Annotated in this window: 49 protein-coding genes and 1 pseudogene (2 of these 50 cut by a window edge); 24 read left to right on the forward strand and 26 right to left on the reverse strand. The window is 72.2% G+C overall.

What is annotated here, in order from left to right; translation table 11 throughout:
* From ACFYY7_RS28695 to ACFYY7_RS28735, 9 genes are all read right to left on the reverse strand, one after another.
* Positions 1-745 carry the start of a protein kinase gene (locus tag ACFYY7_RS28695; RefSeq protein ID WP_388665801.1) on the reverse strand. Its footprint begins 971 nt before the window's first position, so the window shows 745 of its 1,716 coding nt (coding positions 1-745); its start codon is at positions 743-745; its stop codon lies beyond the left edge, outside the window.
* A 55-nt stretch (positions 746-800) separates the two neighbouring features.
* Positions 801-3,815 carry an alpha-mannosidase gene (locus tag ACFYY7_RS28700; RefSeq protein ID WP_388665803.1) on the reverse strand — a complete coding sequence of 1,005 codons (3,015 nt, stop codon included), beginning with the start codon at positions 3,813-3,815 and terminating at the stop codon, positions 801-803.
* A gap of 46 nt (positions 3,816-3,861) precedes the next feature.
* Positions 3,862-4,587 (reverse strand): polysaccharide deacetylase family protein, encoded by a 726-nt coding sequence (locus ACFYY7_RS28705; protein WP_388665805.1) that lies wholly within the window; start codon positions 4,585-4,587, stop codon positions 3,862-3,864.
* On the reverse strand, positions 4,584-5,693 hold the full coding sequence (locus ACFYY7_RS28710) for a Gfo/Idh/MocA family protein (protein ID WP_388665807.1): 1,110 nt from the start codon (positions 5,691-5,693) through the stop codon (positions 4,584-4,586). The genes ACFYY7_RS28705 and ACFYY7_RS28710 overlap by 4 nt, the downstream gene beginning before the upstream one ends.
* A 100-nt stretch (positions 5,694-5,793) precedes the next feature.
* The gene (locus tag ACFYY7_RS28715; RefSeq protein WP_388665809.1) at positions 5,794-7,428 is read right to left on the reverse strand and encodes an FAD-dependent oxidoreductase; all 1,635 of its coding nucleotides are present in this window, start codon (positions 7,426-7,428) and stop codon (positions 5,794-5,796) included.
* A gap of 14 nt (positions 7,429-7,442) precedes the next feature.
* Positions 7,443-8,615, reverse strand: a complete 1,173-nt coding sequence (locus ACFYY7_RS28720; RefSeq protein WP_388665811.1) for a GntR family transcriptional regulator — start codon at positions 8,613-8,615, stop codon at positions 7,443-7,445.
* A 179-nt stretch (positions 8,616-8,794) separates the two neighbouring features.
* The gene (locus ACFYY7_RS28725; RefSeq protein WP_388665813.1) at positions 8,795-9,865 is read right to left on the reverse strand and encodes a LacI family DNA-binding transcriptional regulator; all 1,071 of its coding nucleotides are present in this window, start codon (positions 9,863-9,865) and stop codon (positions 8,795-8,797) included.
* A 214-nt stretch (positions 9,866-10,079) separates the two neighbouring features.
* Positions 10,080-11,054 carry a PmoA family protein gene (locus tag ACFYY7_RS28730; protein WP_388665815.1) on the reverse strand — a complete coding sequence of 325 codons (975 nt, stop codon included), beginning with the start codon at positions 11,052-11,054 and terminating at the stop codon, positions 10,080-10,082.
* 128 nt (positions 11,055-11,182) lie between these two features.
* Positions 11,183-12,148 carry an antibiotic biosynthesis monooxygenase gene (locus ACFYY7_RS28735; RefSeq protein ID WP_388665817.1) on the reverse strand — a complete coding sequence of 322 codons (966 nt, stop codon included), beginning with the start codon at positions 12,146-12,148 and terminating at the stop codon, positions 11,183-11,185.
* A 107-nt stretch (positions 12,149-12,255) separates the two neighbouring features.
* Between ACFYY7_RS28735 and ACFYY7_RS28740 the strand changes: the two genes are divergently transcribed.
* Complete coding sequence (locus ACFYY7_RS28740) at positions 12,256-12,822, forward strand: nucleoside deaminase (RefSeq protein WP_356085329.1); 567 nt, start codon at positions 12,256-12,258, stop codon at positions 12,820-12,822.
* 141 nt (positions 12,823-12,963) lie between these two features.
* On the opposite strand, the gene ACFYY7_RS28745 is transcribed toward ACFYY7_RS28740, so the two are convergent.
* Positions 12,964-13,155: a DUF6381 family protein gene (locus ACFYY7_RS28745; RefSeq protein WP_388665819.1), complete on the reverse strand. Its 192-nt coding sequence runs from the start codon at positions 13,153-13,155 to the stop codon at positions 12,964-12,966.
* Between the two features lie 130 nt (positions 13,156-13,285).
* Here ACFYY7_RS28745 and ACFYY7_RS28750 point away from each other — a divergent pair, with 130 nt between their 5' ends.
* Positions 13,286-13,981 carry a ribonuclease H gene (locus tag ACFYY7_RS28750; protein ID WP_388665821.1) on the forward strand — a complete coding sequence of 232 codons (696 nt, stop codon included), beginning with the start codon at positions 13,286-13,288 and terminating at the stop codon, positions 13,979-13,981.
* Between the two features lie 186 nt (positions 13,982-14,167).
* Positions 14,168-14,899 carry a CDP-alcohol phosphatidyltransferase family protein gene (locus ACFYY7_RS28755; protein ID WP_388665823.1) on the forward strand — a complete coding sequence of 244 codons (732 nt, stop codon included), beginning with the start codon at positions 14,168-14,170 and terminating at the stop codon, positions 14,897-14,899.
* Here ACFYY7_RS28755 and ACFYY7_RS28760 read toward each other — a convergent pair.
* A complete protein-coding gene (locus ACFYY7_RS28760) occupies positions 14,874-15,314 on the reverse strand; it encodes an adenylyltransferase/cytidyltransferase family protein (protein WP_388665824.1) in 441 nt (146 codons plus the stop codon). The genes ACFYY7_RS28755 and ACFYY7_RS28760 overlap by 26 nt on opposite strands.
* Positions 15,315-15,549: 235 nt before the next feature.
* Between ACFYY7_RS28760 and ACFYY7_RS28765 the strand changes: the two genes are divergently transcribed.
* From ACFYY7_RS28765 to ACFYY7_RS28775, 3 genes are read left to right on the forward strand one after another with little or no spacing between them, the layout of a single operon-like run.
* On the forward strand, positions 15,550-16,815 hold the full coding sequence (locus tag ACFYY7_RS28765) for a glycosyltransferase (protein ID WP_388665826.1): 1,266 nt from the start codon (positions 15,550-15,552) through the stop codon (positions 16,813-16,815).
* A complete protein-coding gene (locus ACFYY7_RS28770; RefSeq protein ID WP_388665828.1) occupies positions 16,812-18,482 on the forward strand; it encodes a lipopolysaccharide biosynthesis protein in 1,671 nt (556 codons plus the stop codon). Before ACFYY7_RS28765 ends, ACFYY7_RS28770 begins: the two co-directional genes overlap by 4 nt.
* Positions 18,479-19,729 (forward strand): hypothetical protein, encoded by a 1,251-nt coding sequence (locus ACFYY7_RS28775; RefSeq protein WP_388665830.1) that lies wholly within the window; start codon positions 18,479-18,481, stop codon positions 19,727-19,729. The genes ACFYY7_RS28770 and ACFYY7_RS28775 overlap by 4 nt, the downstream gene beginning before the upstream one ends.
* On the opposite strand, the gene ACFYY7_RS28780 is transcribed toward ACFYY7_RS28775, so the two are convergent.
* Positions 19,692-21,203, reverse strand: coding sequence for a hypothetical protein (locus tag ACFYY7_RS28780; RefSeq protein ID WP_388665832.1), 1,512 nt, complete (start codon positions 21,201-21,203; stop codon positions 19,692-19,694). The genes ACFYY7_RS28775 and ACFYY7_RS28780 overlap by 38 nt on opposite strands.
* Before the next feature lie 106 nt (positions 21,204-21,309).
* Between ACFYY7_RS28780 and ACFYY7_RS28785 the strand changes: the two genes are divergently transcribed.
* Positions 21,310-22,500: a glycosyltransferase gene (locus tag ACFYY7_RS28785; RefSeq protein ID WP_388665833.1), complete on the forward strand. Its 1,191-nt coding sequence runs from the start codon at positions 21,310-21,312 to the stop codon at positions 22,498-22,500.
* Here the strand turns inward: ACFYY7_RS28785 and ACFYY7_RS28790 are convergent.
* The 4 genes from ACFYY7_RS28790 to gmd all read right to left on the reverse strand — a co-directional run bounded on the left by ACFYY7_RS28790 (position 22,472) and on the right by gmd (position 27,363).
* Positions 22,472-23,299 (reverse strand): glycosyltransferase family 2 protein, encoded by an 828-nt coding sequence (locus ACFYY7_RS28790; protein ID WP_351256164.1) that lies wholly within the window; start codon positions 23,297-23,299, stop codon positions 22,472-22,474. The genes ACFYY7_RS28785 and ACFYY7_RS28790 overlap by 29 nt on opposite strands.
* A complete protein-coding gene (locus ACFYY7_RS28795) occupies positions 23,296-23,991 on the reverse strand; it encodes a hypothetical protein (protein ID WP_388665835.1) in 696 nt (231 codons plus the stop codon). Before ACFYY7_RS28795 ends, ACFYY7_RS28790 begins: the two co-directional genes overlap by 4 nt.
* Positions 23,988-26,249 (reverse strand): LamG-like jellyroll fold domain-containing protein, encoded by a 2,262-nt coding sequence (locus ACFYY7_RS28800; RefSeq protein WP_388665837.1) that lies wholly within the window; start codon positions 26,247-26,249, stop codon positions 23,988-23,990. The genes ACFYY7_RS28795 and ACFYY7_RS28800 overlap by 4 nt, the downstream gene beginning before the upstream one ends.
* Before the next feature lie 100 nt (positions 26,250-26,349).
* The gene (gene gmd / locus ACFYY7_RS28805; protein ID WP_351256172.1) at positions 26,350-27,363 is read right to left on the reverse strand and encodes a GDP-mannose 4,6-dehydratase; all 1,014 of its coding nucleotides are present in this window, start codon (positions 27,361-27,363) and stop codon (positions 26,350-26,352) included.
* A gap of 128 nt (positions 27,364-27,491) precedes the next feature.
* On the opposite strand from gmd, the gene ACFYY7_RS28810 reads away from it, so the two are divergent.
* Complete coding sequence (locus tag ACFYY7_RS28810) at positions 27,492-28,475, forward strand: GDP-L-fucose synthase family protein (protein WP_388665839.1); 984 nt, start codon at positions 27,492-27,494, stop codon at positions 28,473-28,475.
* Between the two features lie 75 nt (positions 28,476-28,550).
* On the opposite strand, the gene ACFYY7_RS28815 is transcribed toward ACFYY7_RS28810, so the two are convergent.
* The 3 genes from ACFYY7_RS28815 to ACFYY7_RS28825 all read right to left on the reverse strand — a co-directional run bounded on the left by ACFYY7_RS28815 (position 28,551) and on the right by ACFYY7_RS28825 (position 32,384).
* Positions 28,551-30,098, reverse strand: a complete 1,548-nt coding sequence (locus ACFYY7_RS28815) for an exopolysaccharide biosynthesis polyprenyl glycosylphosphotransferase (RefSeq protein ID WP_388666115.1) — start codon at positions 30,096-30,098, stop codon at positions 28,551-28,553.
* Between the two features lie 390 nt (positions 30,099-30,488).
* Positions 30,489-31,484, reverse strand: coding sequence for an MASE1 domain-containing protein (locus ACFYY7_RS28820; RefSeq protein ID WP_388665841.1), 996 nt, complete (start codon positions 31,482-31,484; stop codon positions 30,489-30,491).
* Positions 31,485-31,553: 69 nt separating this feature from the next.
* Positions 31,554-32,384: a PP2C family protein-serine/threonine phosphatase gene (locus ACFYY7_RS28825; protein ID WP_388665843.1), complete on the reverse strand. Its 831-nt coding sequence runs from the start codon at positions 32,382-32,384 to the stop codon at positions 31,554-31,556.
* 289 nt (positions 32,385-32,673) lie between these two features.
* Between ACFYY7_RS28825 and ACFYY7_RS28830 the strand changes: the two genes are divergently transcribed.
* Genes ACFYY7_RS28830 through ACFYY7_RS28840 form a run of 3 tightly spaced genes read left to right on the forward strand, consistent with a single transcriptional unit; the run spans position 32,674 to position 34,783 of the window.
* Complete coding sequence (locus ACFYY7_RS28830; RefSeq protein ID WP_266734871.1) at positions 32,674-32,973, forward strand: DUF1876 domain-containing protein; 300 nt, start codon at positions 32,674-32,676, stop codon at positions 32,971-32,973.
* Between the two features lie 25 nt (positions 32,974-32,998).
* Positions 32,999-34,108 (forward strand): XdhC family protein, encoded by a 1,110-nt coding sequence (locus ACFYY7_RS28835; RefSeq protein WP_388665845.1) that lies wholly within the window; start codon positions 32,999-33,001, stop codon positions 34,106-34,108.
* Positions 34,109-34,159: 51 nt separating this feature from the next.
* The gene (locus tag ACFYY7_RS28840) at positions 34,160-34,783 is read left to right on the forward strand and encodes a DUF6629 family protein (RefSeq protein WP_388665847.1); all 624 of its coding nucleotides are present in this window, start codon (positions 34,160-34,162) and stop codon (positions 34,781-34,783) included.
* A gap of 39 nt (positions 34,784-34,822) precedes the next feature.
* Here the strand turns inward: ACFYY7_RS28840 and ACFYY7_RS28845 are convergent, their stop codons facing one another.
* The 4 genes from ACFYY7_RS28845 to ACFYY7_RS28860 form a co-directional block, all read right to left on the reverse strand.
* Positions 34,823-35,674, reverse strand: a complete 852-nt coding sequence (locus ACFYY7_RS28845) for a hypothetical protein (protein WP_388665849.1) — start codon at positions 35,672-35,674, stop codon at positions 34,823-34,825.
* Positions 35,675-35,772: 98 nt separating this feature from the next.
* Entirely contained in the window at positions 35,773-37,476 is a 1,704-nt protein-coding gene (locus ACFYY7_RS28850) for an acyl-CoA dehydrogenase family protein (RefSeq protein WP_388665851.1), read from the reverse strand.
* Positions 37,477-37,564: 88 nt separating this feature from the next.
* Positions 37,565-38,176: a TetR/AcrR family transcriptional regulator gene (locus ACFYY7_RS28855; protein WP_388665853.1), complete on the reverse strand. Its 612-nt coding sequence runs from the start codon at positions 38,174-38,176 to the stop codon at positions 37,565-37,567.
* 125 nt (positions 38,177-38,301) lie between these two features.
* Entirely contained in the window at positions 38,302-40,389 is a 2,088-nt protein-coding gene (locus ACFYY7_RS28860; protein ID WP_388665855.1) for a SpoIIE family protein phosphatase, read from the reverse strand.
* 155 nt (positions 40,390-40,544) lie between these two features.
* On the opposite strand from ACFYY7_RS28860, the gene ACFYY7_RS28865 reads away from it, so the two are divergent.
* Together ACFYY7_RS28865 and ACFYY7_RS28870 are read left to right on the forward strand one after the other, a co-directional pair.
* Positions 40,545-41,162 carry an ArsR/SmtB family transcription factor gene (locus ACFYY7_RS28865; RefSeq protein ID WP_388665857.1) on the forward strand — a complete coding sequence of 206 codons (618 nt, stop codon included), beginning with the start codon at positions 40,545-40,547 and terminating at the stop codon, positions 41,160-41,162.
* Positions 41,159-42,451: an MFS transporter gene (locus ACFYY7_RS28870; protein ID WP_388665859.1), complete on the forward strand. Its 1,293-nt coding sequence runs from the start codon at positions 41,159-41,161 to the stop codon at positions 42,449-42,451. Before ACFYY7_RS28865 ends, ACFYY7_RS28870 begins: the two co-directional genes overlap by 4 nt.
* Before the next feature lie 36 nt (positions 42,452-42,487).
* On the opposite strand, the gene ACFYY7_RS28875 is transcribed toward ACFYY7_RS28870, so the two are convergent.
* Complete coding sequence (locus ACFYY7_RS28875) at positions 42,488-43,804, reverse strand: DUF2254 family protein (RefSeq protein WP_388665861.1); 1,317 nt, start codon at positions 43,802-43,804, stop codon at positions 42,488-42,490.
* Positions 43,805-44,112: 308 nt separating this feature from the next.
* Between ACFYY7_RS28875 and ACFYY7_RS28880 the strand changes: the two genes are divergently transcribed.
* Together ACFYY7_RS28880 and ACFYY7_RS28885 are read left to right on the forward strand one after the other, a co-directional pair.
* Positions 44,113-46,014: an alkyl/aryl-sulfatase gene (locus ACFYY7_RS28880; protein WP_388665863.1), complete on the forward strand. Its 1,902-nt coding sequence runs from the start codon at positions 44,113-44,115 to the stop codon at positions 46,012-46,014.
* A gap of 38 nt (positions 46,015-46,052) precedes the next feature.
* Positions 46,053-46,398 (forward strand): annotated as a pseudogene (locus ACFYY7_RS28885) (hypothetical protein); the annotation flags it as partial.
* 46 nt (positions 46,399-46,444) lie between these two features.
* On the opposite strand, the gene pgm reads toward ACFYY7_RS28885, so the two are convergent.
* Positions 46,445-48,085 (reverse strand): phosphoglucomutase (alpha-D-glucose-1,6-bisphosphate-dependent), encoded by a 1,641-nt coding sequence (gene pgm / locus ACFYY7_RS28890; RefSeq protein ID WP_388665865.1) that lies wholly within the window; start codon positions 48,083-48,085, stop codon positions 46,445-46,447.
* 213 nt (positions 48,086-48,298) lie between these two features.
* Between pgm and ACFYY7_RS28895 the strand changes: the two genes are divergently transcribed.
* Together ACFYY7_RS28895 and ACFYY7_RS28900 are read left to right on the forward strand one after the other, a co-directional pair.
* A complete protein-coding gene (locus ACFYY7_RS28895) occupies positions 48,299-48,781 on the forward strand; it encodes a GNAT family N-acetyltransferase (protein WP_388665868.1) in 483 nt (160 codons plus the stop codon).
* 73 nt (positions 48,782-48,854) lie between these two features.
* Complete coding sequence (locus tag ACFYY7_RS28900; protein ID WP_351256211.1) at positions 48,855-49,172, forward strand: cupin; 318 nt, start codon at positions 48,855-48,857, stop codon at positions 49,170-49,172.
* Here the strand turns inward: ACFYY7_RS28900 and ACFYY7_RS28905 are convergent.
* Positions 49,162-50,445 (reverse strand): MFS transporter, encoded by a 1,284-nt coding sequence (locus ACFYY7_RS28905; protein WP_388665870.1) that lies wholly within the window; start codon positions 50,443-50,445, stop codon positions 49,162-49,164. The genes ACFYY7_RS28900 and ACFYY7_RS28905 overlap by 11 nt on opposite strands.
* A 79-nt stretch (positions 50,446-50,524) precedes the next feature.
* Here ACFYY7_RS28905 and ACFYY7_RS28910 point away from each other — a divergent pair, with 79 nt between their 5' ends.
* The 7 genes from ACFYY7_RS28910 to ACFYY7_RS28940 all read left to right on the forward strand — a co-directional run.
* Entirely contained in the window at positions 50,525-51,412 is an 888-nt protein-coding gene (locus tag ACFYY7_RS28910) for a LysR family transcriptional regulator (RefSeq protein ID WP_388665872.1), read from the forward strand.
* 162 nt (positions 51,413-51,574) lie between these two features.
* Complete coding sequence (locus ACFYY7_RS28915) at positions 51,575-52,351, forward strand: hypothetical protein (RefSeq protein WP_388665875.1); 777 nt, start codon at positions 51,575-51,577, stop codon at positions 52,349-52,351.
* A gap of 146 nt (positions 52,352-52,497) precedes the next feature.
* Positions 52,498-53,532, forward strand: a complete 1,035-nt coding sequence (locus ACFYY7_RS28920; RefSeq protein WP_388665878.1) for an alpha/beta hydrolase — start codon at positions 52,498-52,500, stop codon at positions 53,530-53,532.
* A gap of 164 nt (positions 53,533-53,696) precedes the next feature.
* The gene (locus tag ACFYY7_RS28925; RefSeq protein ID WP_388665881.1) at positions 53,697-54,578 is read left to right on the forward strand and encodes an ABC transporter substrate-binding protein; all 882 of its coding nucleotides are present in this window, start codon (positions 53,697-53,699) and stop codon (positions 54,576-54,578) included.
* 148 nt (positions 54,579-54,726) lie between these two features.
* Positions 54,727-54,981, forward strand: coding sequence for a type B 50S ribosomal protein L31 (locus tag ACFYY7_RS28930; RefSeq protein WP_093540855.1), 255 nt, complete (start codon positions 54,727-54,729; stop codon positions 54,979-54,981).
* 66 nt (positions 54,982-55,047) lie between these two features.
* Complete coding sequence (locus ACFYY7_RS28935; RefSeq protein WP_388665884.1) at positions 55,048-55,596, forward strand: hypothetical protein; 549 nt, start codon at positions 55,048-55,050, stop codon at positions 55,594-55,596.
* Between the two features lie 666 nt (positions 55,597-56,262).
* A protein-coding gene (locus tag ACFYY7_RS28940) for a carbohydrate kinase (protein ID WP_388665887.1) crosses the window boundary here: on the forward strand, positions 56,263-56,586 show its start. The gene runs 609 nt beyond the window's last position; 324 of the gene's 933 nt are visible here — the first part of the coding sequence; it begins with the start codon at positions 56,263-56,265; its stop codon lies beyond the right edge, outside the window.

Consider the following 56,586-nt stretch of genomic DNA (forward strand, 5'->3'; position numbering starts at 1 on the left):
GCGGACCGGCCTGCGCGGGCGGCGGGATCTCCTCGTCCAGCACGGCCGCCAGCGTCGCCAGGGTCGTGGCCTTGCGCAGCGGGTGCCGGCCCTCCACGGCGACGTACAGCATCATGCCGAGCGACCACAGGTCCGACGAGGGATCGCCCTCCTCGCCGCGAATGCGCTCGGGCGCCATGTAGTCGGGGGAGCCGATGATGGAACCGGTCGCCGTCAGACTCGTGGACTCACGGATCGCCGCGATGCCGAAGTCGGTGAGCACCGGGCTCCCGTCGGCCCGCAGCAGTACGTTGGCGGGCTTGACGTCACGGTGCAGGATCCCGGCGGCATGGGCGGCCCGCAGCGCGGACAGCACGCCGCGGCCCAGCTCGGCGGCCTCGACCGGGGAGAGCGTCCCCTCCGCCAGCCGCTCCGCCAGCGAGGCGCCTGGCACCAGCTCCATCACGATCCACGGATACGTCCCCACGCCGCCGTCCACGATGTGGTGGACCGTGACGACGCCCGGGTGGTCGAGCCGGGCCAGCGCACGGGCCTCGCGCAGCACCCGCTCACGCAGCAGCCGGGCCGACTCCGGGTCGTTCTCGGCGAGCGCCGGGTCCGGGGGCCGGACCTCCTTGAGCGCCACATCGCGGTGCAGGGCCAGGTCATGGGCTCGCCACACCATGCCCATACCGCCACTGCCGAGCCGGCTCACCAGCTCGAAACGGTCGTCGATCACACGGCGCACAGGCCCCCCAGCGGTCATGGAAAAAAGAGTACGGGGCAGGTCCGACACGGTACGCACCCACCCCGTACGCCTCTCACGCCTCGTCGTCGGGTGTGAGCCTGAGCGTCACGATCTGGAAGGGCCGCAGCCCCAGCAGGACCGCATCGCCGTCCACCTCGGCCCGCTCACCCGCGAGCGGACGCTCCAGCAGATCCGTGACAGTCACCCCGGCCAGCGCGAAGCCCGCCGTGAGACGGGCCGAGACCCGCCCGCCGTGCGCCTCGTGCAGCCGGACCACCACGTCCCCACTGCCGTCGTCGGCGAGCTTCACCGCCGTCACGACCACCGCGTCGTCGTCGACCGAGACCAGCGGGGCCACCTCGGCGCTCCCCGGCACCCGGCGCTCGGGCAGACCGAACGACCAGCCCTCACGGACCGCGTCACCGATCGTCGCCCCCGGCAGCAGCGCGTACCGCAGCCGGTGCACCCCCTGGTCGGTCGCGGGGTCGGGATAGCGGGGCGCCCGCAGCAGCGAGAGCCGCACCGTCGTAGTGGTCGAACCGTCCTCGCGGACCGTACGGGTCACATCGTGCCCGTACGTCGAGTCGTTGATCAGCGCCGCACCCCAGCCCGGCTCGCCGACATGCAGGAAACGGTGGGCGCAGATCTCGAACTTGGCCGCCTCCCAGCTGGTGTTGGTGTGCGTCGGCCGCTGCACGTGCCCGAACTGGGTCTCCGCAGTGGAGTGATCGGCGCGCACATCGATCGGGAACGCCGCCTTGAGGAACTTCTCCTGCTCGTGCCAGTCGACCTCGGTGTCGATGTCGAGGCGCCGGGCACCGGGCCGCAGCGTCAGCAGCTGGGTGACCCGGGACGAGCCGAAGCTGCGCACCACCTCGACGCCCTCACCGCTGCGCCGCACCACGTCCGCCTCGGTCAGATCGGTCACCGTGTTGCGGTAGAAGGCATCGACGTCCCACGCGTCCCACCGGTTGGGCAGATCCGGATGGACCTGGAGCAGATTCGCCGCGCAGCCCGGCGCGACCGTCTCGCGCCCGGTCACCAGGTCGACGACGGAGACCACGAGCCCCCGCCCGTCCACGGTCACCCGGAGCACCCCGTTGTCCAGCCGGAAGCCGGAGCCGTGCTCCGTGGCCTCCACGGCAGGCCGCTCGTGGTCCTGCCCGGCGGGCGCCGCACCCCCCGCCGCGATGCCGGCCCTGCCGTGCGGCGCGGAGTTGAACACCACCGTGCCACCGCCCTCCGGGGTACCGGCCAGTGCCCGCTGCGCCGCCCCGATCACCGCCTCCAGCTCATCGGCGATCCGGGCGTACGTCGCCTCGGCCTCACGGTGCACCCAGGCGATCGACGAACCCGGCAGGATGTCGTGGAACTGGTGCAGCAGCACGCTCTTCCAGATCCGGTCCAACTCCTCGTGCGGATAAGGGAATCCGGCCCGCACCGCGGCGGTCGCCGCCCACAGCTCCGCCTCCCGCAGCAGATGCTCGCTGCGCCGGTTGCCCTGCTTGGTCCGCGCCTGCGAGGTGTACGTACCGCGGTGCAGCTCCAGATACAGCTCGCCCAGCCACACCGGCGGCCGGTCGTACTCCGCCTCGGCGGCCGCGAAGAAGTCCGAAGGCGTCTCGATCGTCACCCGGGGGGAGCCCTCCAGGTCCGCGAGCCGCTCGGCACGCGCCAGCATCTCGCGGGTGGGGCCGCCACCGCCGTCGCCCCAGCCGAACGGCACCAGCGAGCGGGTGGCGTGGCCCTTGTCCCGGAAGTTCTCCTCGGCGTGCGCGAGCTCCTCGCCGGACAGCTCGGCCACATAGGTGTCCACCGGCGGGAAGTGCGTGAACACCCGGGTGCCGTCGAGCCCCTCCCACAGGAAGGAGTGGTGCGGGAACGGGTTCGTCGTGTTCCACGAGATCTTCTGGGTGAGGAACCAGCGCGAACCGGAGAGCTTCACCAGCTGCGGCAGCGCCGCCGAGTAGCCGAACGAGTCCGGCAGCCACACCTCCTCGGTCTCGACCCCGAACTCCTCCAGGAAGAACCGCTTGCCGAACACGAACTGCCGGGCCAGCGCCTCCGACCCGGGCATGTTGGTGTCCGACTCGACCCACATCCCGCCCACCGGCACGAACTGACCGGCGGCCACCTTCTCCTTCACCCGGGCGTACAGCGCCGGCTGGTGCTCCCGCAGCCAGTCCAGCTGCTGCGCCTGCGACATCGCGAAGACGAACTCCGGGCGGTCGTCCATCAGAGCCACCACGTTGGAGGTGGTGCGGGCGACCTTGCGCACCGTCTCCCGCAGCGGCCACAGCCACGCCGAGTCGATGTGCGCGTGCCCCACCGCCGACAGCCGGTGTGCCGAGGCGTGCGCGGGGGAGGAGAGCACCGCCCGCAGCCGCTCCCGGGCGGCGGGCGCGCTCGCCCCCACGGCTTCCAGGTCCAGGGCGTCCAGGCAGCGTTCCACCGCGCGCAGGATCTCCCAGCGGCGCGCCGACCCGAGCGGCAGCCGCCGCATCAGCTGGTCGAGCACCTCCAGGTCCTGGACCAGCTCCCACACCTGCTGGTCGAAGATCGCGAGGTCCATCCGCTCGACGCGGTACAGCGGCTCGCTGCCCGCCGTCTCCCGGTCGCCCAGCGGACTGACCCCGTCCAGGATCTCCGGATTGGCGGCGGCTTCCAGGAAGTACGTGAACTCCTCGCCGCCCTCGACCGGTTCGCCGATCCGCAGCCAGGTGTTGCGCGGATTGAGCGCCTTGACCACGCTGCCGTCCGGCCGGTGGGCCAGCGCCTCCGCGGAGAACCCGGGCCGGTCCTTGGCGAAACCGAGGTCGATCACCGCCTCGACGGTCTCACCGGCCCAGTCCCGCGGGACCCGGCCGGTCACCCGGAACCAGCTGGTGCCCCAGGCCGGCCCCCAGTCGTCGCCGATGGCGCCCGGCTCGTACGGGGCGGCCACCGCCTCGGTGAAGGGCACCGGTTCGCCGGGGGCGTGCCAGACCTCGAACTCCAGCTCCGCGGTACGGGGGTGGACGGCGGGGCGGATGCGCTCGCGCAGGGCGCGGCCGAGCCGTTCCTCGGTCAGTGTGCGGTCGTCATGCATGGGTGAAGGGCCCCTCTGGAGGAAATGTGTGCAACGCGTCGGTGGTTCACGGGAGCTCGTCGAAGCCCACGCAGGGCAGTGACATCCCGTCGGCCGTGGCCAGGAGCTTCTCCAGCCGGGCCGGGGTCACATGGTTGGCCTGATGGGCGTCGGCGACGCAGTGGGCGTAGAGCGTGGTCACACCGCCGTGCTCGGCGCTCCGGCGCAGCGCCGCCTCGACGCCGCTCAGATCGTCCCCGTACGCGAGACTCCCGCGCCCGGAGTCCACCGAGCAGCCCGGCAGGATCCGCCGGGTGGCGACGTCACCGGCCGGGACGTGGAGTTCGGCCGCGAGGGACGGGTCGGCGCGACGGGCGACCGGCACCCCGCCGCGCAGCCGCCCGAAGAGCGTGAGGAGCAGCCGGTCGGTGTCCTCGTCGCGGGCGCTGCACGGGTAGGCGAAGCTGCGGGCCGGGAAGCCGAGGCGGCGCAGCGCGTCGAGGGCGGGCACCACCTCGCGGTCGAGGTAGGCGCCGGCGCCGTGCGCGGCGACGAACTCCGGTGCGCGCTCGTGCCGCAGGCCGTGGCAGCCGACGGTGTGGCCGTCGTCCGCGAGCCGGCGCAGCAGCCGCACCTCGTCCCGGTCCAGCCGGTCGGGCTCGCAGACGAAGAAGGTGACCCGCGCTCCGTACGAGGTGAACAGCGGCGCGACCGCGGCCCACTCGCGCACGTGCCGGTCGTCGAAGGTGAGCAGCAGCGCACGGTCGAAGTTGCCGTCCGGACGGGCGGTCATCGCCCCGGCTCCTGCGGCGCCCAGCCGGGAACGGAGCCGTGCAGCGCCGTGTAGAAGGGGTCGCCCGGGACGATCTCGCCGGCCCGGACCGGGAGACCGGTGAGCGCCGCCTTGTACATCGCGGTGATCAGCTCCAGGGAGCGGCGGCCGTCCCCGGCGCTCGCCCTGGGGCGGCGCCCCGCCCGCATGTCGGCCAGGAGGGAACGGAGCTGGGCGGAGTGCGAGCTCGGGACGGACTCGGCCGGGGAGTTCCAGCGGCCCGCCCGGCCGGGGTCGACGCCGGGCGCCGGGGTGTAGGTCCAGTTCCCGTTCCCGTACCCGTAGAGATGGTTCAGCTCGATCGTGGCGTCCCGCAGATCGATCCGCAGATGGCTCGACTGGCGTGGCGAGAGTGCGCTGTTGACCACGGTGGCCAGCGCGCCCGAGGCGAAGCGCACGGTGGCGGTGGTGACGTCGTCGGTCTCCACGTCACGGGCCAGCCGGCCCGCCATGGCCCGGATCTCCGCCCAGTCGCCGAGCAGTTCGAGCAGCAGGTCGATCTGGTGGATGCCGAGCCCCATGGCGGGGCCCGCGCCCTCGGTCGCCCACTTCCCGCGCCACGGGACCGCGTAGTAGGCGTCGTCGCGGTACCAGGCGGTCTGGCAGTGGGCGACCAGTGGCGCCCCCAGCTCCCCGGAGGCGATGAGCGCCTTGGCGTGTTCGGCTCCCGAGCCGAACCGGTGCTGGAAGACGATCGGGGCGTACGGGCCCTGCTCGCCCTCGGCGGCGGTCATGGAGTCGTACTCCGCCAGGCTCAGCGCCGGCGGCTTCTCGCACCACACCCAGGCCCCGGCGGTCAGCGCGGCGACAACCTGCTCCCGGTGGGCGACAGGAGGCGAGGCGACGACGACGAGATCGGGGCGGAGCTCGCCCAGCGAAGCGGCGAGATCGGTGGAGTGGTGGGAGAGCGCGAAGTCGGCGGCGAAGGAGCGGGCGGCCGCGGGATCGGCGTCCACGGCCCCCACCACCGTGAAGTCCGAGGGAAGTCCGAGGAACGCCGGCATATGGACGGCGCGGGCGATGCTGCCCGCGCCGACGAGCAGTACACGATAAGGAGTCGCAGTCACAGAGGGCCGTCCAGGCTGAGGGCGTGAGCCGCCGGGATTGGTAAGCGTTTTCCAGCAGCTGGGGAAAGTGCCCTCCCCGAAGGAAGGGCAGTGGGTCGGGTCAGCGGGTGGCGTAGAGCGCCCCGGCACTGGTCACGGGTCCGGTGCGGAGCCGGTCCGGCCAGTCGAGGGCGAGACCGAGCGAAGAGCTCAGCCGGTCCTGGAAGGAGGCGAGCCGGTGCTCGCTCGCGCGGACCGCACGCGGCGGCAGCCGGTGCTCCAGGCAGTAGGAGACCAGTGCGCCGACCGCCTCACCGATGCTCCACTGGCCCGCGTGCCCGCCGAGCGCGGGCGCGCTGAGATGGGTGGCGCCGAGGTTCCGTCCGGCGGGGAGCAGATTCTCCACCCGTACCGGCAGCAGCGACCCCAGCGGCAGCTGGAACGGCAGGCACTCCAGGTCCAGCCCCGCGCCGCCCCCCGTCCCGGGGTGCAGGGTGATCCGGGAACGCAGGGTGCCCACGCTGTCCGTGAACGTCTCGGCGCCCGGTGCCCCGGCCCGTGCCTCGGCGGTCAGCTGGTGTTCGAGGAGGGTGAACTCGGCCCGGATGCGCCGGGATTCGCGTACGTGGGCGGCCTTGGCGAACCCGTCGCCGGTGCCCGTGACATCGGGCCGCAGCCGCAGCTCGGGGTAGCCGTGACCGCCGTCGTGCCTGGGCGCGCGGGTCTGCATCCAGTACAGGAACGACATGGCCTGCTCGCGTGCCTCCTGCTCGGCCCGCGCCCGTACCTCGTCCGCACAACCGGCGAGCGGGAGCCCGCTGTAGGCGGTCTGCTCCCAGTCGACCAGGGTGATGTCGCTGTCGAACGCACCGGGCAGATACCGGCTCCGGGCGAGCGCCCGCAGCTGGTGCCAGCGGTCGTTGGGCGGTGCCGCCCAGGGCGGGACGTCGTCCGGCTCGTGCAGGAACAGCGGCACGGAGCGGGCCGGTCCGCCGCCCGGCTCCGCGGTGTCCCAGGAGAAGGCGTCGGACCACCGGTCGTAGCCGGCCGGCCGGTCCACCGTGTGGTCCTCGCCGGGGCGGTGGTCCAGGGCGAAGACCCAGGAGACCGGCTGCTGGTCCAGCGGATCGGCGACGGCGGGCGCGTGCGGCTCGCCGGTCTCCTCACGGGACTCGGCGCCGGTGACGTGCTCGACGCCCGCGAGGGCGAGCAGCTCGCCCAGGTCCGTCGCGTCGACGACGTAGCGGGCGCCGACCGTCAGCGGCCGGCCGTCCGCCCGCGCCAGGGTCACCGCGGTCACCCGGTCGCCGTCCGCCTGGGCCGCGACCGGACGGTGGCCGAGCAGCAGGGTGAGCCTGCCGGCGGCGAGGTGCGGGGCCAGGAGCTCCTGGACGACCGCGAGTGCGGCACGCGGCTCGTGGCTGAGATGGCCGGTGGTACTGAGGCCGGGGTCGAGCAGGGGATCGGCGAACGGCTCGGGGCACAGCGGGTAGTTGCGGCGGTAGAAGTCGCGTATCCGCTCGCGCAGATCGCGGTAGCCGGGGGAGACGGGGTCCAGTTCGATGCGGTGTCCGTCGGCGAGCGGCACGGCCTGCGCGGTGAACAGACCGCCGGGCCAGTCGGTCGCCTCGGTGAGCACGACGCGGTGTCCGAACCGGGCGGCGGTCAGCGCGGCGGCGAGACCGCCGAGACCGGCACCGACCACCAGGATATCGGTCCCGAGTTCGAGGGTACGGGGGGTGGGGACGGCGAACACAGGAGTCTCCTCCCTCAGGGCCGGCGGGCGGCGACGGTACGGAGCCGGACCGGCACGGAATCGCGCGTCCTGATCCGGACGGGAAGCACGATCTGCTCGGCGCTCCGGTACGGGTCCTCGCCCGCCGCGCGCTCCGCGATCCGGGTGGCCAGCTGTTCGACCGCCCGCAGGCCGATCTCCCTGGCGGGGAGCCGGGCGGCGAAGCTGGTGAGCGGCAGCAGGTCGTAGGGGCCGGCGTCGTCCATACCGGCCAGCACGATCTCGTCGGGCACGGCGACGCCGAGCGCGGCCAGGTCGGCGGCCGCGGTGGCGACGGCGAAACCGTGGGCGCACAGCAGCGCGGTCGGCGGCTCGGGCGAGCCGAGCAGCTCGGTCAGCAGCTCCTTGCGGTCGTCCTCGGACAGTGCCGTGTACGAACGCAGCGCGGTCAACTGGGGGAGCAGGGGCTGGTCATGGGCGCGCAGCGCCTGCTTGTGCCCGGTCATCCGGTCGTGGACGCTGGTGCACTGCGTCTCGCCCCAGAGCGTCGCTATCCGCTCGTGGCCGTCGGCCAGCAGGTGTTCGGTGAGCCGGTAGCCGACGTCGTAGTTGTCGGCGGTGACCGCGTCGATGGCGAGGCCCGGGAAATACCGGTCGACCAGGACCATGGGGATGCGCAGGCGCCTGATCCCGGCGAGCACGCCGGGATCGGGCACGCCCTGGACGGGGTAGAGGATGATGCCCTCGACCCGGTCCTCGACGGCCTGGCGCAGCACCTGGTCCTGGCGGGCCAGCGAGGCTTCGTGCGAGGCATGCCCCGTCTCGGTCATATGGACGGCGGAGTCGGAGAAGAACAGCCGCATCCCGCGCTTCGAACAACCGGACTCGATCCCGCGCAGCACCTCCGACTGGTACGGACCCTGGCCGCTGATGATGCAGGCGATCACCCCGGTCCGGTGCGCCGCGGTGGGCTCCGCGGCCCGGTCCTCTGGGTCGGCGACAAAGGTCCCCTGGCCGCGCCGGCGCACCAGCAGCCCTTCCGCGACGAGGTCGTTGAGCGCCCGGACGGCGGTGGTGGAGCTGACCTGGAAGCGCTCGCGCAGCTGGTTCTGAGTGATGAACGGAGCACCGGCCTCGTACTCGTCGCGTGCCACCTCTGCCCGCAACTCGTCCTTGATGCGCTGGTACTTGGGCCCGGACGTACCCATCCGGCCACCACCCTTTCGGATTTGACGCGTCAATCGGCGTTGACCTCAGTGTGGTGGGGGTTAATGCATTATTTCAAGGGAGTTGCAGGGAAAGGATCGGCAACTTGGTGCGTAAAGCAGGGTGTTTGGAACTTTGACGCGTCAACTGGCCGTTCCGAACGGAGCCTTGATCTGCGGGATCAGCCGATCGCGCGGGGCGGCGGTGCCGTGCTGGCCCTTACCACCAGGCGCGAAGGAACGGCGAGCGTGCGCGGCGAAGCCGTCGCGTCACCAAGGGCCAGCAGCAGCGCCCGGCGGCCGATCTCCTCCAGCGGCAGCCGTACGGTGGTCAGCGCGGGCGTGACGTCGCAGGCCACGGGCAGGTCGTCGAAGCCGACGACGGAGACGTCGGAGGGAACGCTCCGGCCGAGGTCGTCACGGAGCGCGGCGAGCGCACCCAGCGCCATGGCGTCGTTGAGCGCGAACAGCGCGGTGATCCCCGGCGACCTGCGGAACAGCCGCACCGCCGCGGTCCGCCCGCCCTCCCGGGTGAAGTCGGCCTCCACGCGGTGGTGCTCCTGCACGACGACGCCCAGCTCGGCGGCCCGCTCCAGGAAGCCGAGCAGCCGTTCCTGCACGGAGACCAGGGCCAGTGGCCCGCAGATGACGCCGATCTCGGTGTGCCCCAGCCCGGCGAGGTGCTCGGCGACCGCCCGGCCGCCCTCGCGGTTGCCCGGCACGATGGTGTCCACCGGAAGGTCCTGGTGCGCGACGGCGGTCACCCGGCCGCCCTGTGCCGCGAAGGCCTCCAGCTCCTGGGTGAGCGCGGGGCTCCCGCCGGTGAAGCCGGATCCGGCGAGGACCACGGCGCGGGCCCGCTGCGCCCGCAGCCGGGCCACGTACTCCGCCTGGAGTCCGGGCTCGTGGAAGGTGCCCGCCAGCATCACCAGGAGCTTGTGGTCGCGGGCGACCTCCATGACACCGGCCGCGATGGCGGAGTAGTACGCGTCGTTCACGTCGTGCACGACCAGACCGACGATGGACGTCGTGGACTGCACGAGCGCGCGGGCCGGTGCGTTGGACACGTAGCGGAGCCGGGCGGCCGCCTCCAGGACACGCTCCTGGAGCTCCTGGGTGACGTTGCGGTCGCTGTCGCTGAGGACGCGTGAAGCCGTGGCGAGAGAGACCCCGGCGTCCTGCGCGACCTGCTGGAGCGTCACGGCGGACGACGGGCGGGGACGGGCTGAACGTCGATTGACCTGGCTCTGCATGGGGCTACGATAGCCGCACTGAAAGCGTTTTCCCATTGCGCACGCCATAGGAAACCGGCCACAGGCACCCTCCCGCCCGTGAGGTCGGTCCGCGCGCCACCGGCCCGGGACGGCACCCGGGCCCCGGTCGGCGGACGCAGCCGGGGCCGCACGCTGCGCTCGGCACCGGTGAGCGACAGCTCCACGTACAGGCCGCCACGGCCCTGGTCCGGGTTCACCACGGGTGCTCCGCGAGATACTCGGTGATCCGTTCCCGGTCCCACCGCCCGTCCGCGACGGTGACCCGGTAGCGGCGGGCCAGGGTGTCGCCCGGGGCGAGCTCCAGCTCCTCGTGGAACGCGAAGGAGGGGGCGACCGCGGCGAAGGGCTCGTCGCGGACGAACCAGTGCGCCGGGTGGGTGCCGCCCGCTCCCGTGTGATCGTTCTCCGGGGCGTGCCGGAAGATCAGTGTGGCGTGCCCGTCGGCGCCGTCGTGTTCGCCGCTGTAGGCCAGCCAGGGTGCCTGCGTTCCCATCAGCGCCGGGCCCTCCCCGTCCGGGCCGAGGATCCGGCCGCCGCGGAAGGCGCGCGGCCCGCGCCAGAAGAGGCCGGTGTAGCCGGCCGCCTCCCGGCCGTGGGTCGTCGGGCTGCCGAAGAGCAGCGGTTCGGTACGCCGGTTGGTGATCGCGCTGGACCAGGTCAGCGTCCAGCTGCCGCCGGTGCCCTTCCCCGTGGTGCCGGTGCGGGATCCGGCACCGGCACCGGCGTGCTCGACGTCGTGCAGTTCGATCCGGCGCAGCTCGTCCGCCCAGTGCGTGCCGTCGTTGTGGCGCCAGCTCAGCCGCTCCGCGACGACCGCGTGTCCGGCGTCCGCCGTGATCTCGTCGAATCCGATGTGCGCCATCGACCCCACCCGCTCGGGAAGCGGCAGGTAGTCCTGGCCGTGCACATAGGTGTTGCCTCCCCACAGGTTCTGCCCGGAGAGGTGGGAGGCCGTCATCTGGAGGCCCTTGTGCCAGCGGTGATCGTTGGGCCGATAGTCGGTGACAACGTTATCGGTCAGTGTGCGCATGGGGTGGATGTACGGCTTGGGGGCCTCCCAGGCCGCTTCCGGGCGGTAGACGTAACTGATCAGATCGATGCCGCCGCGCTCCTCCGTGACCGTGATCCGGTCGCCGTGGGCGTGCGTGATGCGCAGTGGGCTGTTCATGTCCCGAGTCTCCTGGATGCGACTGGAAAGCGCTTACCGAAACTTAGGGCCTGCGCCGGAGGGGCGTCAACAAGAACGCGGGCCGAGAGCGGCTGCGATGCGGAAGGGGCGGTGCGCGTGTGCCGCGGTCAGCCGGTGGTCAGGCCGAAGACGGTGATGATCACCAGGTAGCACACTGTCACGACGGCGGCCCCGGCCACATGGACCCGGACCGACCGCGCGCGGCCGGGCAGCAGCCAGAACGCGAGTGCCCGGTTGACCAGTGGCATGAGCAGCCAGGTCAGGATGCTCACGCTCAGTACATTGCTGAGGAACAGTGCGACGTACCCCGGCACCCCCAGGTGCTTGAACCAGTCACCTGCCGTCAGCTCCAGAATCATCACCGTCGGATACAGCGCCAGCACCACGGACATGGCCTGCTTCCAGTTGGGCGGCACGCCCTCCTGCGGGCCCGACCCGAAGCGGAACCAGCCGCCGAACGCCGAGCCGATCTTGCGTACGTCGTAGGAGTCGAAATGGCCGTGACCTTCCTCGACGAGCCGCCGGCGGGCATCGGATGCGAGCCATGCCTCCAAGTGTTCCCGGGTGTCGAACCGGAAGGCCACCACCCAGCGGTCCTGGATGCCCTTCACCGGTCTGAACAACTCGGACCCCATGAAACCCGGTTGCTTCTCCTGCTCCTTGAGGATCTTGGACTGCCAGTGCAGGAAGTCCTGCTCGTGACCCGGTCGCACATCGTGCGAGATCACGGCCGTGACGACGTCGTCGGTCGGCGTCCCGCCGGAGAGCACCTCCTGCGTGGCCGGTCCGTCGAACAACGGAAGGCCCTCGTCGAGGAGTTGCTGACGCGCTGCCGACTCCAGCCAGCGCGTGAGCTGTTCGAGGCGGGAGAAACGGAATACGACGACCCACTCGTTCTCGTCACCGGAAGCCGGTGGGTACATCTCCGTCCCCTGGAACCCGTCGAAACCCCGCACGACTTCGTTGGCCCTCTCCTGCCAGCGTCTGTAGTCGTCGTTCCGGCCGGCCCGGACCCTCTGGGAAATGACGACCGTGGCACTGCCGCCGGGGTCGGGGCTTGCACGGGTACTCATGCGGAGTAGTCTAGTTCTAAAGGGAGTTATCGGACAAATAGGGCATTTTTGGCCCCGAAAGGTGGTCGTGCCAGGAGGGCGGGCGCCGGATGAAGAGGGGTTCCGTGATGGGGCACAAGGAATTCATGGCCGAAGCCGTGCGGCTGGCCACCGAGTCTGTCGAGGAGGGCTGGGGCGGGCCGTTCGGCGCGGTGATCACCAAGGACGGCGAGATCATCGCGCGTGGGCAGAACCGGGTACTGCTCACCGCCGATCCGACCGCTCACGGCGAGGTGGAAGCCATCCGCAAGGCTATTCAGGTCTTCAATCCCGAGGCCCCCAGCATCTCCGAGGCGTACCTGGACCGGTACACGCTCAAACTGGTGCCGCGCCCCGAGGGCTCGCCCGATGTCGTGCCGGAGCGTGCCCGGATGCTGCAGGGGTGCACGATCTACACGAGCGGGGCCCCGTGCCCGATGTGTATGAGCGCCATCTACTGGGCCCGTATCGGTGCCGTCTACTACAGCTGTGACTGGAAGGCGACCCAGGAGATCGGTTTCGACGACGCTTTCCAGTACGAGGACTTCGCCAAGCCGCCGGACCGGCGCAGTATCACGCTCGAACAGATCCATCCCGAACTGGGGACCACGTCCTACCGGGCCTGGGCGGACAGGGCGAACAAGCACCCCTACTGAAGAAGCAGCGACCGAAGACCAGGGGACCGGGGAACCGGGGATGCCGGCCGGCCTGCGGAGCCGGCACGGCACGGCGGCCGACGTCTTGCCGCACACTCATGGAAGAGCGGCAGGACGTCGGCCGCTGGTGCGGGGCGGGTCCTACTTGGGCGGACGGATGCTTCCGCCGCCCATGTTGCCCTGCTGGTCGCACTGCTCCTGCAGCTTCCGGGCCTTCTCCTGGAGCCGCTGGCGCTGCTCAGGGTCGGTGGTGCGCTCGGCAGCCTCGGTCATGTGCCGGGCCTTGTCACGCAGCTGCTGCGCACGGTCACCGGATTCACGTGCAACGCTCATCATCGCTCCTTGTGCGGTTGGGAAGAGCGGGCTCCATCAGAGAACCAGCGCCGCCGGGTCGCCGCACCTTGAATCGTCACTCGGAGTGACAGGCTCCGGGGGGTGTCGCGACGCTGGCATGATCAAAGGCATGAACGAGAGCATCATCGCCGCGTGTGACGGGGCGTCCAAGGGCAATCCGGGACCCGCGGCCTGGGCATGGGTCGTGGCCGACACGCAGGGCCGGCCCGAGCGCTGGGAAGCGGGACCGCTGGGCACCGCGACCAACAACGTCGCCGAACTCACCGCGCTGCGGCAGCTGTTGGAGTCGACGGACCCCGCCGTGGCGATCGAGGTACGGATGGACTCGCAGTACGCGATGAACGCGGTGACCAAGTGGCTGCCGGGGTGGAAGCGCAACGGCTGGAAGACCTCGGCCGGCAAGCCGGTGGCCAACCGTGACCTGGTGGTCGCCATCGACGCCCGGCTGACCGGACGGACCGTGCGCTTCACCTACGTCCCGGCCCACCAGGTGGACGGCGACCCGCTCAACGCAATCGCCGACCAGGCGGCCAGCGAGGCCGCGGTGGCCCAGCGGCCGGCCGGAACCGCGCACGGCTCCACGCAGCTGCCCACACCGGCCCCGGCTCGGGCGACCGAGGGCCGACGTGCCGGCGCGGCGACGAAGAAGGCGGCGGGCGCGGCACGTCCCGCCCGTTCCGGCGGCACCATCAAGGCCAGGTTCGCGGGCCGCTGCCACTGCGGAAAGCCCTACGCGGCACAGGACCTGATCGCCAAGAACCCCAACGGCTGGGGCCACCCGGAGTGCCGCACCGCCCCCGCCTGAGGAGCGTTGCCGCCCGGAGCGGGCCGCCGGGTGGGGCAGTGCCCGTCCGGCGGATCGAGGTCGGGTGCGCCCGATGCCCCCGCGCGACCGGGTCCGCGTGCCATGATGCGCATCCGGTGGCGGTGTCCGCGCATTCCTGGGGGGCGATGCCGACGCCGCTCGCAATGGTGGGACGCTGGGGGGCGGATGGGAAGCAAGGGCACGGTCCTGCGTGAGCTGCGCGGCGCGCAGAAGACGGCCAAGGGGGTGTCGCTCTACTCGCGGTACGTGAACCGGCCGGCGGGCCGGGTCCTCGCGGCCGGTGCGTACCGGATGGGGTTGACGCCCAATCAAGTCACGTTGATCAGTGCGGCCTTCACGTTCGCCGCGATCGCCTCGGTGGCGCTCGTCCGCCCCTCCGCCGGTCTCGCGGTCGCGGTGTACGCGGGGCTCGCCATCGGCTTCGCCCTCGATTCGGCCGACGGGCAGCTGGCCAGACTCACCGGCGGGGGAGGCCCGGACGGCGAGTGGCTGGACCATGTCGTGGACTGCGCCAAGATGATCCTCGTGCACACCGCCGTGCTGATCTCCTTCCAGAGATTCTCCGGAGTGCCCGGCGAGGGGTGGCTGCTCCTGCCGCTGGGTTTCCTGTTCACGGCGGTGCTTACGTTCTGCGCGGGGCTGCTGCGCGAACAGCTGGGGAAGGCGGCCGCCCGGCCCGTGCCCGGCGCCGGGGCCACCGCCCCGGTGTCCCGGCTACGGGCCGTGGCGCTGCTGCCCGCCGACTACGGAGTGTTCTGCCTGGTGTTCCTGCTCCTCGGCGACCGCACCGCGTTCCGCATCGGCTACGCGGTGCTCGCCGCCGTGCACGCGCTGTTCCTGGTGATGTTCCTCGCCAAGTGGTTCACGGAGCTCAGAGCGCTCCGGACTGCCGACTGACGAGTGTGTCCAGCGCCCGGCGCAGCTGGGTGCTGGACGTGTGCACGGTGTACGGGAAGTAGACGACCTCCACGCCGACCTCGGCGAAGTCGCGTTCCAGCCGTTCGCCCTTCTCCGTGTCCCGCCAGTCGTCCCCCTTGAAGATCACGTCGAACCTCACCTGCTGCCAGGTCTCGACCTTGTCGGGCACCGTCTCGACGAACGCCGCGTCCACGTAGCGCACGCTGCGTACGATCTCCAGGCGCTCCGGCAGCGGAATCACCGGCCGATGGCCCTTGGCGAGCGCGGCCATCTCGTCCGAGACGACCCCGGCGACGAGGTAGTCGCACTGACTGCGGGCGTGCCGCAGGATGTTGAGGTGTCCCACATGGAAGAGGTCGTAGACCCCCGGCGCGTAGCCGACCCTGTGCACCATCCGTTCTCTCCCCCCACGGTGAACGTGATGTCCGTGTCCCGCAGCAGTTGTCCGGACATGCCATCCGGTGCGGTGGGATATCGGTATCGGTGTTGATGGAGCAACGACCTTACTGTGAAGACCACTTGCGCATCTCGTGAACGGATAAGCTCGCTTTTGGGGCTGTTCCCGGAGGGGAGTCTGGGGGCTGTTCCTTGGGGGAACACCGAATGTTCCGGGGGGAAGGCGAGCTTCCATGTCCGATGCCGATCGTCACAAGCCGTTCGAGGGCCGTACCCTGCTGGTCGTCTCGACGAACTACGCGCCGGAGCTGACGGGCATCGGCCCGTACGCCGCGCAGCTCGCCGAGCACTGGGCGGCGGCCGGGGCGGACACCCACGTACTGACCGGGATGCCGCACTACCCGTCCTGGCGGACCGAAGCGGAGTACCGGGGGGTGTGGCGGGTCGCCGAGAAGCGGGCTGGGGTCACCGTGCACCGGCGAAGACACTATGTGCCGTCCCGTCAGACGGCCCTGCGCAGAGCCGCGTTCGAGGCGACGGTGCTGGGGCACGGTCTGCTGTCGCCGCCCGCCTCCAGCCCGCCCGACGCGGTTTTCTCGCAGGTGCCCAGTCTCGCCGGGGGCGTCATCGGTGCCCGGCTGGCCGGCCGCCACCGGGTCCCGTACATACCCGTCGTGCAGGATCTGATGGGCGCCGCCGCCGCGCAGAGCGGCATCCGGGGCGGCGACCGTGCGGCAGCCGTCGCCTCGGCCGCCGAAGGGTACGCGCTGCGCTCCGCGGCCCTCGTCGGCGTCATCCACGAGAGCTTCGTGCCCCGCGTCACCGCGTACGGCGTGGACCCGGGACGCATCCGTACGGTGCCCAACTGGTCGCATGTGCGGGCCCCTTCCGCCGACCGGGCCGGGACCAGGGCGCGCCTCGGCTGGAGCGAGGGCACCCCGGTGGTCCTGCACTCCGGGAACATGGGGCTCAAACAGGGCCTGGAGGTCCTCGTCGACGCGGCCCGGCTCGCGCCGGAGATCCGCGTGGTGCTCATGGGCGACGGGAATCAGCGCGAGGCGCTGCAGGCGCGCGCGGCGGGGTTGCGCAACCTCGACATCCTGCCCCCGGCCGACGCGGGCGAGTTCACGGACATCCTCGCCGCCGCCGACGTGCTCGCGGTGACCCAGCGGGCCTCCGTGCTCGACATGAGCGTCCCCTCGAAACTCACCTCCTACTTCGTCTCGGGCCGGCCCGTGGTGGCCTCGGTCGCCGAAGGGGGAGGCACCGCGCAGGAGGTCCAGCGGTCCGGCGCCGGGCTCCTCGTCGCCCCGGAGGACCCCGCGGCGCTGCTGTCGGCCGTGCGCAAGCTCGTCGAGGCGCCGGCCGGGGCGGACGCGCTCGGGGCCAACGGACCCCAGTACGTCGCACGTCACCTGGGCCGCGAGGCGGGCCTGGCCCGCTTCGACGCCCTGCTCACCGAGGTCCTCGCGGACGCCGAAGGGAGACCACGCAGATGAACCAGCCGATCCGCGCCCTGGAGGACCAGGACGAACCCGCCCTGCTGAGGGACCAGTTCCGCCAGCTCCTGCGCTACCGGGCCCTGCTCGCCCTCGGCGTGGTCGTCGGGCTGGTCGGGGGCGGCTGGCTCGCGCTGAGCGGCGAGGAGAGCTACACATCGACCGGGGAGGTCGTCGTACGTTCCGCCGCCTCGGACCCGTTCGCCGCCGGTGCCTCCGCCGACAAGGGCATCAACATCGGCTCCGAGCGGCAGACCGCCGTCAGCGACACCGTGGGCACCCTGGCCGTCACCACCCTGGCCGGACAGGGCGACCGGGTGGCGGTCGGGCCGCTGCTCTCCGGCCTCCAGGTCACCAACCCGCCCAACACCCTCGTGCTCCGCTTCGCCTACACCGGCCGCACCCCCGCACTGGCGAAGGCACGGGCCCAGGCGCTCGCCGACGCCTACCTGGAGATCCGCCGCCAGCGCACCGAGAACAGCATCGCCCACATGGTCGACGGCTACCGCGCCCAGCTGACCCCGCTCACCGAACAGCGCGACCAGCTGGCGGCGCAGACCGGCAGCAGCAACGACGTGACCAGCGCACGGGCCAACCTCGTGGTCGCGATCTCCGAACTCAGCCGGAAGATCTCCGAGCTGCGCGCACTGGACACCACCCCCGGCTACCTGACGAAGAAGCCCACCGCCCCGAGCGAGCCCACCGGCGCCGGACTGCCCCTGCTGCTGGGGCTCGGCGGTGTCGTCGGACTCGCACTGGGACTGCTGCTGTCCTGGGTCCGCCTGGTCTTCGACCCGGCCGTGCGCTCGACCCGGGAACTGGTCGGTTCGCTCGGCGCACCCCTGCTCGGCACCCTGCCCAGGGAGCGTGCGTACGGCGGCTCGCTGCTGGCCATCGGGCGGAGCGGGAGCAGGCTCGCCGAGGAGTACCGCGCGGTCGCCTTCCGGCTCGCCTACGATCCGTCGTTCGCCGAGCGGCGCAGGCTCCTGGTCACCGCCCCGCGCGGGGACGGCGCGGCGGCGGCCGCCGCCGCGGCCAACCTGGCCGCGGCCTTCGCCGAGATGGGACGCGACGTGATCCTGGTCGAGGCCGATCTGCGCACGCCCGCACTGGCCGGGGACCTTGGCCCGGCGGCGCAGGGTTCCCGGCCGCGCTGGGCGACCCGGGGCCGGCGCGCCTGGCCGTCGGACAGCCAGATGAACGTGGACGTACCCGGGTCGGGCGCCTTCACCCTGATAGCGGGCCGGCGTACGGACAACGTGCCGCGTGCCCTGACATCGGCACCCGTCGGCCGGATCGTCGCCGAGGGCGACCGGCCCGACGCCGTCGTCATCGTGCTGGCCCCGCCCGTACTGTCGTACGCCGACGCCGTCGCTCTGATCGACAGGGTGGAGAGCGTCGTGGTGGTCTGCGACCCGCGCGAGGTCCACCGCAGCGACCTGGAGCGGATCCGGGAGATCATCGGGGCCGCGGGCGGCTCCGTGCTCGGCGCCCTGCTGCACCCCGGCCTGAGCCGCCACGAGCGCCGGGCCCGCCGGAAGGCCGCCAAGCGCCGGCCGGGCAGCCGGCCGGCCCGGGACGAAGCGGGCAGCGGGCCGGAACACACCGGTGATCCCGCCGAGACGCTGGGGCTGCGCCCCTTCGACTCCACCGCCGGACACAGATGAGGGCACGTACCGCGATCGTCTGCTCGGTCGCGGACCAGGGCGTGGCAGCGCTCACCAACATCCTGGTGCTGGTGACGGCCGCCCGGCTCTCCACCGTGGCGGAGTTCGCCCGCTTCTCGGCGGTCTACCTCGTCTTCACGGTGCTGCTGGGCGTGTCCGGCGCCCACACCGGGCAGCCGCTCGTGCTGCGGCGCGGCGGGAGCGAGGAGGTGCGCGGCGCCTGCCGGTCGGCGGTGGCGTTCACCCTGCTCGCGGCGGCGGTGCTCGGCGCGGCCCTGGCCGGGGTCTGCCTGCTGGTGCCGGGCGCCACCGCGGACGCCCTGATGGCGCTGGGGTTCGTCCTGCCGGTGGTGCTGGGCCAGGACACCGTGCGTTATGCCTTCTCCACCCTGCACCTGCCGCATCTGGCGCTGGCGGGCGACGTCCTGCGACTGGTCTGCGTACTGGGCGCGTTGGCCCTGCAACCGCATGGCGCCCCCGCCGCCCGGCTCGTCACGGTGTGGGGGCTCGCCGCGCTGCCGGCCCTGATCCTGTCGGCCGCCCTGCTGCACCGGAGGGTGGCCGGGGCGCCGGTGCGGCCGGGGGTCCTGCTGCGGCGGGGCCACCTCGGGCGGCGCTTCGTGGTGGAGTTCGCGGTGGGCAACGCCACCGGCCAGCTCTCCGTGCTCGGACTCGGCGCGGTCGGCAACCCGCTGGTGGTCGGCGCGCTGCGCGGCGCGACCACCCTGTTCGGGCCGCTGAACGTGCTGTTCACCTCGGCCACCGGCTTCGGCCCGCCCCTGCTGGGCAGACTCGCCGGCGAACGGCGCAGGGTGCGGGCCGCCGCCGTGCTCGCGGCCGTCCTCGCGGCGGGCGCCGCCGCCTGGGCCACCGTACTGGCCCTGCTGCCCGACCCGGTCGGACGCCGGCTGCTGGGCGACACCTGGCCCACGGCCGCCGCCCTGCTCCCGGCGACCGGCAGCCAGTACGCGGCGATGGCGGTCGGTACCTGCGGGCTGCTGGCCCTGCGGATGCTCGACCCGCGCACCACGCTCGCCATCCAGGTGATCTTCTCCCTCGCCTCCGTCGCCTTCCTCACCGGCGGCTATGCGCTGGGCGGGGTCCCGGGCGCGGCCTGGGGCCTGTGCCTGGGCTCCGGGTGCAAGGCGGTGGCCACCTGGACCAGAGTGGCCCGGCTCGCGAACCGCACCGCCGCGGCGCGGGCACCCCTCAGCGCGGGCGCCGCCCGTCCCGGCGAAAGCTCGTGACCAGCAGCAGACAGAGCGCCGCGACGGCCAGCTTGCCGACGGACTGCAGCAGCGGACCGCGCAACAGGATGAAGGCGTACCCGGCGACCAGCGGAGCGGTGACCGCCAGGACGCTGCCGGGCCCCGGACCGTCCCGCGAGACGGCCCGCGCGTACCGCCGGTCGGTACGGGCGGCGGCGTACCCGATCAGCGCGAGACCACCGACCATGCCCGGCGCACCGAAGTCGACCCACAGCTCGGTCCACAGCGGCGCCGACAGGTTGGTCATGTTCATCCCCATCCACTGACCGACGCGCACCCCCGTGTCCTCCGGCTTGCCGCTCCACACCGACCGGGGCACGAAGAAGAGTGCGGAGCCCGCCAGTTGACGCCCGTAGGTGTGGCCGCGGGTGTCGACCCAGGTGATCGTGTTGGCGAACATCACCGTCTGGTCGTAGTCCTTGGTGGCCAGCGGCTCGAAGACCGACGACGAGTCCACCGGCCGGTACCCGGCGCTGTCGTACCGGAACCGGTCCGCGTAGGGGAACAGCACCAACGCCCCGACCACCCCCATGGCCAGCACCGAGCGGTACATCGCCGCGCTGCTCGGGAAGGCGGTGAAAAGCAGCGAGACCAGTACCGTCAGGAACCAGTAACGGGCGCTGGAGACCGGGTTGTTGACGATCACATTGAGGACGAACAGCCCGGCCCAGACCAGCACCGCCGACGGGGAGCGCCGGGCCGCGCGCGAGGTCACCAGACGACGGGTGAAGAAGAGCAGCGCCAGCAGCGCGGGCACCGTGCCGAAGCCCTTGAGGAAGGCCGACCCCACATTGGACCCGTCCGACCCCACCCCGCTCCCCGCCACCGAGGCACTGATCTCCTGACGGCTGGTGAAGAAGACCGCCGGCCCGCCGACCTTCAGGATGTAGTAGCCGCTCGCCGCGAAGGCCAGCAGAACCAGCAGCCCGAGCCGCCCCGGGTGTGCCACCGCCGGGCGGCCCCCGGAACGCGCGGCGACCCGCCGCCGCAGCGGCCGCCGCGACGCCAGCAGGGCCCCCAGATCGAACGCGGCGCAGCCCACCAGGATCAGCGCGACGGCCGTCACCAGATCCGACCGCGGCCCGACCATCGGGGTGGGCGTCTGACCGATGACGGCCTGGGCGAACGGCGCCACGCCCATCGCGATGTAGACGAACATCCAGAAGATGCCCTGCAACAGGCGCCGCCGGGTGGAAAGGACCATGGTCGCGAGCCGGATCCCCGCATAACAGGTCAGCACCAGCTGCAGCCAGTACGCGGTGTCGCGGACCCCGGTGCCGGGCTGCGCGGCGATCACCGCGGGCAGGAAACAGACCAGGGCGAGGATGAGGGGCACGGCCAGGGCGCGCGAGAGCATCGCCCACGAACCGGGCCCGGCCTGCGCGTGGCCCGGCTCCCGCGGGCCGTGCTCCGGTACGGGCGCGGACGGCGCCGCCTCGTGCACGGACGTCATGTGCTCCCCGTTTCCGTGGACCTGTGAACACTCTAACGAATCAACCCACTTGGGGGGTTTGGATGACTAGTCTGTGAAACGTCGGCCGCGGTTGAGGGGAACCCTGGTGAAGATCCTGCACGTCGTCACACTGCACACTCCGGACCACGCGTTCGGCGGCCCGACCAGGGTGGCGCTCAACCTGTCGAAGGTCCAGCGGGCCGCCGGCGACGACGCCAGGATCATGGCGCTCGGAGACGGTTTCGAGGGCCCCCTCCCGCGCGGGATCGAGGGGGTGCCGGCGCATCTCTTCCAGGCCCGCCATCTGCTCCCCGCGTTCGAGGTCAGCGGCATCACGTCCGGTGCGCTCCTGCGCACCGCGTACCGCATGATGCGCGGCGCCGACCTCGTCCATGTCCACCTGATGCGCGACCTGGTGACACTGCCCGCCGCGCTGCTCGCCCTGGCCTCCCGCACCCCCCTGGTCGTCCAGACCCACGGCATGGTGGACCCCACCGAGAACCGGGTCGCCCGGCTCACCGATCTGCTGGGCGTGCGCAGGGTGCTGCGCGGCGCCGACGCCGTACTGCACCTCACCGAGACGGAACGCCTCGATGTGAACGCCGTCGCCGCACCGGTCCCGCTGACCCGGACCGTACGGCTGGTCAACGGGGTGCGCCCGCAGGAGATCAAACCCGTCCGGGAGTCCGGCCGGCCGCCGACGGTCCTCTTCCTCGCCCGGATCCAGGAGCGCAAGCGCCCGGAGGACTTCGTCGCCGCGATGCCCGCGGTCCTGGCCCGGCATCCGGACGCCCGCTTCGTGCTGGCCGGCCCCGACACCGGAGCGCTGGCCGCGACCCTCGAACTCGCCCGCAGGCTGGGAGTGCTGGGATCGCTCGACCATGTGGGGCCGCTCGGTCACGAGGAGGTCCTGGCGGCGGGGCGGCGGGCCGATGTGTACGTACTGCCGTCGATCGAGGAGCCCCTGGGGGTGTCCGTCCTCGAAGCGATGTCGGTCGGCACCCCCGTCGTCATCACCCGCACCTGCGGGCTCGGCCCCGATGTGGCGCGCGCGGGCGCGGGCCGGGTGATCGACAGCCGGGTCGGCGAGGACGGGAAGAACGCCCTCAAGGTCGCCGCCGCCGTCCTGGAACTCCTCGAACCGGAGACCAACGCCCGTACGGGCAGGGCCGCCTGGGACCTGGTGAACGAGGACTTCACCATCGAGGCCGTGACCGCCACCCTCCGGCGGACCTACGAGGACGTGGTCCGCCGGAGGGGCGTACGGGTCAAACGGTCTTCCCCTCACGGGACTTGAGGGCGATCTGCCAGCGGTAGAAGCTCATCGCCAGCGCGAAGTCGAACCCCGCCCTCCCGTCGAGGAACCCCCGCCGGTACAGATACATGTAGGCGAACGACACCAGGGGCTTGAACGGTGCCTTGTGGAACAGCTGTCCCTGGCGCGACTTCACCCTGCGCACCTGCTCCTTGACCTCGGGGTGGTGCTCCAGCCACGCCTCCCAGTCCGAGTAGCGGTTGTGCCGCTCGAACCAGGCGGTGACCGGGTCGAGATCCTGGTGCTCGATCGGATTGCGGAGCGAGCCGACCGAATCCGCGACCGGCTGGTAATGGCCTTCGACCTCACCGATGCCCGGCGCTTCCAGATCACCCACCTCCGGATACCGGCAGCGGGTGCGGTCGGTCAGTGACCGCTTGCGGATGGTGTAGCCGTGCCGCAGCCGCTTCCCGGAGAACCAGTAGCCGAGCGGAATGTCGTACGCCGCCGGCTTCGGCGCGGCCGGGTCGGCGAAGACCTGCCGCAGTTCGGCCAGCAGCCCGGGACCGATCCGCTCGTCGCCGTCGAGCAGCAGGATCCAGTCCAGGTCCGTGCGGACATGGTCCAGACACCACTGCTTCTTGCGCGGATGACCGCCGTCCCAGGTGTACGTGACCACCTCGGCACCGCACTCCTCGGCGATCTTCACCGTCTCGTCCGTGCTGTGCGAGTCGACGACGACCACCGCCTCGAAATGGCCGAGTACCGACGTCACCGCCTCGGCGATGTTGAGCCCCTCGTTCTTCGTGGGGATCGCCACGGCTATCGGCAGCTTGCTCATCCGAGGTCTCCTTCGGGCAGCCAGGCGTAGCAGCCTGTGGAGGTGAAGACACGGGCCTGCCGGGGCACGGTGATCGTGGTCCGCTTCCCGGCGGAGCCGGAGCCGGAGGCCAGGGTCCTGTCGTCCGTGCCGGCGATCCGCCAGGTGCAGTCTCCGGTGGGGGAGACGTCGCGGTAGCGGCCCGGCCGGATCTGCTCGTTGCGGTACGTGCCGTCCGCGTATCCCCGGTCGGCCTCCCGCAGCAGATCCCGGTGCTGGGTGCAGAGGTGCTCGACGGCGGGTCGCGCGTCGGCGATCTCGCCCGTCACGATCGCACCGACCGCCACGTCCCGGTCGGCCTTCACCAGGAACCGCAGCCGGTCGCAGGTCTCCTGACCGGTCTGGAGCACCGCCGCGGGGTCCATGCCCCTGGGCACCCGGTCGACCAGATACTCCTTCTCCTTCCGGGTGAACGAACCGGTGGCCGGGGTGAGCCGGTCGCTGGGCAGCTTCGGCGGCTCACTCGTGCGCGGGGCCGAGGGGGCAGCGGTGGCGGTGGTGCCGGACCCGGCTGTCGGGGCGGCGAGCGGGGCATGCGTGGCCGTGGTTCCGGCGCCGCTCGCACCGTCCCGCCCCCCGGAGGACGAGCCGCAGGCGGCCAGCGCCGCCGTCAGTACGACGACGGCGGCACCGGCCCGGAACGGATGCCTCATCCGGCTGTCCTCAGCGCGTAGTGGGCACTGATCTGCGCGCTGCTCAGCGCGGTGGGGTAGACGGCGGTCTCGTCGATCTGCCCGGCGAAGAAATTGCTCGTCGGCTTGGACGGCCAGCCGTTCAGATTGTCCCCGCCGACCCGCCAGTAGCCGTCGTACTTCTCGTTGCCGGTGTAAAGCGCGTTCGAGGCGCGGAGCTGCCCGTCGACGTACAGCGCCATGCCGCCGGGTCCCTGCGTCGCGACCACGTGGTGCCAGGCGCCGTTGTTGTAGGCGCCGGGTGTGGTGACGGTCCGGGCACTGCCGCTCTTCACGCCGAAGACCAGCCGGCCGTCGTCGCGCATGTACACGTGCTTGTCGTACTGGGTGCTGTTCTGCATGGTCAGACTGCCGAAGCCGACGATCTTCCCGCCCTTGGTGGTCGTGGTCCTGAACCACGTCTCCACCGAGAACCTGGCCGGCTGCGGATGGCGCTTGTTGCTGTAGACGTACTGCGTCGAACCGTTGAGGCCGATCGCGGTCGAGGGGCCCGCGACGGCGGCCGGGGTCACCCGCCGGGTGGGGGAGTTGCGTACGAACCCGTTGTTCCGCCCGCCGCTGCTGTCGCCCGCGAGGGTCGAGGCGGTCTCGTCGTACCGCCAGTAGAGCGAAGCGCCGTCCGCGAGCACCTTGGCCGGATACTTCTCGGCCGTGGAGGTCACGGTGGCGGACACGGCGGCCGACTTGGCGCTGGTGTTGGTGCCGTCACTCGCGCTGATCCGGTACGAGTGCGTCTCGCCCGCCGCCACGTCCGTGTCCGTCCAGCTCAGCTGCGGCCGGTCCCAGAACAGCGAGTAGCCCGTCGTGGTGTGCACCGGGGTGCTCGCGCCGTCCTTGTAGATCCGGTAGGTGAGTTCCCCGTCGTCGGTGTCGAAGCTGGTCTGCCAGTCGACCACCACCTTCCCCGGGGCGATCGTGGACAGGGTCACGTTGGGCACCCACGGGGCCCCGGTGTCAAGGCCGTCGGCGAACCGGGTCAGACCCTGCTGCGCGGCGCCGTTGACGGTGGTGAACTCGCCGCCGACCCACAGGTAGTGATGACCGCCCTTGTCGGTCTGGGCCATCACCCGGGGCCCGACCGGCTCCCCGATGCCGTCGTTGGTGTCCGGGAACCAGGGCAGCAGCTTCGGGTCGTCGACGGACTGGGCCAGCAGATGCTTGCGCGGCTGGTTGGGGAACTCGCCCATGGTGGCGCAGTCATGGGCGTGACTCCCGCTGTACAGCACACCGTCGTGCACCAGGACGGTCTGGGTGGCGCCGAGGCAGGTGTCCCGCCAGCGCTGCTCGAAGTCGCTCAGGTCCAGTGCGATCCGGCCGTCGAAGACACCGCCTCCGGTGCCCTCGTTGGCGGTGTAGAAGCCGGTGGCGTCCGTGGTGAGGTCCTGCACCGTGGAGGTGTTGGGAATGAACCCGGCCGGGTAGCTCTTGGTCACCGCCCCGGTCGTGGCGTCCACGACCGCCAGCGCGTGCGACGTGGCGCCGTTGACCTTGAAGAAGTTGCCGCCGAGCAGCACGTGCTTGCGGTCGGGCGTCAGCTCGACGGCCCGGCCGATCTCGTCCGCGTCGGCCTTCCACGGCTTCAGCGCGGCGCCCGTGGTGACCGCGGCGAACTTGTTCCTGGTCTGTCCGGCCACCGTGTTGAAGTCACCGCCCAGGTACACGGTGTCGGCGGTGACGGCGAGGGCCCGCACCGTCGCGGAGACGGAGACCTTGAAGTCCTGGCGCGGGGTGCAGCTCGCAGTGTCGATCGCGGCGATGTTGCTGACCCCGACACCGCTCACCGACCCGAACTGCCCTCCGACGTACAGGGTCTTCTGGTCCGGCGAGAGTGCCAGCGCCCGTACGGTCGCCGTGCCGGACGAGAGGGTGAACGACAGGCTGCAACCGGTCGGCGCACCGGTCGCGGCGTCGAAGGCGGCGAAGTTCACCGCGGGCTGCTCAGAGGTGCCGGCCGCCGCGTCCGGCGGCCGTACGGTGGAGAAGGTGCCGCCCGTGTAGACGACGCCGGCGTCCGACGCGGCCATCGACCAGACGATGCCGTTGGTCTGCCAGGTGGTGAGGTCGTCCGCGGTCAGCGAGACCGGCGGGGTGAGGGCCGCGGCCGGGGAGCCCCCGGACGCGGCGGCGGACAGTGCTCCGGCGAGCAGGCAGAGCGCGGCGGCGGCGGCACGTACCCGGCCGCGGCGTACGGGTCTGCGGCCCGTGGTTGCGTTCATCATTCAGCTCCGAAGGTGAGAACGGGCCGCGGCCGGACCGCCGCGGCGCACGGCTCCACCGGGGGTGCGGTGGTGCCGGTTGTCGTGTTGGTGCGGGGCGGTGTCATCGGTCCACTCGCACGGCCGCTCCGGCCAGTTGGTCGGAGAGCTGGCGGATGTCGGCCTCGACCATGATTCTGGCGAGCTCCCGCGACCGCACGACCGGTTTCCAGCCGAGGAGCTCCTCGGCCTTGGTGGCGTCCCCGATCAGGGCGTCGACCTCGCTGGGGCGTTCGTACTTGGCGTCGTGGCGGACGTGCTCGCGCCAGTCCAGGCCCGCGTGCGCGAAGGCGTACTCCAGGAACTCCCGCACACTGACGCCCTCGCCCGTGGCCACCACATAGTCGTCCGGGACGTCGCACTGGAGCATCCGCCACATCGCCTCGACATACTCGGGGGCGTACCCCCAGTCGCGTACGGCATCGAGATTGCCCAGATGGAGATGGGTCTGCAGACCCGCCTTGATCCGGGCCACCCCGCGAGTGATCTTCCGGGTCACGAAGGTCTCGCCGCGGCGCGGGGACTCGTGGTTGAAGAGGATCCCGTTGACCGCGAACATGCCGTACGCCTCACGGTAGTTGACCGTGGCCCAGTACGAGTACACCTTGGCCACGCTGTACGGGCTGCGCGGATGGAACGGCGTCGCCTCGTTCTGCGGCGGCGGGGTGGCGCCGAACATCTCGGACGAGGAAGCCTGGTAGACCCGGGTGTCGATCCCGCTCGCACGGACCGCCTCCAGCAGCCGGATGGTGCCGAGACCGGTGACGTCACCCGTGTACAGCGGTGCGTCGAACGACACGCGGACGTGCGACTGCGCACCCAGGTTGTAGACCTCGTCCGGCCGGATGTCGCGCAGCAGGTTCACCAGCGCGACCCCGTCGGCGAGGTCGGCGTGATGCAGGACGAACGTGCGGTTCTCCTCCTCCGGTCCTTGGTAGATGTGGTCGATGCGCTCGGTGTTGAAGCTCGACGAGCGGCGTATCAGGCCATGGACCGTGTACCCCTTGTCGAGCAGCAGCTCGGACAGGTACGAGCCGTCCTGCCCGGTCACACCGGTGATGAGCGCGGTCTTCGCCACGACTCCCCCTTCTCTGGTCGCTTCAGCGGCTGTTGTTCCGCACCGAATATTTCCCGCCGAAATATCGGGATTGAGCGTTCTGCGGCAAAACATCACCGCGGACTGCTGGTGCTGGCAGAATCCGGGCCATGACGACTGATCTCCCCGGCACTCCCCAGGAATCCGTCCGTTCCCTCCTACGATCCGGTGCCCGCGTGTTCGTCGCGGGCCACCGCGGCCTGGTCGGTTCGGCCGTGGTGCGCCGCCTCACCGACGAGGGGCACGAGGTGATCACCCGCGATCGCGACCGGCTCGATCTGCGCGATGCCGCACGGACCGAGGCGTTCTTCCGCGAGGCCCGTCCGCAGGCCGTGGTGCTGGCCGCCGCCAGGGTCGGCGGGATCATGGCCAACAGCACGTATCCGGTGCAGTTCCTGGAGGACAATCTGCGCATCCAGCTGAGCGTCGTCGCCGGGGCGCACGCGGCCGGGGTCGAGCGCTTGCTCTTCCTCGGCTCGTCCTGCATCTACCCCAGGCTCGCCCCGCAGCCGATCCCCGAAAGCGCCCTGCTCACCGGCCCGTTGGAGCCGACCAACGAGGCGTACGCACTGGCCAAGATCGCCGGAATCGTGCAGACCCGCTCCTACCGCCGGCAGTACGGCGCCTCGTACATCAGCGCCATGCCCACCAACCTCTACGGTCCGGGCGACAACTTCGACCCGGAGTCCTCGCACGTACTGCCCGCGCTGATCCGCCGCTTCCACGAGGCGCGAAGGGACGGTGCGCCCACGGTGACGCTCTGGGGCTCGGGCAGCCCGCGCCGGGAATTCCTGCATGTGGACGACCTGGCCGCCGCGTGCCTCCTGCTGCTGGAGCGGTACGACGGCGACGAACCGGTCAACATCGGCTGTGGGAACGATCTGACGATCCGTGAACTGGCCGCCACGGTCCAGGATGTGACGGGATACCAGGGGAGGGTCGAGTGGGACACGACGAAACCCGACGGCACCCCGCGCAAGCTGCTCGATGTCTCCCGGCTCGCCTCGCTCGGCTTCGCGCCGAGGATCGCGCTGCGTGACGGGATCGCCCAGACCTACGCGTGGTGGCTGGAACGGCAGCCCGCGCAGATCTGAGCCGGATCGCGGTGACGGTCGAACAGCATTGCCCGTAAAGGTACTTGGCAATTCTCGCATCGACGGCCGCCGCTCTCAGTACGCCCCGCGGCCGTCGGTGACGGCGCGCAGCGTACGGGCCATGAGTCCCATGTCCGTGGCCACCGACCAGTTGTCGACGTACCACAGATCGAGCGAGACCGTCTCCTGCCAGGACAGGTCCGAGCGGCCGCTGACCTGCCACAGACCGGTCAGCCCCGGTTTCACCGCGAGCCGCCGGAACTCGCGCTCGTCGTACCGGGACACCTCCTCCGGCAGCGGGGGGCGCGGGCCGACCAGCGACATGTCGCCGCGGAGCACATTGAGCAGCTGTGGGAGCTCGTCGAGGGACGTCCGGCGCAGCAGACGGCCGATTCCGGTCACCCGGGGATCGCGGCGCATCTTGAACATCGGACCGTCGGTCTCGTTCGCGGCGAGAAGCCGCTGCTTGTGGCTCTCGGCGTCGGTCACCATGGTGCGGAACTTCCACATCGTGAATGGCCGGTTGTGCTGCCCCTGCCGGATCTGGCGGTGGAACACCGGCCCGTCGGAGCCCAACCGCACCGCCGCCCCGATCAGGACCAGCAGGGGTGTCAGCACCAGCAGGCCGAGGGCGGCGCCGACCCGGTCCACCACGGCCTTCAGGGCCGGCTGCGGCCCACGGCGCAGCGGTGGCGCGATGTGCAGCAGGGTGAGCCCGGCGGCGGCGGTGGCCCGTACCCGGCCGGCCGCGATGCCCGAGAGCCCCGGGAGCACGGACAGCGCGAGCCCGCCGTCGTGCAGTCCCCAGGAGAGCCGGCACAGCCGTTCCTCGGAGAGCTGGGGACCGGGAACCACCAGCGCCAGGTCCGCATCCTGCGCGAACGCCCCGCCCAGTACGGTCGACACGTCGTCGTCGGCCGGCGCCGGTGCGAGCCGGCCCGGCACCGGGACCCCGCACTCCAGCGGTGCGGCCCCCACCGGGACCGCGGCCACGACCGCGTACGGATGGTCGGCGCGGGACGCGAGCAGCCGGACGGCGCGTTCGACGCCCGGAGCCTCGCCCACCACCAGCACCCGCCGGACCTCCCGTGGCGGGCGCCCCGGCCACGGCAGTCGCCGCAGGGCCTGCGCCGCGATGCCCGCCGGCAGGCCGGGCAGCAACGCCACCAAGGCCGTCGCGGGGTCGAGCGCATCGCCGCTCGCCGTGTGCAGCACGGCGAGCACGCCTATGAGCAGCAGCCAGTCGCCGGCCGTGCTCAGTACCCCCGGTGGCCCACCCGGGGACCGTTCCGCGTACCTGCCGCGTACGGCCCGCAGGCCGGACCACACCAGTGCGGCCACGGCCGCGGCAAGCACGGCCCGGGACTGCCCGCCGGCACGCAGTACGAGCAGGGCCGGAACCCCCAGGCCGAGGAGTTCGGCGCCGACGACCACCGGCACGCGCCGGGTCGCCCTGCTCTTCGCGGGTGCCGGTCCGGACCGCTCGCGCGGTGCGGCCGGCGCCCTCCACAATTCATCGAGTCCGTTGCTGCGAGGCCGATTCGAGACGGTGCGTGGACGTGGCGCCCCCGCCAGTCCCACGGGTCCTGATCTGTCCGAATCGGGTAGCTCGACATGCCCCATGAACCCCCCAGTCACAGTCGCATCGTCACAAACGGGGCGCATCCGCCGATCTCATGGACTGACGGATGCGCCCTCGCTCGGTGCACGATATCCACAGACGTGCCATTTCGCTGGAGTTCTCGTGAATTTCAGACATGCACACTGACTCGGAGCTCGTCCCGTTCCGCGCCGGATCTCTTGGTCTGTGAGTAAGTGTTGGCATTTGGAATGCACCTGAATCGGGTTGTGTGCGGACATGTACGCCGGTCAACTGCTGGGCGTGTCCACCAGGTTCATCCGTGACAGCGCGCTGTCGGGAGACCATCCCCGGCCAACAAACGAGCGAGGGTGCATGTGGTGACGGCTACTGGCCGGATTGTTTCCGTCGGTGGTGCCGGGGGTGCGTGGTGCTCATTGGCTGTCGGGTTCGTCCTCGGGGCGGGGCGGCCACGCGGCCGCCCCCCTTCCCGGTGCCAGATGGTCGACCACTTCGGCCAGTTCCTCGCAGGCGTGTTCGATCCTCTGCCGGATATTGCTCTGCTCGGTCACGACCGCCGCGAGCAGCAGTGCGGTCAGCGCCACGCAGCCGTTGAGCACGGTGAGGTCGATCATCACATGAAGGACCGTCCGCCCCTCGAACGGACCCACCCCCTCCGTTCCCGCGATCGCCGCCAGGACCGACACCAGCAGGGCGCAGGGCGCGCTTCCCGCCAGCTGGAAACGCAGGGCCGCCCAGATGAGCACCGGAAAGACCAGATAGAGCACCGACAGTGAGCTCCGGGTCGCCACCAGGGAGACCGTGACGGCGACGACCAGCAGCGCGCTCGCCTCGATCCACCGGTCGGTGGTCCGGGGCATCCGCAGCCTGTGCAGTACGAGCAGCACGGGGGTGACCACGAGCACCCCCATCGCGTCCCCCGACCACCACGCCGCCCAGACCGGCCAGAACCCGCTCAGCGGCAGCTTCCCGTTCAGCGCCAGCATGCCCGTGCCCACGGTCGCACTGATGACCATCCCGGCCAGCGCGCCGAGGAAGACCAGCATGACCCCGTCGCGCAGCCTGTCCAGCTCCTTGCGGAAGCCGGCTCTGCGGAGTATCAGGTACGAGCAGAGCGGGGCGGCGGTGCTGCCCGCCACGACGGCGAAGGTGGAGGGCGTGACCGAGCCGCTGAGGGTGGCGACGACGAGGAGGGAGCCCAGCGCGATCCCGGGCCAGGCACTGGGACCCAGGTAGATCAGCGCGCCCAGTGCGATGCCCGTCGGCGGCCAGAGCGGTGTGACGACCGCGCCGTGGACGGACACCTCCCGGATGAGGCCGAGCCCCCCGGCCGCGTAGTAGGCAGCGGTGACGGCAAGGACACGTAGCGCGGCCACGGCCGCGCGTCTGGTTCTCTCGCTGCGGATCACGCATCTCATCAGACACTGCCCCGGACGGGTGGCGGCTGTTTGACACGCTTCACCCGGAAGGTCGCGGTTTCAGTACCGGCCGGGGACGGTCCCGTGCCGTACCACGAGCACGGCGGCGTCGTCCTGGTGACCGGTCTGCTCCGCCGCCCGCAGGACCACGTCGGCCAGCTCGCCGGCGTCGGCGCCGACCCGTGCGTGCACCAGCCGGGTCACCGCGTCCAGACCCCGGTCGATCGGGAACGAAGGCCCCTCCACCACCCCGTCCGTGACCAGGACGAACGCGCCCGGGGCGGTCAGCCTCCGCCGGGTGACCGGATAGCGCTCGCCCGCCTGGATCCCGAGCGGCAGCCCGCCCTCGTCACTGGTCACCCCGGACCGCCCGTCGGCCGTGGCCCACACAGCGGCGACATGCCCGGCGCGGGCGCTCTGCAGCTCCCGGGACACCGGGTCGAGGCGGACGAACGTACACGTCGCGAAGAGACCGGAGCCCACCGAGACCAGCAGGTCGTTGGTCCGGCCCACGACCTCGCCGGGGTCCGTGGCGGTGGCGGCTATCGCCCGCATGGCGATGCGGACCTGCCCCATGAACGCGGCGGCCTCGACGTCGTGGCCCTGCACGTCCCCGATGGCGAAGGCCAGCGCACCGTCCGGCAGCACGAAGCCGTCGTACCAGTCGCCGCCGATGTCCAGCCCGCTGCGGGCGGGCGTGTAACGGGCAGCGGTCTGGAGTCCCGGGCGCGCGGGCAGCGCCGCCGGGAGCATCTCGCGCTGGAGCACCTCGGCCAGTTCCACCCGGGCCCGGTGCAGCTCCACCTCGCGGCGCGCCCGGGAGGTGAGCTGTTGCAGCGTGGTGAGCAACTCCTCGGCACTCGCCGAACGGGGAGGACGACGCCGGTTCATGTGCCGCTCCGCACTGCGGTTGTCCGCACGGCACAGCACACGGCCTGCCGCGACGGGGCCGGCCGGGGTGCCGACGGACCGGATTCCGGGCGGTGGCATCGCCCGCCGCCGGTGAAATTCGACATCCCGCATCCTATTTCGGAGGCGCGATCCCCGCAGGGCGAGCTCCGGCGGTGCGATCCCCGAGGACGAGCCGGAACGCGCGAACCCGCCCGGCCGGGTGGATGCTGGTGGCAGGACCGCGTCGAGGCGGCGCACCGCGACCGGACGCGGCCGCAGGAGGTGCGCGATGACCCGCACGCTGGAGTGGAGGCTCCGCCTCGGTCTGACCGAGGACGACGGGACGACCAAGGCGGAGGCGGTGCTGGACACCGGCTCCACGAAGCTCACCGGACACGGGGTCGCGCGCTGCAACCCGCAGGACGTGGATGTACCGGCCATCGGCGACGAACTCGCGGCGAGCCGTGCCATGAAGGACGTGGCCGCCCAGCTGATGAAGGCCGCCGACGCGGACCTGGAGAACGTGGGCGCCGGACCCGCGAGCGGCCCGGTGGCCCCGCCCTACGCGTGGACCGACAGCACGGCCTGATTCCCCGGGAGCAAGGCGGCCCGCGATGCGTGAGATCCTGCCGGTGCTCGGCCGCTGGTACGCCGCGGGGGAGCCGTTCGGGCTCGCCACCGTCGTCGCGGTCAGCCGCAGCGCGCCGCGCGGCCCCGGCGCGGCGATGGCGGTGGGACCGGACGACGAGGTCGTGGGCAGCGTCTCCGGCGGCTGCGTCGAGGGAGCCGTCCTCGAACTCGCCAAGGAGGTCGTGGAGACCGGCCGGCCCAGGCTGGAGAGCTTCGGCTACAGCGACGAGGACGCCTTCGCCGTCGGACTCACCTGCGGCGGCGAGATCACACTCCTCGTACGTCCGGTGACGGCGGCGTCCGATCCCACCTTCGGCGAGGTCGCCGCGGCGGTCGCCGGGCACCGCCCGGTGGTGGTCGCCACCGTGACCGATGGACCCGCTCCACGCGGTGCCGCCCTCGCGGTCCGGCCGGACACCGTGTCGGGGTCGCTGGGCGCGAGCGGTCTGGACGCCGCCGTGACCGCCGACGCGCGCGGGGAACTCGCCCAGGGGGCAACGGGGTTGCGGCACTACGGCCCGAACGGTGAACGGCGCGAGGACGACGTCGCCGTGTTCCTCCAGTCGTTCGCCCCGCCGCCCCGGATGCTGGTCTTCGGCGCGATCGACTTCGCGGCGGCGGTGGCCCGGATCGGCGCGTTCCTCGGCTACCGGGTCACCGTCTGCGACGCCCGCCCCGCCTTCGCCGACGCCCGGCGCTTCCCCGCCGGTGCGGAGGTCGTCGTCGACTGGCCGCACCGGTACCTGCGCGACACGGAGACCGACGGGCGGACCGTGATGTGCGTACTCACCCACGACCCCAAGTTCGACGTCCCGCTGCTGGAGGTGGCGCTGCGCGCCCCGGCCGCCTACATCGGCGCCATGGGCAGCCGCCGGACCCATGAGGACCGGCTGGCCCGGCTGCGCGAGACGGGCCTCGGCGAAGCGGAACTGGCCCGGCTGCGTTCCCCCGTCGGCCTCGACCTCGGGGCACGCACCCCCGAGGAGGTGGCCGTCTCGATCGCCGCGGAGATCGTCGCCCTGCGCTGGGGCGGCACGGGCAGCCCGCTGACGGACACGGCCGGGGCGATCCATCGCCGCGCCCCGGACCCGTAGCGTTGTCGCGGAAGTGAACGATTCCGTACCGCCGGGTCCCTGGGGAACACCATGTGCTGGAGTGCGACCGCCGACCTCGCCGCCGGAACGGGCATCGCGGCCATCGGGGTGGTGTGCGTGGCGCGGGTGCGCCGGGTGCGCGATCTGCCGCTCGCGGCGCTGCCGCTGCTGCTGGGCGCCCACCAGATCATCGAGTCGGTGATCTGGCGCTCGGGTGGCGGAACCGGCCCCGCCACCCTCGCCTGGGCCGTCATCGCCCTGCCGGTGCTGCCGTTGTGGGTCCCGCTGGGGGTGCTGTGCGCCGCCCCGCCGGATGCCCGGCGCCGCCTGCTGGTCCCGCTCGCGGCCGGAACAGCGACCGCCGTCGCGCTCGCGTACGGCCTGGCGACCCGTCCGGTGACCGCCGAGATCCGCGGGCACACCCTCGGCTACGCCCTCGACCTTCCCCGCTCCGGACTCCTGGTCGCCGGCTATCTCCTGGCCACGGTCGGAGCCCTGCTCCTGGCCGGGGACCCGGTGCCGAGGCGGCTCGGGGCGCTGGTCGCCGTCGGGGCCGCCGTCTGTGCGGCACTGTGGCGGCTGGAGTTCGTCTCGACGTGGTGCGCCTTCGCGGCGGTGTGCTCGGTGATCCTGCTGGTCCGGCCCCGCCCGGACCCGGCGGCCGGAGGTGTCTGAGGGCTGTCCCGCAGTCCCTGGCGGGCTGCGGGACAGCCGTCAGACCGTCCCGGGCAGGCCGATCGAGTTGGGGAGCGGCAGCAGGTCCGCGGCCAGCACCTGCCGGGCCGGCAGCTCCAGGGCGGCGAGCAGTTCGTCCACCGCGCTCTCGGCGAGGGGGCGCAGCAGCCGGGCGGCCAGCCGGTCGGTGGTGTCCTCGACGAGCTCCCGTTCCTGGCGGCCGCGTGGCGTGGCAGCGGACTCCGCGTCGATCATGCCGCGGGAGCGGAGCCGTTCCTCGGCGTCCGCCCACTCCGCCTCGCTCCAACCGCGGTCGAGCCGGATGCCCTCGCGCGGGACACGGCCCGTGGAAGCGGCGAGCACGAGGGCCTCGGGTGCGTCGAGACCGTGGTCGGCGAGCGCGGCGTTGTGCGCGTCGCCCCGGAACTCCCGCAGCGCGGTGGTGAGTTGCCACAGGCTCTCCACCGGGTCGGTGCGGTCGCACAGCGGGCGGTTGGCGGCGAACAGCGGACGGGCCTGCGGGGAGGCGTCGGCCACCATCGCGGCGAGCGGCGGGATGAGCGGGCCGGCGAGGGCGTCGATGTCCGGGACCAGCCGGCGCAGCGCACTCGCGGCGAGCCTGGCGCGCAGGTCGGTGAGCTTCTCGGGGGTGACGACCCGCCAGGCGTCGGGCAGCGCGCGGGCCACCATGCCGGGCGCGAAGACACCCAGGACGGCGGTGGCGGCCTCGGGGCGGATCCGCCCCATGGGGGCCGTACGGGTGGCGAAGTACCCCATCCAGAAGCCCTTGAGGCCGACGGACCGACCGATGCCCCGGCACTCCTCGTCGAAGTAGAGCACGGCGTGGAGGGGCTCGGTACGCAGCCACAGGGTGCGGGGTCTCGACTCCATGCGGCCAACCTAACGCGCAACCGGTCGGCCACGCCCGGCGACGGGCGGGCAGGAGCCGCAGCCCCGGCCCGCCGGTCCGGCGCACACGCCCCTGCGGCTCAGCCCGCGGCGCCGAAGTGCCGGTCCACGATCGCCGCGGCGTCGGTGCCGCGCGGCAGGATGCCGTACTGGTGGCCGCGGCCCTCGCCGAGCCGGGCGGCCACGAACGCCTCGGCCGACGCGGCGGGAGCGTGACGGAGCATCAGTGAGGCCTGCAGGGCCAGGGCCATGCCTTCGACCGACGCCCGCGCCCGGGTCTGCGCCGCGAGCGGGTCGCGCAGGTCCTCGGCCAGCTCCTGGCGCACCCGGCGGACATGCGCGTCCAGTACGGAACTGGCACCGGCCGTGGTCTCCAGCTCGGCCCAGAAGGCGTCCAGCGACTGCGGTGTGCGTCCGATGCCCCGCAGCACGTCGAGGGCGATCACGTTGCCGGACCCCTCCCACACCGCCATCACCGGCTGCTCGCGGTAGCGCCGGGCCAGCGGCCAGTCCTCGGTGTAGCCGTTGCCGCCCAGGCACTCCAGCGCCTCGTAGGCGTGGTGCGGGCCGCGCTTGCAGATCCAGTACTTGGACACCGCGGTGGCCAGCCGGCGGAACAGCTCCTCGGACTCGCCGCTGCCGCTCTCGTACGCGTGGGCCAGGCGCAGCGAGGTCCAGGTCGCGGCCTCCGTCTCCAGCGCCAGGTCGGCGAGGACCGCCGTCATGGCCGGCTGGTCGGCCAGCCTGGCACCGAAGGCGCTGCGGTGCCGGGCGTGCCAGATCGCCTCGGACACCGACTGCCGCATGCCCGCGGTGGTGCCCAGCACACAGTCGAGCCGGGTGTGGTTGACCATCTCGATGATGGTCGGGACGCCGCGGCCCGGCTCGCCGATCCGTACCGCCCAGGTGCCGTCGAACTCCACCTCGGAGGAGGCGTTCGACTTGTTGCCCAGCTTGTTCTTCAGCCGCTGGATCCGGACCGTGTTGCGGGTGCCGTCGGCCAGGACCCGCGGCACGAGGAAGCAGGTGAGCCCGGCCTCGGCCTGGGCCAGCACCAGGAAGGCGTCCGACTGCGGGGCGGAGAAGAACCACTTGTGCCCGGTCAGCAGATGGGCCCGGCCCTCGGGGTCGGAGGCCAGCGGGACGGCCCGCGTGGTGTTGGCGCGTACGTCGGAGCCGCCCTGCTTCTCCGTCATCCCCATGCCGAAGGTGAGCCCGGACTTCTCGCCCGGGGCGATCAGGCGGGGGTCGTACGCGCGGCTGAGCAGGCCCGGCAGCCAGTCCCGGCCCACGTCCGGGTCGCGCTGGAGGACCGGGACCACGGCGTGCGACATGGACATCGGGCAGGCGTGGCCGGGCTCGATCTGGGCGAACAGCATGAAGGACGCCGCACGTGCCACCGCGGCCCCGGGCTTCGGGTCGGCCCAGCCCGAGGTGTGCGTGCCGTGGTGCACGGCCTTGCCGATGATCTCGTGGTACGCGGGGTGGAACTCGACCTCGTCGACGCGGTTGCCGTACCGGTCGTGGGTGCGCAGGACGGGCGGCGAGTTGTGGGCGAGCTCCGTGGCGGTCTGGAAGTGTTCGGAGCCGACCAGGGCGCCGATCTCGTGCAGTTCCGGTTCGTGCCAGGCTGCCCCGAAGGTGCGGACGGCCTCGGCGAGCGGCAGATTGGTGCCGTACTCGTCGAGGTCCACCCGGGGCGGTGCCTGGTTGGTGACCTCGTGGGTGGGGTGCGGAGCCGGGCCCCCGGGCCGCAGGTCGGTCCGGTGCTGGGTGACGGTCATGGCGGGTGATCCTGTCCTGGGTAGACGGTCGGGGCGGCGAGGGAAGCGATTCGGGGCGAGCCGGTACGGCGGGGTGGGCGGCCCGGGTTCAGGAACCGCCGGCCCCGACCGCTCTGAGGCACAGCGCGGTGATGCTCTCCACGACGGGCCCCGGGTCGGTGCGCGCGCCGACCGGCGAGAGCGGGCCGAGCAGCGCCTCGCCGACCGCCCCGATCACGGCGGCGGCCGACAACTGGGCGTTCTGCTGGGGCAGTTCGCCTGCCGAGATGCCGGCGACGATCACCGTCTCGGCGAGCGCGTGGTAGCCGCGCCGGTAGGTGAGCCGCTCCTCCTCGACGAGCGGGTCGACCGGCTCGGCCAGCAGCGCCCAGGCCGTGCGCGGACTGCGCAGCGCGCGGTAGGAGAAGACCTCGACGAGCGCGCGCAGCTGATCGGTGGCGCCGCGCCGTGCCTGCACCGCCTCCCGTACCGCGCCGAGCTCATGGCCCGCGACATGCCGGAAGACCGCGGCGAGCAGTTCCTGCTTGGAGGCGAAGTGGTTGTACACGCTGCCGGTGGCCACGCCGGCCCGCCGGGCGAGCGCTGAGACGCCGGTTGCCGGGTATCCGCCCTCCGCCAGCAGCTCCCGCGCGGCGTCGAGCAGCCGTTCACGGTGGGCGAGCCGGGTCGCCTCCGTACGGGCGGTGGGTCGGTAGGCCATGGTCTGAACCCCGATTCATATCTTCTTATGTCCAGCCAACCACTGTTGCTGTCCGGGGGCAATGGCCCGGCGCGCAGCCGTTGTGCGCCGGGCCGTCGCGCACGGGCCCGGCCGTGCCGCGCCGGTCAGTGGTCGTCCGTGGCGGAGCCGATCTCCTGCTCGGTCCACAGGGTCTTGCCGCCGTCGCCGTACCGGGTGCCCCAGTGGGCGGCGAGCTGGGAGACGATGAACAGCCCGCGGCCGCCCTCGTCGGCGGCGCGGGCATGGCGCAGATGGGGCGCGACCGGGCTGCCGTCGTGCACTTCGCAGGTGAGCGTGCGGTCCAGGATCAGCCGGAGCCGCAGCGGAGGGGCGCCGTAACGGACCGCGTTGGTGACCAGTTCGCTCACGATGAGTTCGGTCGCCTCGATCGTCTCCTCGTCGAGGTGCCAGCTGTCGAGCCGGTCGCGCATGAGCGTGCGGGCGACGCCCGGGGAGGTCAGGTCGCTGGGCAGGTCCCAGGTCGAGAACCGGTCCGGCGGGACGACGCCGGTGCGGGCGAGGAGGAGAGCGGCGCCCTCGGGGTGCGCGTCGGCCGGCAGGTTGTAGACCACGTCGTCGCACAGGTCCTGGAGGCTGCGGCCGGGTCCGGCGAGGGCCTCGCGCAGACCGGCAGGCTGCCGGCCCGCGGGTATCGGGGTGCCGGAGAAGAACGCCAGGACGCTGCCTTCGTCCAGGGCGAAGGTGGCGGTGGCGAAGGGGGCGCTGTCGCCGGAGAAGAGCTGGGGCCCCTCGGGTACGTCCAGGGCGGCCGTGGTGCCGTCGGGGGCGATGAGACCCGCTGTCGCGTTTCCCGCCCGCGCGATGGTGCAGGTGCCGGCGAACGGGTCGTGGACGGCATACATGCACGTGCCCGTGAGCGACTGTCCGAGCAGCCGGTCCGCGGGCGGCAGCGCCTCCCGTTCCCTGGCGAGGCGTTCGGTGGTGTCGGCCAGCCGGGCCAGCACCTCGTCGGGCTCCAGGTCGAGTCCGGCCAGCGCGTGGAGGGCGGTCCGCAGCTGGCCCATGGTGATGGCCGTCTGGAGCCCGGGGCCGTCGACGGCGCCGACGATCAGGGCGGTGCGGGCACCGGAGAGGCCGATGGTGTCGAACCAGGAGCCGCTGTTGCGTCCGGGCAGCAGGAAATGGGCGGTCTCCACGGCGACGTTGCCGTCGTCGCGCTGCGGCAGGAGCCGGCGCTGGACCGTGGAGGCGATCACGTGGTCGCGCTCGTACTGCCGCGCGTTGTCGATGCTGAGGGCGACATGGGCGGCGGCCGTCAGCGTCATCGGGAGATCGTTCTCCTCGAAGGGTTCCGAATCCCGGCACCGGTAGAGACTCACCAGGCCGAGGACCGCGCCGTGCAGTTTCAGCGGCACCACGATCATGGAGTGGGCCCCGGTCGCCTCGATCAGCCGCGCGCTCTCGGGGGCCGTGCCGAGCCAGGGCGTACGGGGGCCGAGCCGGACCATGCGGGGCCGGAGGTCGGACACGGCCAGCGCGTAGGGCGTACGGGCGGGCAGCCGGCGCATCTCGCCGACGAGCCCGTCCCGGTGACCGTCCGCACCGTGCCCCCGCAGGGCCACGCGGCGCAGCGGCACGTCGTGCCCCAGCGGCCCCGGCGGCGGGTCCGCCCCCCGCAGCACCTCGTCCACCACCTCGACGACGGCCAGGTCGGCGAAGACCGGCACCACGGCCGCGACCAGCCCCTCGCAGGTGGCCGCCACATCGAGCGACCTGCCCACCCGGGTACGCACCGCCGCCAGGCACGCCGACCGGGTACGCGCCTTCTCCTGCTCGTCGACATCGACGACCGTGGCCAGCAGCCCGAGCGTGTGCCCCTGCGCGTCGTCCAGCCGGTTCACGGACACCTTCAGGCTGCGATCGGGGCCGGCCCCGTCCGCGAGCCGGCCGCGGACGACGAGACCGCGCACGGCCGCCCCGCTGTCCAGCACACCACGCAGCACCCGCTCCGCCTCGTGCGGCCGCTCCAGCCGGTACGCGTCGGTGAAGTACCGACCCGTGAGGCGCTCGGCGGGAACGTCGTCGGGCAGGAGGTTCGCCCGGACCACCCGCAGCCGCGTGTCCAGCACATGCAGCCCCACGGCGGACTGGGCGAACAAGGTGTGCAGGATCGCCGCCCCCATACCGTCGGTCCCCGCCGGCTCGGGGACGGGTGCACCGGCATCCGACACGGATTCACCCCCATCAGGCTCCGCCCCTGCCCGGATCGGCAGGTAGGGACAAGCGTCGGTGCACCCTGCGAACTTCGCCACCGGGGGAGTGCCCGCGGCCACTGGCACGATGTGAGAGTTGACTCTCAGAAATTATGAGAGGAAGCTCTCACGTCATGGATTCCAATAATCGCCTGGGCGATATCGAGATCACCGATCCGCAGGCCATGCGGGCGCTGGCCCATCCGGTGCGGCTGGCGATCCTCGACCGTCTTCGGCGGCACGGGCCCGCGACCGCCACCCAGCTCGCGCCCGACGTGGGCGCGACGCCTTCGGTGACCAGCTGGCATCTGCGCCACCTGGCGGGCTTCGGACTGGTCCGCGACAGCGAGCCGGGCCCGGACCGCCGTCAACGGCGATGGGAGGCGGCGGCAGGCGGCTTCCGGTTCAAGGCGCCGCAGGACCCGGCCGACGAGGAGGGCCGGTCGGCCGCGCGGGCGCTGTCGCAGGAGATGTTCCGGCGCTCGGCCGACCTCCCGGCCCGATGGGCCGCCGAGGTCGAACCCGCACTCGACCCGGCGTGGCTCGGCCGGGCCGGGCTGGCCAACACCCGCGTCGTCGTCTCCGCCGAGGAACTCGCGGCCATCGAGGAGGGGATCGAGCGCGTGCTCGCGCCGTACGTCACCCGTGACCCGGACGAGCGGCCTGCCGAAGCCCGCGGCGTCCGGCTGCTGCGCTACGTCCTGCCGGAAGGCGCCGAGGGCGCGGACGAGCAGAGCGGACGGACATCGTGACCGCGCCGGACCGGAGCGCCGCGGCATCGCTCTGGAGGGACCGGCGGTTCCGCCGCTTCTGGGCCGGTCAGTCGGTCTCCCAGTTCGGTGACCGGATATCCGAACTGGCCCTGCCCCTGATCGCCGTCGGCGCCCTGAACGTCACGGCCAACCAGGTGGCGTGGCTGACCGCGCTCATCTGGACCCCGAACCTGCTCGCCATGGTCCTGGGGGCCTGGGTCGACCAACGGGCCCGCAAACGCCGTCTGATGATCCTCGCCGACCTGGCGCGGGCCGCGGTGCTGCTCAGCCTCCCGGCGGCCTACCTCCTGGACGCGGTGACGCTGTGGCAGTTGTACGCCGTGGCGTTGCTGACCGGCGCCGCCGAGGTGCTGTTCAACACCGCCTGGCCGCCCTTCTTCGTGCGCCTCGTGCCGCGCGCGTCGTACGTCGATGCCCACAGCAAGCTCAGCGCCGCGCGGTCCGCTTCGTACGTCGCCGGCCCGGCCGTCGGCGGCCCGCTGGTCCAGGTGCTCACCGCGCCCGTGGCCGTCGTGGTGGACGCCCTGACCTTCCTGGTGTCGGCGGTCCTGATCGGCAGGGTTCCGGTCGAGGAACCGCCGCCCGCTGCCACGGCGGCGACCTCGCTGCTGCGGCGCGCCAGGGAGGGTCTGACATTCGTCGTCCGGCACCCGGTGCTGCGGGCCGGCCTCGGCTGCGCGGCGACCGTCAACTTCTTCACCTTCGTGGCGGGCAGCGGGCTGTTCGTGCTGTTCGCCGACCGGAGCCTCGGACTCTCCGCCGCGGTGATCGGCATCGCGTTCGGGACCGGCGCGACCGGTTCCCTCCTCGGCGCCGTGCTCGCCCCGAGGATCTCGCGACGCTTCGGTGTGGGGCGCGGCATCGTCATGGGCTCGGTGCTGTTCCCGGCGCCGATCGCCATCGCCGCCGCCGCGGACGGGCCGCTCTGGCTCCGGGCCGGAGCCCTGGCCGCCGCCCAGTTCCTCTCGGGCTTCGGCGTCATGCTGTTCGACGTCAACCTCAACTCCCTCCAGGCCACGGTGATCCCGGACGGAATGCGCAGCCGCGTGGCCGGTGCGTACAGCACGATCAATTACGGCGTACGCCCGGTCGGCGCCGTCGTCGGCGGGCTGCTCGCCACCTTCATCGGCCTGCGGGCGACCCTCCTCGTCGCGGCCGTCGGCGGAGCCCTGTCGCTGCTCTGGCTGCTGCCCTCGCCGATACCCCGCATCCGTTCCCTGACCCCGGACCACACCATGGGCGGCGACAGCCGGCCGGTGGCCTCATGATCCGACGGATGATCGTCCGCCCTCGGCCCTCCGCCCTCAGCCGAGGGGATGGTCCCGGGGCGCCGATCCGCCCAGACCCTGGCGATCGGGCACATCGGCCACCGCCGACAGCAGCGGATCGGAGAGGGCCGCCGAGGACAGGCGTTCCAACGCGGCCGTGCGCCGGGCGAGTTCCCCTCTGCGCGGCGTCGGCGCGGCAGCGGCCACGCGCTCCAGCAAGGCGCGCAGGCGCCGGACGACCTGGGGGCTGGACGACCCGTACATGAGCGTCTCGTCCAGGGCGAGGGAGACGAGGTCCTCCCAGCCGGGCGAGGGGTACGACACCCGGGGGGTGCCGGTCGCGTCGAGCAGCCAGGCGTCGCCCAGGGAGCGCTGCGACAGTCTCAGGAGCGCGTCCTCGATCTGGTCCAGGGACTGCACCGCCGTCGTCGGGTCGTTCACGGCCGGTGAGAGGGCCCTGACCGTGATGTCGGCCAGCAGCCGGAACCCGTACGGGGCGTCCTGCTCCACGGTGCGGCTGGGACCGTACCGGACGCAGCCGGCGACGCGCTTCGCCAGGCGGGTGCCCGCGCCGCCCCGGCCGTGTGCCGGCTCCAGGAACGCGACCGTGTCGTGGGCCCCCACGAAGTCCCCGATCGCGTGGACGAAGCGGATCCGCAGATCGTGGCGGGCGGCGATCCGTACGAGCTTCGGTTCGTCGACGGAGAGCAGTACGGCCGGCCCGCCCCCGTGGAGGACAGATACGCGGGCGGCACGGTCGGCATCGCCGGTGGGCGGCGCGGGCACCGCGGGCCCCGGCGGATACGCCTGGTCGATGACGGTGCGGAGCCTTTCGCCGACCGCGCGCGCGAGCCCGCCTCCGGTCACCGCATGCCGCAGGGAGGCCAGGAGGTGGAGCACCACGACGGAATCGACCAGCACCAGCCCCACGGCGAAGGTGACGCTTCCCCGGGGGACGTGCGACTCCCTTACCTGGCTGAGGGCCACGAGCGCGTACAGGGCGGTGCCGATCAGGAGCCCGAAGAGCACGAGGTACCGGCTGAAGTGTCCCAGCGCCGCGACCAGCCGGGGAGACATCGACTGGACGGTCTGGATCACGAGCGTGATCGCCGTGACGATGAAACCGGCGAGCGTGATCATGCCGCCGGCGATGGCGGCGAGGGTCGCCTGCGCCGTGGACGCGTCGAACCCCAGCCCTGTCGACGGCAGATGCCGCTCCCAGACGGGTACGGCCCAGCCGAGGAAGGCGCCGAGCACGACCAGGAGAGCGGCCGCGGCGCGGCTGCGCAGATTGCGGGCCCGGTGGGAGCCTGTGCTGCGGCGGGGGCCCCGGGCACGGACGGGCGGAGTCATCGTGGGGCGTGCGGGGAGCGCGCGGGACGGGGCGGGGGTGTGGTGCTGCTCCTGCCCCTGCCGTTACCCATGTCCGTCCCCGATGCCGTCGCTTCCAGGACCGCCATCGTGGAACTCCGCCCCGGGTCCCACAAGCCGCGATGCTCCGGGCGGGCGACGACACCCGGTACGGCACCGGGTTCCGGTACCGCCCCCGCGTCCCCCGTTCGGAGCACCCCGATCGTGCCGCGCCGCACGCCGGAGGAGGGTGGGCCGGACGCGTCCGCGTACGCGGGCCGGCAGGATCACGCGAGAGGGAGATCGAGAAGATGACCCGGAACCCGGATTCCAAGCCCGCACAGCAGCCAGTGGTGGACGGCAATTCCGCGATCCTGCGGCGGTTCCCCTTCGACGACACCCGGGACTTCGACGACGCGCGCCGGGGATTCATGGGGACCGCCGCCGAGACGGTGATCCGTGACGCCGGGGGCAGGGTGGTCTGGGACCTCGGGGCCTACGGTTTCCTGACCGGGGACTGCCCCGGGACTGCCAACCCGAGCCTGTGGCGCCAGAGCCGCCTCTCGGCCGGCCACGGCCTGTTCGAAGTGGTCGAGGGCATCTACCAGATACGCGGCTTCGACCTGTCCAACATGACGGTGGTGGAGGGCGAGCGGGGCGTCCTGGTGATCGACCCCCTCCTCTCCGCGGAGACCGCTGCCGCCGCCCTCGCCCTGTACCGCGAACACCGGGGGGACCGCCCGGTGACCGGCGTCCTGTACACCCACAGCCACGTCGACCACTTCGGCGGCGTACGGGGCGTGGTGAGCGACGAGGACATCGAGCGCGGGGTCCCGGTCATCGCCCCCAGGGGGTTCCTGACGCACGCAGTGAGCGAGAACGTCTACGCCGGTACGGCGATGGCCCGCCGCTCCGCCTACATGTACGGTGCCGCGCTGCCGAAGGGCGAACGGGGCCAGATCGGCGCGGGGCTCGGCCAGACGACGTCGACGGGCTCCGTCGGGGTGATCCCGCCCACGCTGGAGGTCACCCGCAGCGGTCAGTCGGAGACGGTGGACGGCATCCGGATGGTCTTCCAGATGACGCCCGGCACCGAGGCCCCCGCCGAACTGAACATCCACTTCCCCGACCACGCGGCGCTCTGCATGGCGGAGAACGCCACCCACAATCTGCACAACCTGCTGACGCTGCGCGGCGCCGAGGTGCGCGACCCGAGGGAGTGGGCCCGCTATCTGACGGAGGCGGTCGACCTCTTCGGCGACAGCACCGACGTCGCGTTCGCCTCGCACCACTGGCCGGTATGGGGCCGCGAGCGCGCCGTCGAGTTCCTCACCGAGCAGCGCGACGTCTACGCCTATCTGCACGACCAGACCCTGCGCATGCTCAACCGGGGACACACCCCGCTGGAGATCGCGGAGACGATGGAGCTGCCTCCCGCCCTGGAACGGGCCTGGCACACCCACGGCTACTACGGATCGGTCAGCCACAACACGAAGGCCGTCTACCAGCGCTACATGGGCTGGTTCGACGGAAACCCCGCGCATCTGTGGGAGCACCCGCCGGTCGCGAGCGCCGAGAGGTACGTCGAGTTCATGGGCGGCGCCGACGAGGTGCTGCGCCGGGCGCGCGAGTCGTTCGCGGCCGGTGACTTCCGCTGGGTGGTCCAGGTCGTCAACCACGTGGTGTTCGCCGACCCGGACAACGCCGAGGCCCGCGACCTGCAGGCCGACGCCCTGGAGCAGCTCGGCTACGGCAGCGAGAACGGTACCTGGCGCAACTTCTACCTCACCGGTGCACTGGAACTGCGCCACGGTCCCGTCGGCACCCCGACCACCACCGCGGCCCCCGACCTCCTGCGCGCCCTGACGCTCGACCAGCTCTTCGACGCCCTCGCCATCCGCGTCGACGGACCCCGCAACTGGGACGCCGACATCTGCGTACGCTGGAACGTGAAGGACCAGGACCCCGTCGGCATGCGGCTGCGCAACGGTGTGCTCACCCATGTGACGGGCACCGGTCCCGCGTCCTGCGAGCCGGACGTCGAGGTGACGCTCGACGAGGACGCCCTGCGCGCGCTGCTCCTCGGTGAAACACCCCTCGCCGATCTGGTGGAGCAGGGGAGGGCGAAGGCCGACGGCGATCTCGCGAAGGTGGACGAACTGCTCGGCCACCTCGGCGAGCCCGACCCCGACTTCGCCATCGTCACGCCGTGAACACCGCCGTCCGGTGAACCCCGCGCGGTCGCGCCCAGGACACCTGGGTCAACGGCGAGTGGCCGCCCGGACAGAACTTCGACAACACCGGTCACCTGCCGGACCCGTACGACACCACCGAACCGCAGCCCGGCGGCGACTTCTGGCCCGGCCGGTTCAGCCGTACGCACGTCGGCGTCACCCGGTACGGCTACCGGAACGCGATTGGAGGGAGGGACTGCGGGCCGGCGGCTGCGCGGCAGCGACGGCAAGCGCCACGGGACGGGATTCCTCGGTGCGGCGATCGACCCGCACGGCCCGCTGCCGCACGAGCCGGGCCGGGGCAACCCGTGGCTGGACACCTGGTTCTGCACCAACCCGGTCTTCGTCGACGTGGTGCGCTGAACCCGCGCGAACGGCCGGGGCGGCGCGCAGGCCGCCCCGGCCGGACTCAGGACCCCAGTGCCGCGGAGACCACGGCCCTGGCCTCCTCCTGCACCCGGCCGAGATGACCGGCGCCCAGGAACGACTCCGCGTAGATCTTGTACACGTCCTCGGTGCCCGAGGGGCGCGCCGCGAACCAGGCGTTCTCGGTGGTCACCTTGATGCCGCCGATCGGCGCGCCGTTGCCGGGCGCCTCGGTCAGCACGGCCGTGACCGGCTCACCGGCCAGCGTGTCGGCGGTGACCTGCTCGGGGGAGAGGCGCGCGAGGACCGCCTTCTGCTCACGGTCGGCGGGCGCGTCGATCCGGGCGTACGCGGGCTCACCGAACCGGGCGGTGAGCGCCGCGTACTGTTCGGAGGGGGACTTGCCGGTCACCGCGAGGATCTCCGAGGCGAGCAGCGCCAGAATGATGCCGTCCTTGTCGGTCGTCCACACCGAACCGTCGCGGCGCAGGAACGAGGCCCCGGCGGACTCCTCGCCGCCGAACCCGATCGAGCCGTCGACCAGGCCGTCCACGAACCACTTGAAGCCGACCGGCACCTCGACCAGCTCACGGCCGAGACCGGCGGCGACCCGGTCGATCATCCCCGACGAGACCAGCGTCTTGCCGACCCCCGCGGCGGCCGGCCACTGCTCCCGGTGGGCGTACAGGTAGTCGATGGCGACGGCCAGGTAGTGGTTCGGGTTCATCAGCCCGGCGTCCGGCGTCACGATGCCGTGCCGGTCGGCGTCGGCGTCGTTCCCGGTCGCGATCTGGAAGCGGTCGCGCTGCCCGATCAGCGAGGCCATCGCGTACGGCGACGAGCAGTCCATCCGGATCCTTCCGTCCCAGTCCAGCGTCATGAACCGCCAGGTGGGGTCGGTCAGCGGATTGACGACCGTCAGATCGAGCCGGTGCTGCTCGGCGATCCGGCCCCAGTACGCGACCGACGCGCCGCCCAACGGGTCGGCGCCGATGCGCACTCCGGCCGCGCGCACCGCGTCCAGGTCGAGCACGGAGGGCAGGTCGGCGACGTAGTTGCCGAGGAAGTCGTACGTCCCGGTGGTCGACGCCGCCCGTGCGCGGGCGTACGGCAGCCGGCGCACGTCCTTCATCCCGGCGGCGATGATCTCGTTGGCCCGCTCCTGGATCCAGCCCGTGGCATCGGACCCGGCCGGGCCGCCGTTCGGCGGGTTGTACTTGAACCCGCCGTCGCCGGGCGGGTTGTGGGACGGGGTGACCACCACACCGTCGGCGAGTCCTGCCGTCCGGCCCCGGTTGTGGCCGAGGATCGCGTGCGAGACCGCCGGGGTCGGGGTGAAGCCGTCGGCCGGATCGAGGAGCACCGTCACGTCGTTGGCGGCGAACACCTCGATGGCGGTGACCCGGGCCGGCTCCGACAGCGCATGGGTGTCGGCGCCGAGGAAGAGCGGCCCGTCGGTGCCCTGCATCGCCCGGTACTCGCTGATGGCCTGGCTGGTGGCGGCGATGTGGTCCTCGTTGAACGCGGTGGCCGTGGCCGACCCGCGGTGACCGGAGGTGCCGAACGCCACCCGCTGGTCCGGCTCGGCCGGGTCCGGGTGCAGCGCGTAATACGCCGTCACCAGCCGCGCCACATCGATGAGATCCTCCGGCCGGGCCGGCTGTCCAGCTCGTTCGTGCGGCATCTGCCCACTCCTCCGTATCGGTCGGTCGCTTCGGTCGTTCCCCCGTCACATTTTCGCGGGTGGCCCGCGCCGGTCCGCGACTGCCCCGCCCGGACGGGCCGAATCCCACTGGCGGTCCCGACGCGCCCCGGCATAGGTTCGGTCCGCGCATACGAGCAGTTCACCGCGGACCGCGTAAAGCGGCGGGCTCGCGGCCGGACCAGGAGGGACGAGATGTCACCGAACGCTTGCGAACCGGACGGCCGGGTGCTGCTGCGTGAGGCCACCGCCGAGGACGCCGGTCCGCTGACCCGGCTCTTCCTCGACTCGCGCGCCGCGTCGATGCCGTATCTGCCGAAGGTGCACAGCGACGAGGACACCCTCGCCTGGATGACCCATGTGGTGCTGCCCGGGACGACGGTGCGGGTCGCCGAGACCGGCGCCGGGGAGCTGCTGGGCTTCGCCTCCCTGGACGGAACCGAGCTGGAACACCTCTACCTGCGCCCCGGCGTACGGCGCCGGGGCATCGGCTCGCTGCTCCTGGCCGAGGTGTGCCGGCTCGCGGCCGGCGAGCTCACGCTGTACGTCTTCCAGCGCAACACGGACGCGCGGGCCTTCTACGAGCGGCACGGGTTCACCGCCGTCTCGTTCGACGACGGGGGCCGCAACGAGGAGCGGGAGCCGGACGTCCGGTACCGGTGGTCGGCCGGCGGCTGACCCGGCCGGGTGATCCGCGTCGCCGCCCGGCGCCAGGATCGCGGGGGGACGGGCCCTGCGGCACAGTGGGCACATGGACGATCTGAATGCCCTCGCCGACGAGCATCTGGCCGCGGCCCGAGCCTCCGCGCACGGCCGCAGCGCCCACCGCCTGCTGCATCAGGAACCCCTGAGACAGACCGTCATCGCCCTCACCTCGGGCTCCGCCCTCGACGAGCACAACGCCCCCGCAGCGGCCTCCCTCCAGGTGCTCCGCGGCAGGGTCCGCCTCACGGCGGCCTCGGGCGATGTGGAGCTGAGCGCCGGAGGGCTCCACCCGATCCCGCAGGAGCGGCACGGGCTGCTGGCGCTGGAGGACGCCGTGGTGCTCCTGACCGCCGTCAACGACTGACGGCGACGGACCCGGACCCGGTCCCGGTTCCGGGGCGCGCGGCGGAGGCCATCCGGGTGCGCTCCAGGATCCACAGCACGAGGCTCCCCGCGGCGAGCGCACCGCCCAGGAGGCAGATGCCGCTCCAGCCGGCCCGGGACCAGACCACCGAGGCGAGCGCCGCACCGGCCGCCCCGCCCATGAAGAAGAGCGTCATGAACGCGGAGTTGATCCGGTTGCGGGCCTCCGGGCGAAGCGCGTAGATCACGTTCTGGCTGCTGTTGAGCCCCGCCTGCTGGGCGATGTTCAGCAGGATCACGCCGACCGTCAGCCACAGCAGCGACGACTCACCGGCCAGCAGCGGCAGCCAGGCGAGCGTGAGGAGCGCCGCCGCCGTTCCCGACACCACCTGCACCCGGCCCCGGTCGCTCAGCCGGGCCGCGATGTTCATGCCCACCACACCGATGACGCCCACCAGGCCGAAGAGCCCGATGGCGGCGGCGTTCCACCGGAAGGGCGGGCGGGTCAGCAGGAACGTCAGCGCGGTCAGCTGCACGCTGTACGAGGCCATGGAGAACGCACCGATGGCCGCCCGTCGGCGCAACAGGGGTTCCTGCCGCAGCAGGGCCAGCGTGGAGCGCAGCAGCCCGGTGTACCGCATCGTGGCCGCGTCGCCCGGCCGGGGCAGGCGGGGAAGGCGCTTGTGCAGGAGCATCGCCATCACGGCCATGAGCAGCGCGTTCACCCAGTACACGGTCCGCCAGCCGCCGAGTTCGGAGAGCGCTCCGGCGGCGAGGCGCCCGAACAGCCCGCCGAGCAGCACGCCGGACATGACGACGCCGACGATCCTGCCGCGCTCGGCCGGGGCCGCGAGAGCGGCCGCGAACGGCACCACGACCTGGGCCCCGACCGAGGTCAGCGCGGTCAGCAGCGTGCCGGCGATCAGCAGCGGGCCGGTGGGCGCGGCGGCCGTCACCAGGAGGAAGAAGGCGGTCAGGGCGAACAGGCCCACGGCGAGCCGCCGTCGGTCCATGATGTCCCCGAGCGGGACGAGCAGGATCAGCCCCAGCGCGTACCCGGCCTGGGCGGCGGTCACGATCAGCCCCGCAGCTGTGGCACCTATGTGCAGATTCCCCTCGATGATGTCGAGGAGCGGCTGCGCGAAGTAGTTCCCGGCGCAGGAGAGGGCGGCGGCGAGCGCCATCAGCAGAACCAGACCGCGCCCGAGCACGGGCGGCTGGGACATGGTGCGGGGCACGGCCCGGCTACGGGTTTCGTGAGTGGTGTGAGCCATGTGCCCAGCCTCGGGGACCGACCATCAATGAGTCCAACACATGTTTTTCATTCGATCGATCGTGGTTCACGATAGATCCATGGAACTTCAGCAGATGCGGTACGTCGTCGCGGTGGCGGAGCTGGGGAGCTTCACCCGGGCCGCGAAGCGGTGCCTGGTCGTCCAGTCCGCGTTGAGCCATCAGATCGCCCGGCTGGAGAAGGAGCTGGGGGCCCGGCTCTTCGACCGCACCAGCCGCCGGGTCCGGCTCACCGCGGCGGGCGAGGTGTTCCTGCCGGAGGCCCGGCAGGCGCTGGACGCGGCGGAAAGGGCCCGCGCCGAGGTCGCCGCGACGGCCGGGGAGGTCCGTGGCCGCCTCGCGGTCGGCTCCATCCCGACCGTCTCCGCGGTCGACATCCCGGCCGCGCTGCGGGCCTTCCACCTCCGCTACCCGAAGGTGCACATCGTGCTGCGGGACGGAGCGAGCAAGGACCTGGCCCAGGAGGTACGGGACGGGACGCTCGACGTGGCGTTCCTGGGGGTGCTGCCGAGCTACCGGCCCAAGGGTGTGAGCGATCACGAGCTCGCCACGGGCGAACTGGTCGCGGTCGTGGCACCGACCCACGCCCTGGCCGGGCAGGCGGAGACGGAGCTGGAGCGGCTGGCGCAGGAGATGTTCGTCGACTACCCGGACGGCACCGCGGCCCGTGCGCAGTCGGAGGAGGCGTTCGCGGCGATGGGCCTCACCCGGGAGGTGGCGTTCGAGGTCAGCGGCACCGACTTCATCGTCCGGCTGGTACGCAGCGGGCTCGGCGTCGCCATGCTGCCGGCCGCCTTCGCGGCGGAGCTGACCGGTGTGCACGTGCTGTCCGTCCGCGATGCCCCCGCGCGCACCGAACGCCTGGTCTGGAGCCGCTTCCGCCCCACTCCGGCCGCCGCCGCGTTCCTGACCGGGCTCGGCGTCGATCCCGGTGCCGTGACCGGCTGAGCGAACGCATGGACCGGGCCGGGTCTGACCATTGGGATGAGCTTGATCGGCCGTTCGGCGCGACCGGGTGCCGCGCCGAGGATCTTGAAACCGGTGCCGTTGGTAGATGTCTGGACGGGCGTTCGCCCGCCATGCCTCATTCGTCTCTCAGGGAGACCAGCCATGCGCTACACCCTTGCCCCCCTCGCGGTGGCCGCCGGAATCTGCGCCGTCATGCTGACGGCCGGTCAGGCAGTGCCCGCCGCCGCGCAGTCGGCTCCGCAGGTCCGGGCCCAGGAGCACGCCGCCGCCGTCAAGGGCTGCGTGAAGCCGGGGGAGACCGGCCTGTACCTCTCCAAGGAGGGGACGGCGAAGGTCACCTTCTCGCAGCCCCTCCTGGACGGCCTGAGGAGGGCCGGCGCCACGATCGACGCCATCGCCCCGATCCGGCTGGCCGACAACGGCACGGCCGCGGTCATGCCCATCGGGGAGAAGTACGACAACATCGAATTGCCCAGCGGCCGGGTCTGCTACCCCGGGGGCTTCCGCATCGTCTCCGCCACCGGCAAGGTCTACGAGATCGAGGACTTCTGGATCCAGTTCGCGGTGTTCGGGGACAGCAAGTTCTTCGCCACTCCGGAGGTCGACGGAGTGCCCCGGGCCGCCGGGGAGCTGACCATGCTGAACTTCAGCGTCCCGCAGGCGTTCGCGACGGGTGAGTTCGTGCCGCACAACGGCGGGATCGGCCCCAAGCGCGTGATCATGGACATGGACGGCCAGTGGGCCGCCCACCTCAACTCCGAGCTGGGCACCGACTTCTGGGCCGGAATGCACCTCTTCGACACCGACATCGCCTGGAAGGGCGTGCCCACCAAGGCGTTCCCGAACGTCGGGCTCTTCCCCAGCCCGGGTGTGGCCGGCCTGAAGGTCATCGCCGACGCCATCCGCCCCAACCTCTAGAGATCCACCGGCCGGGCGCGGCCGTCCCGGAGACGGTGACGGCCGCGCCCGCGGTGTGCGGCGGCAGTCGGCACAACAGTGGTGCTTCCAATTCATATATTTTGAAATCATAGTAACATCGGGCTTCCGCTCCCGAGGAGGTCCCGGTGTCCCCATGGCCCACCGAACTCGCAGGCCGTATCGACGAACACGTCCTGGACAGCGCCCTGTTGCGCGACAACCCGCTCGGTGACCCGTCGCAACGGCCGCTCTGGGTCTACACCCCACCCGGCTACGACGCCGATCCCGGGCGCCGCTATCCCGTCACGTACCTCCTGCTCGGCTACGCCGGCACCCTCCCGGTCTGGCGCAACCGCACCCCCTACCGGCAACCGGTGCCCGAACTCGTCGACGGGATCTTCGCCCGCGGCGAAGCCCCGCCGATGGTGCTGGTGTTCGTGGACGCCTGGACCACGTACGGCGGCAGCCAGTACATCGACTCGCCGGGGACCGGGCGCTACCACTCGTACCTCTGCGAGGAGATCGTGCCGTGGGTCGACGCCCACTACCGCACGCTCGCCGACCGCGAACACCGCGCGCTGGCGGGGAAGTCGAGCGGCGGACTCGGTGCGATGATCACGCCGATGCTGAGGCCCGACCTGTTCGGCGCCTTCGCGACGCACTCGGGCGACTCGCTGTCGGAGGCCCAGTACATTCCCCATTTCCTCATGGCGGCACGGCACTTGAGGGACTACGACGGCGACATCTTCCGCTGGTGGGACGACTTCCGCTCGCGCGTGGCCTTCACCAGGGACGAGGATCTGCGGCTGCTCGAACTGCTCGGCGTCTCGTCCTGCTTCTCGCCCGCCCCGGACGGCACGCCCCAGTTGCCCTTCGACCCGCGAACGGGCGCGCTCCGCCCGGAGATCTGGCGGCGCTGGCTGGATTGGGACCCGGTGCGGATGGTGCCCGGGCACGCCGGGGCGCTGCGGTCCCAGCGGGCGATCTGGATCGACGCGGGCACCCGCGACGAATGGTTCCTCGACCTGGGCGCGCAGGCGTTCCGCGATGCCCTGGCCGAGGCCGGGGTGGACGACGCGGTCATACGCTTCGAGCTGTTCGACGGAGGCCATCACGCCGTCGAGTACCGGATGCCGCCCGCACTGGCCTGGCTCTCCCGGCGGATGGCGGATCCGAACTGACGAAACGGTGACGGCAAGGGCCGTTTCATGGCCGTCCACGGGCTTCTTCGCGCCATCCGTGCCGACCGGCCACCGGGTGGGGTGCCACCGGAGTCCGCTGGGCAGGTACTGGTGTACGACCCCGGAACGCGGGGTGCGGCGACCGGTGGCTAAGGGTGTGTGACGTGAGGGAGCAGACCGTGTGGCAGTTCTCCGACGATCGTGGACAGTTGTCGACGGCCGAGCGGCGCCCGGCGCGGGTGCTCGCCTACGTCCAGGCCGGAGCGACCCTGTGGGACCACGGCATACGCCCCGGCGCGATATTCGGCTCCGATCACGACGACCGGGCCGTGCCGGACGTGGCGAAGACCGGTTCGCTCCCGTTGGCCGAGGTCGGCTACCTCGGTGCGGGCAGCGCCCTGGACGTGGACACCCTGATGAGCGGTGAGCCCGATCTCGTGGTGGCCGTCAGCTACGGCGGCGGCCATGTCTACGGGCTCGCCCCGGAGACCGCCAAGCATCTGGAGGAGCAGGTACCGGTCGTCGTCATCGACGTGGGGCAGGCACGCACCCTCGCCGAGATCGGCGACCGGTTCGCCCTGCTCGCCCGTTCGCTCGGGGCCGAGGAGCCCGAGGCGGCGACCCAGGACCTGGACGGAGCACGGCACCGGCTGCGCGCGCTCGCCGCCGGCGCGGACGGGCCCAGGGTTGTCGCCCTCTCCCCGGCCGGCCAGGAACGGACGCACCTGGCCCGCCCCCGGATGTGGCCCGAGCTGCGGGTGCTGGCCGAGCTCGGCGTCGGCCTCGTGGAGCCCGCCGAGGGGCCGGGCGCCAACTGGTCCACGGTCGGCTGGGCGGAGGCGGCGGCCCTGCGCCCCGAGGTGGTCCTCGCCGACATCAGGGCCAACGCCACACCGTTCGACGAGCTGCGGGCCAACGCGGACTGGCAGGCGATCGAGCGGGCCGCCCGGGTGGTGCCTTGGAACCCGGAGCCGGTGTGCAGCGCGCGCGCCCACGCGGCCTTCCTGACGCGAGTGGCCGACGCGATGGAGGCGGCCGGGCGCTGAGCACGGGCGGGGTGTGCGCCCTGCGCCCGGCGGGGACGGGCCGCGCGGGCCGACGCCCGTACGGACGTGTCCGATCGCGCGGGACGTACCGGTTCGCGAGGCTTGTCAGGACCACCCGCGCAGACCCCGTACGTCCCCAGGAGCAGGCATGCAGCAGGACAAGCACCCTTCCTACCGTCCCGTCGTCTTCCGCGACCGTTCGGCGGGCTATGCGTTTCTGACCCGGTCCACCGCGTCGAGCGAGCAGACGATCGACTGGGACGACGGCAACAGCTACCCCGTCATCGACGTGGAGATCTCCGCCGAGAGCCACCCCTTCTTCACCGGGAAGGCGCGCGTCGTCGACTCGGAGGGGCAGGTCGCCAAGTTCGAGCGCCGGTACGGGGGCGAGGACGCCTCCTGACCCGCGTACGGACCCGAGTCCCCCGGCCCTCCCCGGAGGGGCGGGGGACTTGCCGCGTCACCCCTCTTGACACCGGCTGCTCACCGGCGACGCGAGCACCGGCACGGCGGCCGACCTCGACTGGACCGGCACCATGTCGGTGCCGTCGACCTGTTCCGGATCGACGGCACCGGCATCCTCGCCTTCTCCGCCCGGGACGAGGGCGCCACGCGCTACCCGCTGTACTGGACCGGACGGTACGAGGGCGACACCTTCACCCCCGACGGGCTCCACCGGCTCGACTACGGGCAGTGCTACCTCTACGCCCCGCAGTCCACCCGCGACGCACTCGGCCGGCGCATCCTCTTCGGCCGGCTCCAGGAGGGCCGCGACGAGGACGCCAGGGCCGAGGCCGGCTGGTGCGGTGTGATGTCGCTGCCGAGCGTCGTCACCCTGGGCGCCGACGGCCGGCTCGCCCAGGCACCCGTCCCGGAACTCGCCCGGCTGCGCCGCGAGGCGGTGCGCACCGGTGCGTTCACCGTGACCGACGGGACGTATCTGCGCCTCGGTGAGGTGCGCGGCGACCAGCTCGACGTCGAGACGACCCTGCTGAACTCCTGTCCTCGGCCGGTCTGACGCTGCTGCCCCCCTGGCGGGGGCCGGCCGGGCGTCGGCCGCGCCCCCGGCCCCGGCCGGCTCCCGAGCGGCTTCCCTCTCCGGCGACCTCGCGCCGATACCCGATCCGCTCGGTCTCACCGGCACCTGGTCCCGTACCGCCGACGGCGGCCGGCGGGTGGTGACCGGAGCCGAACGCAATGCCGTCGCCCTGTCCGAACAGCGCATCGCCGCCGTCGCCGGGTATGCGGCCCGGATCACCGTCGACCCCGGATCGCCCTACGCGGTCGGCTCGCTGGCGGTACGCGCCACCGACGACGGCTCGGCCGGATACGCGGCGAGCGTCGACCCCGACCTGCGCCGCATCCGCCTCCACGACCTGGCGACCGGACACGACCTCGTACCACCGGCCACCGCCGACCTCGCGCCCGGAACCGCCTACCTCCTCGAAGTCACGCTCGACGGGCCCGAGTCGACCGTCAGCCTGGACGGAAAGCAGGTGCTCGCCGCCCGGGACACCGCGTACGGGCACGGCGCCGCCGGGCTGCACGCCTACAACGGCACCGTCGTCTTCGTCGATGTGACCGACACCCACCGCACACGCGGCAGGATCGGGGTCAATATGTTCGGAGGCCGCGCCGCCTACCAGGACACCTTCGTCACCGCACTCCAGGAGACCCCACCCCCATGCTCGACAGACTCGACCTGCTGGTCATCGGCGAATGCGTCGCCGACATCGTCCGGCTGCCGGGTGCGGCCGACCAGGTCCACCCGGGCGGCAGCCCGGCCAACGTCGCGTACGGCCTGGCCCGGCTCGGGCACGGCTCCACCCTGCTCACCCAGCTCGGCCCCGACGCCGACGGCCGGCTGATCAGGGACCATCTCGCCGGTGCCGGGGTCGAGGTCCGCACGGACGGCGCCACGGCCCCCACCCCGTCCGCCGCCGTCACCCTGGACGGGGCGGGCCGGGCCGAGTACACCTTCGACATCACCTGGACGCTCGGCCCGGTA

The organism is Streptomyces sp. NPDC001933 (assembly GCF_042890955.1).
GTDB lineage: Bacteria > Actinomycetota > Actinomycetes > Streptomycetales > Streptomycetaceae > Streptomyces.

Coding starts and splice junctions, on each gene's coding strand:
- ACFYY7_RS28700 (WP_388665803.1), bottom strand. CDS start 3,815: ATGCATGACGACCGCACACTGACCGAGGAACGGCTCGGCCGCGCCCTG.
- ACFYY7_RS28705 (WP_388665805.1), bottom strand. CDS start 4,587: ATGACCGCCCGTCCGGACGGCAACTTCGACCGTGCGCTGCTGCTCACC.
- ACFYY7_RS28720 (WP_388665811.1), bottom strand. CDS start 8,615: ATGGGTACGTCCGGGCCCAAGTACCAGCGCATCAAGGACGAGTTGCGG.
- ACFYY7_RS28725 (WP_388665813.1), bottom strand. CDS start 9,865: ATGCAGAGCCAGGTCAATCGACGTTCAGCCCGTCCCCGCCCGTCGTCC.
- ACFYY7_RS28730 (WP_388665815.1), bottom strand. CDS start 11,054: ATGAACAGCCCACTGCGCATCACGCACGCCCACGGCGACCGGATCACG.
- ACFYY7_RS28735 (WP_388665817.1), bottom strand. CDS start 12,148: ATGAGTACCCGTGCAAGCCCCGACCCCGGCGGCAGTGCCACGGTCGTC.
- ACFYY7_RS28740 (WP_356085329.1), top strand. CDS start 12,256: ATGGGGCACAAGGAATTCATGGCCGAAGCCGTGCGGCTGGCCACCGAG.
- ACFYY7_RS28745 (WP_388665819.1), bottom strand. CDS start 13,155: ATGAGCGTTGCACGTGAATCCGGTGACCGTGCGCAGCAGCTGCGTGAC.
- ACFYY7_RS28750 (WP_388665821.1), top strand. CDS start 13,286: ATGAACGAGAGCATCATCGCCGCGTGTGACGGGGCGTCCAAGGGCAAT.
- ACFYY7_RS28755 (WP_388665823.1), top strand. CDS start 14,168: ATGGGAAGCAAGGGCACGGTCCTGCGTGAGCTGCGCGGCGCGCAGAAG.
- ACFYY7_RS28760 (WP_388665824.1), bottom strand. CDS start 15,314: ATGGTGCACAGGGTCGGCTACGCGCCGGGGGTCTACGACCTCTTCCAT.
- ACFYY7_RS28765 (WP_388665826.1), top strand. CDS start 15,550: ATGTCCGATGCCGATCGTCACAAGCCGTTCGAGGGCCGTACCCTGCTG.
- ACFYY7_RS28770 (WP_388665828.1), top strand. CDS start 16,812: ATGAACCAGCCGATCCGCGCCCTGGAGGACCAGGACGAACCCGCCCTG.
- ACFYY7_RS28775 (WP_388665830.1), top strand. CDS start 18,479: ATGAGGGCACGTACCGCGATCGTCTGCTCGGTCGCGGACCAGGGCGTG.
- ACFYY7_RS28780 (WP_388665832.1), bottom strand. CDS start 21,203: ATGACGTCCGTGCACGAGGCGGCGCCGTCCGCGCCCGTACCGGAGCAC.
- ACFYY7_RS28790 (WP_351256164.1), bottom strand. CDS start 23,299: ATGAGCAAGCTGCCGATAGCCGTGGCGATCCCCACGAAGAACGAGGGG.
- ACFYY7_RS28795 (WP_388665835.1), bottom strand. CDS start 23,991: ATGAGGCATCCGTTCCGGGCCGGTGCCGCCGTCGTCGTACTGACGGCG.
- ACFYY7_RS28800 (WP_388665837.1), bottom strand. CDS start 26,249: ATGATGAACGCAACCACGGGCCGCAGACCCGTACGCCGCGGCCGGGTA.
- ACFYY7_RS28810 (WP_388665839.1), top strand. CDS start 27,492: ATGACGACTGATCTCCCCGGCACTCCCCAGGAATCCGTCCGTTCCCTC.
- ACFYY7_RS28815 (WP_388666115.1), bottom strand. CDS start 30,098: ATGGGGCATGTCGAGCTACCCGATTCGGACAGATCAGGACCCGTGGGA.
- ACFYY7_RS28825 (WP_388665843.1), bottom strand. CDS start 32,384: ATGAACCGGCGTCGTCCTCCCCGTTCGGCGAGTGCCGAGGAGTTGCTC.
- ACFYY7_RS28830 (WP_266734871.1), top strand. CDS start 32,674: ATGACCCGCACGCTGGAGTGGAGGCTCCGCCTCGGTCTGACCGAGGAC.
- ACFYY7_RS28835 (WP_388665845.1), top strand. CDS start 32,999: ATGCGTGAGATCCTGCCGGTGCTCGGCCGCTGGTACGCCGCGGGGGAG.
- ACFYY7_RS28840 (WP_388665847.1), top strand. CDS start 34,160: ATGTGCTGGAGTGCGACCGCCGACCTCGCCGCCGGAACGGGCATCGCG.
- ACFYY7_RS28845 (WP_388665849.1), bottom strand. CDS start 35,674: ATGGAGTCGAGACCCCGCACCCTGTGGCTGCGTACCGAGCCCCTCCAC.
- ACFYY7_RS28850 (WP_388665851.1), bottom strand. CDS start 37,476: ATGACCGTCACCCAGCACCGGACCGACCTGCGGCCCGGGGGCCCGGCT.
- ACFYY7_RS28855 (WP_388665853.1), bottom strand. CDS start 38,176: ATGGCCTACCGACCCACCGCCCGTACGGAGGCGACCCGGCTCGCCCAC.
- ACFYY7_RS28865 (WP_388665857.1), top strand. CDS start 40,545: ATGGATTCCAATAATCGCCTGGGCGATATCGAGATCACCGATCCGCAG.
- ACFYY7_RS28875 (WP_388665861.1), bottom strand. CDS start 43,804: ATGACTCCGCCCGTCCGTGCCCGGGGCCCCCGCCGCAGCACAGGCTCC.
- ACFYY7_RS28880 (WP_388665863.1), top strand. CDS start 44,113: ATGACCCGGAACCCGGATTCCAAGCCCGCACAGCAGCCAGTGGTGGAC.
- pgm (WP_388665865.1), bottom strand. CDS start 48,085: ATGCCGCACGAACGAGCTGGACAGCCGGCCCGGCCGGAGGATCTCATC.
- ACFYY7_RS28895 (WP_388665868.1), top strand. CDS start 48,299: ATGTCACCGAACGCTTGCGAACCGGACGGCCGGGTGCTGCTGCGTGAG.
- ACFYY7_RS28900 (WP_351256211.1), top strand. CDS start 48,855: ATGGACGATCTGAATGCCCTCGCCGACGAGCATCTGGCCGCGGCCCGA.
- ACFYY7_RS28905 (WP_388665870.1), bottom strand. CDS start 50,445: ATGGCTCACACCACTCACGAAACCCGTAGCCGGGCCGTGCCCCGCACC.
- ACFYY7_RS28910 (WP_388665872.1), top strand. CDS start 50,525: ATGGAACTTCAGCAGATGCGGTACGTCGTCGCGGTGGCGGAGCTGGGG.
- ACFYY7_RS28915 (WP_388665875.1), top strand. CDS start 51,575: ATGCGCTACACCCTTGCCCCCCTCGCGGTGGCCGCCGGAATCTGCGCC.
- ACFYY7_RS28930 (WP_093540855.1), top strand. CDS start 54,727: ATGCAGCAGGACAAGCACCCTTCCTACCGTCCCGTCGTCTTCCGCGAC.